This is a genomic window from Pseudomonas frederiksbergensis, from assembly GCF_001874645.1.
GTDB lineage: Bacteria > Pseudomonadota > Gammaproteobacteria > Pseudomonadales > Pseudomonadaceae > Aquipseudomonas > Aquipseudomonas frederiksbergensis_B.
In genome coordinates this window covers 1970523-2027815 of the sequence record NZ_CP017886.1, presented here as the reverse complement: position 1 = coordinate 2027815, position 57293 = coordinate 1970523, and the positions used below count along the sequence as shown (strand labels likewise).

Sequence of the window (57293 nt, the reverse complement as noted above, 5' to 3'; positions counted from 1 at the left end):
GTACCGCCGCATCCGGCAGCAATGCTCGCGGTGCAGGCCTATCAGGCTTCGGTGGGGCAGACGCTGCTCTACGCGATTTTGATCGGCATCCCGACTGCGATTATCGCTGGCCCCCTTTACGCGAAGTTCATCGTGCCGCGCATTCAGTTGCCAGCGGAAAACCCGCTGGAACATCAATTTATCGACCGTGAGCCACGGGACCGCTTACCGGGTTTCGGCATCACCGTGGCGACGATTCTGCTGCCGGTGGTGCTGATGCTGATTGGCGGCTGGGCGAACCTGATCTCCACGCCGGGCAGCGGTTTCAACCAACTCCTGTTGTTCATTGGCAATTCGGTGATCGCCCTGTTGCTGGCGACGTTGTTGAGTTTCTGGACCCTCGGTCTGGCCCAGGGTTTCAACCGTGAATCGATCCTCAAGTTCACCAACGAATGCCTGGCGCCAACCGCCAGCATCACCTTGCTGGTGGGCGCTGGCGGTGGCTTGAACCGGATTCTGGTGGACGCTGGCGTGACTGACCAGATCGTCGGCCTGGCCCATGAATTTCAGTTGTCGCCGCTGGTGATGGGCTGGCTGTTCGCGGCATTGATGCGGATCGCCACGGGGTCCGCGACCGTGGCCATGACCACCGCTTCAGGCGTGGTAGCGCCGGTGGCGATTGGTCTGGGGTATCCCCATCCGGAACTGCTGGTGCTGGCGACAGGCGCGGGCTCGGTTATCTTTTCTCATGTCAACGACGGTGGCTTCTGGTTGATCAAGGAGTACTTCAATATGACCGTGACCCAGACCTTCAAGACCTGGACGGTGCTAGAGACTTTGATTTCGGTGGTCGCGTTCGGCCTGACGCTTGGGCTCTCCTATGTGCTTTGAACAGCAGGTGCGCTAAATGGACATCCTCTACCAGATTCGCGCACGTCAGGATTCCTTCAGCGCCGGCGAAGGGCGGATTGCCCGATTGATGCTCGACGATGTGGGGTTCGCCGCTTCGGCGAGCCTCGACGAACTGGCACTGCGAGCCGAAGTCAGCAGCGCGACGCTCTCGCGGTTTGCCCGCAGTGTCGGCTGCCGTGACCTGCGTGATTTGCGCCTGCAACTGGCCCAGGCCAGCGGGGTCGGCAGCCGCTTCCTTGACCCCGCGGGGAAGCCGGAACAGTCGGCGTTTTATCGGCAGATCGTCGGCGATATCGAGTCGACACTGCGCCAGCATTTGTCGGCGTTCGATGAGTCGCGTTTCTCCGATGCGGTGAAGTTGCTGGGCAAGGCGCGGATGATTCATGCGTTCGGCATGGGCGGATGCTCGACACTCTGTAGCGATGAGCTGCAAGTGCGGCTGGTGCGCCTCGGCTACCCGATTGCCGCCTGTCATGACCCGGTGATGATGCGCGTGACCGCCGCATCCTTGGGCGCGGAGCACGCGCTGATCGTCTGTTCGCTGACTGGCATCACCCCTGAACTGCTGGAGGCTGTCGAGTTGGCGCGCAGTTACGGCACCCGCATCCTGGCGATTACCCTGGCCGACTCAACGCTGGCGCAATTGGCCGATGTAGTGCTGCCGCTGCAAAGCGCCGAAACCTCGTTCATCTACAAACCGACGGCGGCGCGCTACGGCATGCTGTTGGCGATCGACGTGCTGGCTACCGAGCTGGCGCTGGCTCAACCTGAAGACAATCAAGAGCGTCTGCGGCGGATCAAACTTGCCCTCGACGACTACCGTGGCGGCGATGATCATCTGCCGCTGGGAGACTGATATGCACTACCACACGTTGATTCGCAACGCCGTGATCATCGACGGCAGCGACACGCCGGGTTATCCCGCTGACGTGGCGATCATGAATGGGCGTATCGAGCGCATTGGTGACTTGCAGGGTGCCAGCGCCGATGAGGAAATCGACGCGGCCGGACGAGTGCTCGCGCCGGGTTTCATCGACGTGCACACCCACGATGACACCGTGGTGATTCGTCAACCGCAGATGCTGCCCAAACTCAGCCAGGGAGTGACCACGGTGATCGTCGGCAACTGCGGGATCAGCGCCTCGCCGGTGAGCTTGCGCGGTGATCCGCCGGACCCGATGAACCTGCTCGGCACGTCCGCAGCCTTTGTTTATCCACGTTTCAGCGACTACCGCGCAGCAGTCGAAGCGGCCAATCCAACCTTGAATGTGGCGGCGTTGGTGGGTCACACGGCGCTGCGCAGTAATCATCTGGACGACTTGTTTCGCACCGCTACACCCAGCGAAATTGCGGCCATGCGTGAGCAACTGCGCGAGAGCCTGGAGGCCGGTGCGTTGGGTTTGTCCACAGGGCTGGCCTATGCCAGTGCTTTCTCGGCGTCTACTGACGAAGTCATGCAACTGACTGAAGAACTGACGGCGTTCGGTGCGGTTTATACCACCCATTTGCGCAGCGAGTTCGAGCCGGTGCTGGAGGCCATGGACGAGGCATTCCAGATCGCTCGCCACGCGAAAAGTCCGGTGATTATTTCCCATCTCAAATGCGCGGGTGCCGGCAATTGGGGGCGCAGTCCGCAGCTATTGGCCTCTCTTGAACACGCGGCGAAAAGCCACCCGGTGGGCTGCGATTGTTATCCCTATGCGGCGAGTTCCTCGACCCTGGACCTCAAACAGGTGACCGACGACTTTCGCATCACCATCACTTGGTCGACGCCACACCCTGAAGTGGGCGGCCGCGACCTGTTGGACATTGCCGCCGAGTGGGGTGTGCCGCTGCTGGACACGGCCCGTCGACTGCAACCGGCCGGGGCGGTGTATTACGGCATGGACGAGGCGGATGTGCGGCGCATTCTGGCCCATCCGTTATCGATGATCGGCTCCGACGGTTTGCCCGAGGACCCGTTCCCTCACCCGCGTTTGTGGGGCGCGTTTCCACGGGTGCTTGGGCACTTCAGTCGGGATCTCGGGCTATTTCCGCTGCACACGGCGGTGCACAAAATGACCGGGCTGTCGGCGGCGCGTTTCGGCCTGAAAGAACGCGGTGAAATATGCGAAGGGCATTGGGCGGATCTGGTGCTGTTCGACCCGTTGCGCGTACGCGACGTGGCGGATTTCAACGACCCGCAACGTTCGGCCGAAGGCATTGACGGGGTGTGGGTCAATGGGGTCTTGAGTTACCGCGAGGGCAGGGCGAGCAACAGCAGGGCTGGGCGTTTTCTAGCGCGAGAAGGGGATTTGCGTACAGGCTTTCATTGATTGTTGACGATCTTTTGATCCAGGTCTCACAGTGGCACTGTGCAATTAAAGAAAGGCTCCCCCAAGCCGAAGCGCTGTCATGCAACCCACCTATAGTGCGGCCTTTCAGTTTGGGAGAAGTGCAATGAGCTTCGGTAAAACCACCCCGATCCTGCGGATCTTCGATGAAGCCAAGGCGCTGGAATTCTACGTCGACTTCCTCGGTTTCACGCTCGACTGGCAGCACCGTTTCGAGGCGAACTTCCCGCTCTACATGCAGGTGTCGCGAGGTGAATGCGTGCTGCACCTGTCCGAGCATCACGGCGACGCTACGCCGGGTTCGGCGCTGCGCATCGAGACTGATGAGCTGGAAGTATTCCAGGAGCAATTGCTGACCAAGCAATACCGCTTTGCTCATCCACAGATTCAGGCCATGCCCTGGGGGAGCCAGGACATGACCATCAGTGATCCGTTCGGCAATCGGTTGGTGTTTACCAATGCGATCAGTGTTTGAGACCGCTCACCTGTAGATGCATGGCTTGCCAGCGATGGCGATCAGACGCCATTGCTGGTAAACAGAACGCCGCCCGGCCGCTCCTGCAAATGCGTGAGAGCCGGTTTGCGCAATGTGAACGATCACACCCTGAAGTGACTCACCATCATCTGCAACTGATTGCCCAACCGTGCCAGTTCAACGCTGGACGCGGCGGTTTCATCACTGGCGGCGGCGGTCTGCTCGGAGACGTCGCGCACGTTGATAATGCTGCGGCTGATCTCTTCGGCCACCGCACTTTGCTGCTCGGCAGCGGCGGCGATCTGCTGGTTCATCGACTGAATGTTCGACACTGTGCGGGTGATGTTTTCCAGTGACACGCCGGCCTTGCGGGTCAGCTCGACACTGCTGTTGGTCAGACTGCGGCTATTGTTCATCACTGCGGCCACTTGCTGGGTGCCGTTCTGCAGGCCGGCGACCAGACCTTCGATTTCTTCAGTAGATTTCTGCGTGCGTTGGGCCAGGCCACGCACTTCGTCAGCGACCACGGCGAAACCGCGGCCGGCTTCACCGGCGCGCGCCGCTTCGATGGCAGCATTGAGCGCCAGCAGATTGGTCTGTTCGGCGACGGCCTTGATCACGTCCATGACGCTGCCAATTTTGTCGCTTTCCTGTTGCAGCACGGTCATGGCTTCGGTGGAACGCACCACTTCGCTGGCCAGACGTTCGATCTGCGCGATCGCTTCGTTGACCACTTTATCGCCTTCGCGGGCTTCACCGTCAGCCGCTGCTGCCGCTTGCGACGCTTCTTCCGCGTTGCGTGCAACTTCCTGCACCGTGGCCGTCATTTCGTGCATGGCGGTGGCGACCTGATCGGTTTCGATCTTCTGGCTGTTGACCCCGGCACTGGTTTCTTCAGTCACGGCCGACAGCTCTTCAGCGGCGCTGGCGATCTGTGTGACGCCATCACGGATGCCGCTGATCAAGTCGCGCAGGGTGACGCCCATCCGTGCGATGCCTTGCTGCAACACGCCAAGTTCGTCACGACGGGTGACGTGGACGTCATGGGTCAGGTCGCCACCGGCGATACGCTCGACCACAGCCAGGGTTTCGCGCAGTGGGCGGGTGATCTGCCGGGTGATGGTCACGGCCGCGACTACGCCGACCAGCAACGCCAGTAGCGTGCTGATCAGTTGCAGGGTGCGTGCCTGGGTGCTTTCGATATCACGGCGATCAAGCTGGATCTGATACAGCGCGTCACTGCGCGCAACGATGTCATTGCCCTGGACGGTCATTTCCTGGCGAGCCTGGACCGCGTCGCTGTTGGCCGCTTTGTAGGCCTGCAATGCGCTGCGGTAATTGAGCAGTGCGCTTTGCAGCTGACGCAATGCATCTTGCTGGGTGTCGGCGAAATGCGTGTTGAGTGTTTTCAGGCTGGCGATGGCCGCGTCCAGTTGGGCGATGGCTTTTTGCTCGGTGGTCGGATTGCTGTCATCGATGTAACCGCGAACTTCGTAGCGGGCGAGCTGAAACTGTTCCTTGGCCCCGGTAATGGCCAGGAACTGCTCGAAGCGTTGATCGCTCAAGGGCATCTGGCGCACGCGGGTGTCGATGTCACTGATCAGCGTGTTGGCGCTTTCGGCATTCTCACCCATGGTCTGACGCTCGTTGCTCACGGTCCGATAGGCGTTGCGCATTTTGTTCAACGATTGCTGGTAGGCATCGATGACCGTGCCCTGCTCATTGAGCAGTTTGAGGTTTTCCGGGCTCTTGAGGCTCGACAGCAGTTTTTGCTGCTGGGCCTTGAAGCCGTCGAGGGCAGTTTGCACGGTCTGCGCCACGGTTTCGTCGCCGCCGGCCAGCATATACTGCAAACGGGTAACCCGCAGTTTGGTCAGACCCGCGTTGAGCTGAGTGATATCGCTCATCCAGTTGCTGCGGTCGATCAGCCCACTCAGGCTGGTCCAGCTGGTCAGGGCGAGAATGCACGTAAGGGCCAGCACCAGGCCGAAACCCAGGCCCAGTTTCAGGTTGACGCTGATGTTGGCGAACCAGCTATTCATCAAAAATTCCTCCAGGAACGTTGCGCTTCTTGATCGTCAGTTGGCTGGAAGATTGTTTTTTTTAGAGGCCAGCAGAATTGAGTTCGTAGGGGGGTATCGGCGGCAGACGCCATAGCTGAAACGTTTTTTGTAACGAGAAAATACGGGGTATGCTCATCGGTTGAACATTTTTTCACATTCGTTTCACTGGGTACTTATGCGTCGACGTTTAAAGTCCGTCGTACAATCGGGCATTCGAGCGTCAGAGGTGGTTTGAAGGTGGAGTCAAGACGCGGTCTTGTGGGTATCAAGCGTTCACTGAATGTGGGTGGGCTCACTCGCGTTAAAAGGATTGCCATTGTGTTACTGGCGGCACTCTTTGTTATCGCGCTGACGGTCTGGCTGCTCCGTCCCGTCGGCCCGGCAGACCTGGCCCACGGCAACTTTTCCGGGGACAAGGCCTTGGCGGCCAGTTGGGCCAAGGGCGATACGATTGTGCTGATCCGTCATGTTGAGCGATGCGACCACTCCAGTGCCCCTTGCCTGGACAGTGCCGATGGCATTACCGAGCGCGCGCGTGCGGTAGCTGTCGGGATTGGTTCGCAATTCGCCCACCTGGGCCTGACTAACGCCGATATCTACAACAGTCCGTTGACGCGGACCGTGCAAACGTCGCACTACATGTTCAACACACTCGGCAGCGCCCAGGATTGGCTCTTCAACTGCAAAGGCACGATGCTGCGTGACGTGCTTGCGCACAAGGTCGCCGGTCGTAACCTGGTGCTGGTCACCCACAGCGAGTGCATGGCGCAACTGGAAAAAGAACTGAAGCTGCCGACATCGCCGACCCCGGGGTATGGTGCGTCACTGTTTTTTACGGTTGATACCGCGCAAACCAACCCGAAGCGACTTGGGCTCATCGAAGCCTCTGATTGGCAATCGGTCGATATCAAATAGCCTGACGGGTTGATTCTCCCTGGGCACTTTCGCCAGACAATAAAAAACGGCACCTGCATCAGGTGCCGTTTTTTTTGCTGGCCGTTTTAGTGCGCGACGAAATAGTAATCCTGACGTCCCACCAGCATTTGCTTGAGAACCTTCAACGGTGCCTTGGGTTCAGTCTCGCTGGCAATCAGCGCCACATGCGTGGGAGAGGCTGCGAGAAACGCCGTCAGCTCGGCTTCGGTCTGCAAGTCCTTGAGCAGGGTATGGGTGTAGAACACCGTTGCCCCAGCGGTCCGTTCGTTCGCCTGATACAGCGCCACTTCCTGGCCGTTGGCTTGCATGGTCTGGATTTGCTCAGTCAATGGCAGGAACGACAATTTGCGGTCGGCACGCGGGACGACCCATTGGGCAGCGGCCAGATAACTGACGATCAGCACGCTGATGATACCGATCGCGATACCGCGACGATTGCGGGCGATTTTGCCGAGCAACGTTGATGCTTCGGTGTGCTGGCGTAAGCGCTCGTACAGCACGGCCGCATATTCCGCGGCCAGTACGGCGGCGGCCGGTGTCAGCGACATCAGGTACACCGTGCGCTTGCTCGACGCGAGGCTCACCATTAAGAACTGGGCGAGCAGCCACAGCGTAAAGAACAGCAGGTAGCGATTGTTCGCCAGGCTCTTACGGAAATGCCACAACCCCAGGTATACCAGGATGTTCCACGGCAGGAAGGCTTCCGGCAGTTTGGCCAGGTAGTAATAGAACGGCTCGTAGTGACCCGCTTCAACGAACGAACCGTCGAAGCGCCCGATGCTGTTGGTCAGCAATACCTCGGCCAGCGCCTGCGAACCACCGCGCTGATAGAGCATAAATAGCCAGATCACCAAAGGGATCAGCCCGAGGAGGGTCGCCAGTGCAGGCCCCATCCAGCGCGGCAGGCTGAAGCGTTTATCGATCAGGCTTTCGGCCAGCAGATAGGCGAAGATCACCACGCCCGGCATTGCCAGACCGAGCACGCCTTTGCTCAACGTGGCGATGGCGATGCCGACAGCGAACAGCAGCCAGCTACCCATGGCGCCACGCTGTTCGGCCTGTTGGCGATGGGCCTGATAGAACGACAGCAGCGCCAGGGTGACGCCGAGGCTCAGCAATGCGTCTTCGCCAACACCGCGAACGTTGCCCCAGTAACTGGCCATGGTTGCCAGCATGATCCCGGCGACCCAGGCGATGGTCGTTGGACGGCCGAATCGGCGCAGCATGCTGTACAGCAGCATCACGCTGAACAACCCGGCGAAGGCCGAGGCCAGGCGCACCGCCAATGGTGTGCCACCAAACGCACGGATCGCCCCGGCATCGAGCCAAAGGCTCAGCGGCGGTTTCTCGAGAAAGGGCTGACCGAACAGACGCGGCGTCACCCAGTCGTTATCCAGGTGCATTTCCATCGCAATCCCGGCAACCCGGGGTTCGGTGGAACCTTGCAACTGGTGATTGCCGAGGGCGAAGAAGAACAGCAGGCAAGTGAGTAACAACAGGAGTGGGGCAGGGCGTGACATAGGCATCAGGCTACCGAAGGATGAGGGCCGAGATTAAAACAGGACTCGGAAGTATACGAGGCCACTTCTTAACAAAATGTGAATTGGAAACATTATTGACAAGGATGACCGGTTTAAAGCTCGGCAGAACCGGGTTGGTCACCCTTTGCATCATATGACGAGTGTGTCTACGGCAGATGATCCGCGGCAAAGTCGGCTTCCGAGCGGGCCTGTAGCTTGCCTTTGCGGCAGGCCTGTTGAAAGCGTTCGAAGTCGCGCTTGTTCTGGTCGGAGTAGGCCTTGGCGTACTTGAACAGTGCATCGGCCATGACGTCGCTCTTGCCTATGTAACCGCTGATCTGCGCCGCTTGCCCGCTGGCTTTGGCGTGGGCTCGAGCCAGGGCTTTGCCACAGATGTGGCCATACGCGGAAAAAGTTTCGGCATCGAAGGTTTCCAGCTCCGCCGATATTTTCATGTCCCGTAGCTGGCGCACGTAGAAGTGCTGGCCATTGGGGCTGGTGGTCCAACCGAGAAACAGATCGCTGGCCGACTGCATCAGGCGCTGGCCTTCAACCACGCGCTGGCCGTTATGGCGTATCCGCGATTTGGCTTTGACGTAATCGGCGAGCACCGAGCGGCGTGCTTCCTTGAGCTGCAAAAACAGCGGTCGCTCCTGATCGTCGGTCAGCAAAGCGACCAGGAAGCTTGCCACCAGCCGTTTCAGGTCCCACTCCCAGGGGCCAGGGTGAACTTCGTCGAAGTCGTTGACGCTGAACAGCAGGTTGCGTTCCGGCGTGCCAAAACCACCGAAGTTCATCAGGTGACAATCGCCGCAAATGGTTGAATGCAGCCCCATGTCTGGCGTACCGGACAGGTCGTGGGCGTGCAGCAGGGCATTGCCGCGATAGAAGGCGAAAGGCGAAACCAGCATGCGCCCGAAGCGCAATTCGTTCAGCGAGCGGATTCGCCCTGCACTGGAGGCTTTGATCAAGGGCAGCGGGTCGCGATCAGTCTTCCCGTGCATCGCCTGAGCGTTGCGGGAGCACTGCTTGCGAGCATCCTTGCCCTGCTTCAGACGGTCTTTGAGGGTGGTCATGAGGTTCCTTTCGAGGTGGGCTGAAAGGCTGGCGCAGACAGGAAAGGCGCCGCTTGGCGAAGTGTAGAACCCGTTTGAAAAGCTAGCAGGAATCCTTGTGAAAGCCAGCGGTTGGGGCTTTTTCAGACCTTCATATGAGAGGTGATAAGCAGCTGGTTTGATCTACAGAAAGTTACGTTAAGTGAAACCTTCCGTTGAGTCCGAAGCGTGTCTTCCTCAGGACAACAAAACCTGCGCCTGCAATCGTCGCCCAACAACATCCAGCAAATCGCAACCATCGCGCAGTGAAACCACCAGCGCACGCGCCAGTTCACTGTGAATCCCCTCGCCGGTGGCGACGTTTTCCAGCAACTGGGCAGACGAAGAGGTGCTGAACGGAAAGGGGCTGATTTATCTTGATTTGAGTCGAATGCTCGACAATAGATCGGCCCACTTTTCGTGGGTGCTGAATAGGCTCAACCGGCGAGCATTCCCCAAAACATCGCGACGACAGCCAATGCCATCGCCAGCGAACAACTCCAGCCCAGAAGCCGCAAGCTTGGTCGAATGACGAAGTTGCCCATGATGTCCTTGCGCGATGCCATGAACATCATGGTGAACATGATCGGCACGGCCATGACGCAGTTGATCACGGCGCTCCACAGCAACGCCTTGATCGGGTCAATGGGCGCAAAGCACAGCAGAACGCCCAGCAACGTTGCCGCGGCAATGACGCCGTAGAAGCCTTTGGCGGTTTTTGGCTCGTCTGCCAGGCTGTTTTTCCATTGAAATGCCCCGGCCATTGCGTAGGCGGCGGAACCTGCCAGCACGGGAATAGCCAGCAAACCGGTGCCGATGATGCCGGCACTGAACAGCCAGAAGGCAAACTCTCCGGCGATGGGACGCAGGGCGCTCGCCGCTTGTGCAGAGGTCTGGATATCGGTCATGCCGTGCATGTGAAGCGTGACGGCCGTGGTCAGCATGATGAAAAACGCGATGATGTTGGAAAACGCCATTCCAATGATCGTGTCGGTTCGGATCCGCCGGAAATTGACCTTTGCCTGCTCTGGAGCCTCGATCAGCGAGCGTGCGTCTGGACGAGCCTCCATTTCTTCCACTTCCTGGGAGGCCTGCCAGAAGAAAAGATAGGGGCTGATGGTTGTGCCGAAAATGGCCACGACCATGGTGATGTATTCCGGTTTCCAGGACAGGTGCGGCCATACCGTCTGCAGAGCCACCTTGCCCCAAGGGATCTGCACCGCAAATATAATGCCCACGTAAGCCAGCAATACCAGGGTCAGCCACTTGAGTACGCGCACATAGCGGCTGTAGGGAATGAACATCTGTAGCAGTAACGAAACCACCCCGAAGCCAACGGCGTAGAAATGAGACGGCCCACCGATCAGCAACTTCGTGGCACTGCCCATTGCGGCGACGTCGGCGGCAATGTTCACGGTATTGGCGATCAGCAATAGCCCGACAATGGAGAGCAGAAAGGGCTTGGAGTAATGTCGACGAATGTTGGTTGCCAGCCCGTGACCGCTGACCCGACCGATTTTGGCGCTGATGATCTGAATGCCGACCATCAGGGGGAACGTCAGTAACAATGTCCAGAGCGTGTTCAGGCCAAACTGCGCGCCGGCTTGCGAGTAGGTTGCGATACCACTGGGGTCATCGTCGGCGGCGCCTGTAATCAGCCCCGGTCCCAGCTTTTTCAGCCACGAACCATGAGCAGCAACCGCTGGCTTGGAGACGAGCTCTTCGTTGTTCATTGTTGTTGGCTCCACGAGGCGGCTGGATGCCACATACAGCTGTGACTGGCGGCTTTTGCGGGGAGTTCCCTGATCGTACTTCCTCGGCTCTCGACCTCTGCGCGAGTATGGAAACGACTTCTCTTTGTGGCTTGTCTGGAGGGCCTTGTCCGTCAACTCACAACAATAATCTTCGAGACCAGCTCCGCACTGTTCTTGGCCTGCAGCTTTTTCATCAGGCGTGCGCGATGGACTTCCACTGTTCTGTGGGAAATCGCCAGTTTTTTTGCCACTTCCTTGCAGGTCAGGCCGTTGACAATGTGCATCGAGATTTCGCGTTCGCGGGGCGTGAGGTTTACCGTCGCGTGGTGCGGCCGGTCCATGCGTTCGAAGTGCCAAACCATCAGTTTGAACGGATCGTCCGGGGTCAGGCTGTAGCCGTGCGACCTGGCCCAGAACACCTCACCGCTTTTGTGTTGCATGAAGCGCTCATCGGAGTAAGAGCCGCTCTGGCTGTTACGCAACCAGTTCTGGCTGCGATTGCCGATAGTCTTGTAGTCCGCCTGGGAGGGGTAGATCAACAGGGTCAGATGACCCAGAAGCTCTTCGCGTTCGTAGCCAAACAACTCCAGGAATGCTTCGTTGCAGTCGAGCATCACACGGTTGCCGGTGATGAGCTGCGGGGCGGGTGACACCTGGAACGCCAGACGCTCAAGGTCTTTCAGTTGCTTTGCGAAGACGGTCATTGGGCATCCTGCCTCGATTTAAATCCGCTACTGACGACACTGTGGGTCAGTGCGGTTACTTATCCGTGTACGTAGTTGCACGAACTAGCGAGCGGTCCGGGCGGTAGGTCATTGTAAGGAATGCCTGATCCAAGCACAGAAGAAAATCACCATGCCCCATGATTCCGTATCCATCGTCGCTGCCGCTCACTCCCGTTTTGGCCGTTTGGACGGTTCCACGCTGGAAGATCTTATCGTGCAGGTCACCCGCGAAGCCCTGGCGGATGCCGCCATCGACGCCTCAGAAGTCGACGCCCTGTTCCTCGGGCATTTCAATTCGGGGATGGTTGCGGATGGTTTTCCCGCTTCATTGATGCTGCAAGCCGACCCAGGCTTGCGCTTCAAGCCTGCGGTTCGTTGCGAAAACGCCTGCGCCTCGGGTTCGGCGGCGATTCACGCGGGGATCAACGCGATCCTCTCAGGCTCTGCTGAGCTGGTATTGATCGTCGGCGCCGAGAAGATGACCTCCAACTCCACAGCCGAGGTCACCAAAGCCCTGGCCGGTGCCGGTTATCAGAACGACGTCGAAGAGGCCGGGCTCAGTTTTCCGCAGTTGTTCGGCCTGGCGGCGCAACAGTACCGTGACCGCTACCAGTGCCCGATGGCATCGATGGCCGCCATCGCCACCAAGAATCACTCCAACGCCATGGCCAACCCCTTGGCGCAGATGCACCGGGTCATGGATTTCGAACACTGTAACAACGTGTCCAAGAGCAATCCTTATGTGGCTGAGTCACTGCGCCTGACCGATTGTTCGTTGATCAGCGATGGGGCTGCTGCCATTGTGCTGGCCTCCTCCAAGCGTGCCAGGCAGTTTCGTCGTGATGTGCTGATTCGCTCGGTGACTCAGGTCAACGATTTCCTGCCGATTGCCCAGCGCAACATCCTCGCGTTTGAAGGCCCGCAGCGTGCGATCCATTCGGCCCTGCGCGGGGCCAATATCACCCTGGCCGACCTGAGCTTTGCCGAGGTCCATGACTGCTTCACCATCGCCGAACTGCTGATCTACGAAGCCATGGGCCTGGCACCTAAAGGCGAGGGGCATCGGGCGCTGGATGACGGTATCGTGCGGGCCGGCGGACGTCTGCCGGTGAACCTGTCTGGCGGACTCAAGGCCAAAGGGCATCCCGTGGGCGCCACGGGGGTGTCGATGCACGCTATGGCCTTTCGGCAGTTGACGGGCGACCCCATTGGCTTGGCCGTGCCGAATCCCGAGTTCGGTCTGTTGTTCAACATGGGCGGCATGGCGGTCGCCAATTATGCCTCGGTGCTTCAGGCTCGCAGGGCTTGAGCATGAACATTGCCAATTGGCTGAACGACGCCGGTCGACGCTGGCCAGAACGTCCAGCGTTGTTTGAGGGGCAGCGGCAAGTCGCCGACTACGCCACGTTTGCCGCCCGTGTCCGTAGTCGTGCCGCGCAGCTCATGGGCGAGCAGGGCATTGCGCCCGGCGACCGTGTGGCGCTGTTCATGAAGAACAGTTGTGAATACCTCGAATTACTCTATGCCGTCTGGTGGATTGGCGCGGTTGCGGTGCCGATCAACTGCAAGCTGCACCCTGTTGAAGCCGACTGGATTGTCGACGATGCGCAAGCCCGGCTGATTTTCACTGATGGTGGCAAGGTGTTCTCGCCCGAGGTGTTGCCGCAGGGCTGTCGAGAACTGAATGTGGCGGACAGTGTGGCGTGCGCTTCGGTCGATACGACGATGTTGGAAGATCCCTGTTCTCGGGATGCCAATGACCTTGCCTGGCTGTTCTATACCTCCGGTACCACCGGGCGATCCAAGGGGGTGATGCTGTCCCACGGCAACCTGACGGCCATGTCGCTGTGTTATCCGCTCGACGTTGATCCGGTCAGCCCGGATGACGCGGTGGTGTACGCGGCCCCGATGTCCCATGGCGCCGGCCTCTATAACTTTATCCATGTGCGTTGCGGTGCTCGCCATGTTGTCCCCGAGTCCCGTGGCTTCAAGGCCGACGAGCTGTTCGAGCTGGCGAGCGGGTTGCGCAACATCACGTTGTTCGCCGCGCCGACCATGGTCAAGCGCATGGTCGAGCAGGCTCGTCGCCAAGGCTATGGCGGCGACGGGATCAAAACCATCGTCTACGGTGGCGCGCCTATGTACCTGGCGGATCTGCAAGATGCGGTCGAGACCTTTGGCGCGCGGCTGGTGCAGATCTATGGCCAGGGGGAGAGCCCGATGACGATCAGCGCTTTGTCGCGTGAGTTGATCGCGGATCGAAACCGTCCCGACTGGGCATCTCTGGCAGCTTCCGTGGGGCGGGCACATTCGTGCGTGGACATCAGGATTCTTGACCCTGAGCACCGGCCACTGCCGCCCGGCCAGTCGGGGGAAATCGCCGTGCGTGGTCCCACTGTCATGCAGGGCTACTGGCGTAACGACGCCGCGACTCGCGAGACCTTGGTGGATGGCTGGCTGTTGACCGGCGACATCGGCTTTCTTGACCACGCGGGTGTTCTGACGCTCACCGATCGCTCCAAGGATGTGATCATTTCCGGCGGCTGTAACGTGTACCCACGGGAAGTCGAGGAAGTGCTGGCGCAACACCCGCAAGTATTTGAAGTCTGCGTGGTTGGCGAGCCGGATGTGCAGTGGGGGGAAACGGTGGTAGCGTTCGTCGTTCCCCGCAGTGCAGGGGGGCTCGACGCGTCTTTGCTCAATGCCTGGTTCGTCGAACGCATGGCGTCGTTCAAAAAACCGAAGAAGTACGTGTTTCGCACCGAGCTGCCCAAGAACAGTTACGGCAAGATTCTCAAGACCGAGCTGCGCCTCTGGTTGAAGGGGGTCGCGAACGGCACTGCAGTTCCTTGAGTTGTGTTTTCCATGGATAGAAATCAGACAGGAGTCCCTCACGTGGGCATTCAACAGAAAAACCCGGCCCGGCAACGGCGTCGGGCGTTTATCGGTGCAACGTCCGGCCACCTGATCGAGTGGTACGACTACGGCGTCTATGGTTTCCTCGCCGTCTATATTGGCAAGGCGTTCTTCGTCTCCGACGACCCGACCACCAGCCTGCTCGCCAGTTTTGCGGCGTTTGCCTTGAGCTTTTTCATCAGGCCGCTGGGGGGACTGTTCTTCGGTCCGCTGGCGGACAGGATCGGCCGGCGCAAAACCCTGATCACGGTGTTGGTGATGATGGCCGGCTCCACCTTTTTACTGGGGCTGCTGCCGACCTATGCCTCGATAGGGATCGCAGCGCCGATCATTCTGGTGTTGATCCGCTGTGTACAGGGCTTCTCGGCGGGTGGCGAGATCGGCACCATCACCAGCTTCATCTCCGAATACGCCGGGCCCGGGCGACGTGGCTTCGCCACATGCTGGTTGATGGTGACGGCGGTGCTCGGCTTGTTGCTGGGCGGCGCGGTGGCCAACGGCATGACCTGGGTAATGGGCGCGGACCTGATGCAAGCCTGGGGTTGGCGCATTCCGTTTATGATTGCGGCGCCTCTGGGCCTGATTTCGATGTACATCCGCCTGAAGCTCGAAGACAGTCCCGAGTTCTTGGCGTTGCAGCGCGCGGGGGAAACCTCCAAGGCCCCTCTGCGAGAAGTTTGGCAGTGGAAACGGGCGATTGCCCTGGTGTTCTTTATCATTAGCCTGCACAGCTCGATCTTCTATCTGGTGCTGACCTTTGCCTCGACCTACATGTCGAGCATTCTCAAGTTCGACAGCGGCACGACCTTGCTCTACGTCTTCGTTGCCAGCCTCTCGGCCGCAGTCGTCATGCCATTCGGCGGCGCATTCACGGATAAATATGGGCGCAAGCCGTTTTTGTTGGTGGTCGGCACCCTGGCAACCCTGGCGATGTACTGGCTCTTCACATCGGCACCCACGGCGACGCCTGCTTCGTTTATCTACCCGTTGATGGCGGTGGCAATCCTGTTCGGGCTGTATGCCTCGTCGACTTACGCGTTGATGAGCGAGTTGTTGCCCACCCGAATCCGCTCCACCGGTATCGCGGTGGCGTACAACATTCCGGTAGCAGTATTCGGCGGTAGCGCACCGCTGATTTCCACCTGGCTGATCAAGGTGACCGGAGACATTACGTCGCCCTGGTACTTTTACATCGGCACGGGGGTGGTGTCGCTGATCGCGCTGGTGCTACTGCGCAAGGAGGATTTTGTCGCCTGCGCCAGTCCCGCCGAGGTGCCGAGTGTTGGGCGTGCCGATCTGGGGTTGGCAGCCGCGCCTTGAGCTCGTGAGTGATAGACAAAGCCCCCAGATGCAACAAAGCCCGCACAAGACGGGCTTTGTTGGTGCTTGAGGATGCAGAGGGCTCGCATAAGAGGGGCGAACCAGATTTCATTGATTCTCAGGCACAGATTGCCGTGCCCGTAACACCACGATCCCTGGCGTCTTCGCGATGTAGTCCTTGAAGGGAGAGTCGACGACTTCTCTGTTCTTTTTCTTCGAAGAGGCATTACGCAGCACTGGCCCTTCGTCTTTGTTGATAAAGAACCCTGTATGGGTGACGTCCAGGCCGGCGAGTTGGGTGTAAATGCCAACGTAATCGCCAGTCTGCAAGCGGCTGATCACGTGGTCGTTAATAAAAGCGCTAGGGATATAGGTAATACTGCGCTCGATCATGGGCACGCCCGGCAAGTAGGCGCTGCCATCTGCTTTTCGGTTGAGGCGCTTCACCACGGTTACCGCATGAGGGCTGATTTGAGCGGTGACGTCGTCGGCCAGTTTTTGCTCCGCCTGCGACCAGTCTGTGAAGAAGTGCCGGCGATGCAGGAAATTGAGATTGCCGTTCACGTAACGGGTCTGAATGAGGCTCTTCACGAAGTCGGCTTCATTGGTGGACTTTCTCAACGCTTCGACATAATCCAGATAGGTGAAACAGTCCAGGCCCCTGAAGTCGACTACCAACTCTTCCGGCGTGGTAGCAGAGCCCTGCAACCTGTTCGCGGAATAGGGCAGCCCCAAAAACTCTCGTGAAATCAGATTGTTCATCTGCCCTATGTCATCGGGGTTGGTCGCTGAGCGTTCTTTGAGCAGGGCATCCAGTTTGCTAGCGGTATAACCATCCATTTCCAGTGGGGTGTGCCCATTCTCGGACGCTACGCTCTCCACTGCTTTCGTTTTCTCGACGGGCAGCCCAGTCCCACACGCTGTCAGCATGGATGCCAAAAGAATTACAGCCGACCTGCGCATTCGATTCCCCATCGTTTTCGACTATTACGTCGCAAATGGTAATGTTTATTAATGGGCCTGTGGGGATTTTGGCATTCGCCGAGGGAGGTTCGAAGCACTTTAGCGACGGACTGTCTGCCGGCTTTGTGCTGTGTTTGAGCGTTTTTGACAGGCTCTGGGTTGGGGGGCACTGCATAACAGGCTAGAAAGCTCAAACCCCAGATGCAACAAAGCCCGCACTAGGCGGGCTTTGTTGATGCTTCGTTTGGTGGGCCGGGGACGTTTGAACCGGCCTTTAATGTTCCAGTAAACATTGGGGTTGGCGTGGTGGCGTGACTCAAGGCATACACAGTGGCATACACGCTGCTGGTTGCTGTGCCCTGTCAGCCAAGAAAAATGACTAGTGTTCACATTCCTGTATCTGATCGTTATGCGTAACGCTGGCGGTTGGAATCCTCGGTGAGCATCTGAACCCGCGTCCAACATTTCAAAACTGCCTTGCGTAACGTGCAAACCAACTCAGACCAACCTGTCGGTTGTGGTGTCAGCGGGGCAGATTCAGTCTCCGTTACATCGAATCTGGGGTGAAACCCTTATTGGCTGGGGCTTTGGTTGCTTTAACTAAACAACAACCAACCACCGAAATAAGGTCATACATAGCGAACGAGCGGGGCCCGAATTACCCCCTATGGGGGTGGAGTCCGGGAGTACCTTTTGAAAATTGGCGGGACGACCCCGGCCAGCCACTCAAGTCTTCTTCGCAGTCATCCATGGGTGCAACTTTCCCCCAGTCGTGCCCTTTTTATGCAGTGGTGCCCATGTCCAAGGGTGGGCACAACTGAGGGCACAAGGGCACGACTGGGCAAAAGCGTTTGGCTCAATCGGCCGTCCATTGGGTGAACTGTCCCCAAAGCGCTGGGGGCTGACCCGTCCGGGCGCTATCGTTCTGAATCCTCCCTTGGGATGGATGCGGGGAATCGCTACAGGCCCCGTTGTTCGTGGTCTGCGCAGGTGATGGGTCTGCCGCTTGTCCCGGATATGTCCCACCGTGCAAGGCATCGAAGCCGTGGCGATCAAGGTGCTGGTGCCACGTCTCCAAGGCCTTGCGTTTCATGCCCTCGGCGGTGGTGTGGATGTAAGTCGCGTCCAGGTCTTTCATGGCGTGGTTCAGCAGCATTTCGCCCACCATGTAATCCACGCCCAGATCAGCCCAGGCAGTACGAGCCACTTTGCGCAGGTCATGGCTCGACCATGCCCCCTTGGCCAAGCCGGCAAACAGAGTGCTGGCGTTTGTCGCACTGATAGCCGTACCAGAGCGTCCAGGGAACAGGAGTGGCCCTTGATACCCTGCTGCTTGCTGCATAGACCGGTAGCGCTCGATCAGGGCGCAGGTTTGCTCGGTCAGTGGCAGCGTGTGCTCGGCTTTGGTCTTGGTGTCCGGGGCGGGGATAAACCACTGGCGGGTGGTGAGGTTGAGGTTCTTCCAGCGAGCCAGCCGCGTTTCGCCCAGTCGGGTGCCATGACAGAGCATCATCAGCGCGAGCATCGATTCCAACGGCGCATGCTCGATCCGTTCGGTCAGGTCGTGCAGTAGCGTTGGTAGGTCGTCACCGCGTAACCGGGCGGGCTTGGGCTTGATTCGGGTCTGTACGAAGTCGGTGTACTTGAGGTCGGCCATGGGATTGACGGTGATCAGACCAAGGCGCATGGCTTGGCGGAAGGCGACCGCCAGCACGCCATACACCGAACGCACGAATGACAACGCGTAACGCTCTTGCATGGGCCACATCAGCAGACGGTCGAGGCTGGCACGGTCAAGGCTTGCTAACGTTACATCTTGAAGACGTGGAGTCAGGTGGCAACGCAACGCTGATTGCGCACTGGCTTTGCGTTTGTCCGACAACCCCCGGTCCCGGCCCATACGATCGGCGTACCAGTTCAGCACTTCGCCTACGGTGTGCCAAGCGGTGGTGGTGGAGGCTGCCTTGGGGTCGACCGCACGTCGTGCCAGGATCGTCGGCAGAGTGCTAATCATCAGTTTGGCATTGATGCTGGGATAATTACCGGCTTTGCCCCACTTGCCGCGCACTACGACATGCCAGGCGCCCTTGTTGCGGTCGGAGGTGGAGTAGCGGAATCTGAGTTCGGGGTGACGGATGTCGCGCAGTTGACGAGTTTCGCCGCCAGCATGGCGGCGAATCTCGATGTCACTGATCACCACCGTCAGAGTTTTCGGCTCTGAAATGGTCAAGGTGTCTAGCTTCCTTTACTGATGGCCGCAGGTTAGGCGTTGGCCTTGGCGCGTGCTAGACCGCGATAGTCCAGTGGGGCCACACCCGCGTCGATACGCACCTTGAGGCTAATACCGTCCACGGACCACCCTTGCTGTTCTTCGAGATAAGGGGTATCGACGCCGTCCAGGTAGGCGACTTCAATGGTATCGGCGCCTTGTTCGGCAGCCACGTACCAATAAGGTGTAGGTGCGCTATCCAAGCGGCTTTCGACGATGAGCTGGCCCATTTTGCTGACAGGATTGGCAATGCCGCTATTCATGTTTGCGCCAGGAATCGATGTGCTGTTGAGCACCTGCATGGCGGCTGACTCAAGGCCGGCGGGGACAATGACAAACGCGGGCGAGATATTCAGCGCTGTACCGAAGTCATCTTTCTGCAGGCGCATCTTGCAGCGCAGTTCGCCCAGGCTATCAGGGGACATCGCGGCAGCGGTTTCGTCAATGTTGCCGTGCTCGGCGCTGAACAGTGGCTTGCCGTCGACGAAAGCCGCGTTGCTGGTCAACACCGAATAAACCAGGTCGCCAATGGTGCGGCTCGCCGAACGGCCCAGGTGAGCAGGAAGCGCGCTGAATGCGCTCAAATCATCGTTGATGATCGCCTGACGGGTAATGCTGAACAGTCCGCCATAGGTCGCGAGAGCGATCGGTGCGCCCCGGTCGTTGCAGGTAACATATTTGTACTCAGCCCCTTCGAGGACTTTAGGCAGCGTTGGGAAGCCGGACATGCCGACTCTGCGCGCGGGGTTGAAGTTGCTCAGTGAGCCTTTTTTGGTCCAGCGTTGGAACGTCTCGCCGCTGGCTTCCCAGCCGCGCAGCATGGCTTTCTCGGACACGCTCATTAGTACGTTACCGAAGTCGCTGGTGGTGTGGGTAAAGGCCGCGCCTACTAACTGCATTTTCGTGCCGTAACTGGCCACACCTACGCCACGCTCGGTGAGAGACGCGCGAGCCATCTCAGCCAGGGTCATGGTTCGATACGGGTTGTTGGCATCCTGGGCTTGAGCGATACCGAGACGAGTGCTCAGCGCATCGACCATACCGTCACGCACGATGTTGCCGTTACCGGCATGGACGAACGTGTCGGTACGTAGGCCACCGGTTGGAGTGGTTCCTTCGCCCAACGCAACCAGCAGTTTTTCGCGGACTTGCGCGGTGGTGTAGGTCATGAATTCTTTACTCGCTTGTAGACGCTGAATGCTTTCGTGGCCTGCAAAAGACCCGATAAGTGCGTTGAGCTTTTGGCGGTGGGCTTCGCGGCTGTCGGTTAGCCGCTGGAGAGATTGCGTTGCGGCTTCTGGCGCCTGAACAACGGTGGCCAGGAATGACATGGCCGTCGCTGCCAAACGTGGCTTGCTGCGCTCGGCGTTATCTACACGATGGGCAAAACCAGCGTCGACGGCTTCATAGGCGTTGAACCAGGTTTCGGCACTCATGATTGCCACGACCTTTTCTCCGCTCAGGCCCGTTCGCGCGGTATAAAGCGCGGCCATTTCGCGGCTGGCCATGTCAAGGGTGTCGGCAGTTTTGCGCATCTGGGTGGCATCGCCAGATGTAACGGTCCACGGGTTGTGAACCATCATCAAGCTGTGCTCGGCCATCACGATTTCATCGGCGGCCAGAGCCACGATTGTGGCCGCACTGGCACACAAACCATCGACGACGGCAGTGACATGGCCCTGGTGCTTATTCAGGATGCTGTAGATCGCCAGGGCGTCGGTTACGCTGCCGCCAGGGCTATTGATATGGACGGTTAGCGGCAGTTGGCCGACCACCATGGCCTTGACCTTTTGAGCGGTGACTTCGTCGATCACGTCGTAGATTTGAAGGTCCATGCTTAGCCCTCGTTGCTGGCGTCGTCATCGCTGGCGGGCTGTTGTTCCCAGGCACGGGGCATGGGGGCGGCGACATGGTCACACCACTTGCGGATAGCGTGGCGAGCCAGGGCAGGCAGGGAGAACATTGGGGCATGCTCTCCGGCTTCGGCATCAAGGCGGCGTTTGAGTTGTTCGAGGTCGCGGATACAGCCCTCGTCCAGGTGAATGGTCATGCGTTTTTCTGTCATAGGGTTTCTCCGTGAGCTTTCTGAACTGCTGATAAATGTCAGCAATGTGAGAACGCACACATTGGAGAAACGGCCATGGTCACTCAACGCGGTAAATCTTCGTTTTTATGCGGTTTCCGTAACGAATTTGCTGATATCTGCGATTTTATAAAACCTTCGATTACCTCGTCGGACATACGAAAGCGGTGATTGACCGGCCGACGCCATTTGGCGGAAGTATGAAGGTGTGTATCCCAACAGCTTGGCGGTGGCGTTCTCCGGCACTAGGCCGCCGAGCAGGGGAACCACATCCATCTGCTGCAAACGGGTGTAGATTTCTTCCTCAATACTCACGGCGCCACCTCCGCATCAGGCCAGCGCCAACGAACCTCAGCCAACGCTTCGTTACGCGTAACGGGAACACCCACCATCGTGCATATAGGTCTTTCACCGCGAACTACTCTCCAGTGGCAGCGGCGCTCAATCCCATCATTCGCTGCCAGTTCGGCCAGCAACTCAAGACGATGAGCGCGGATATATTTTTGCAGGTCATCCGTGACCCGCGACCTGGGCGATACCACCACCCGATTTCCCTTCTGGCGTGCTGACAGGCCGTGCTGCGCTAAATAGTCGATGGCGGTGCTCATATCGCCACCTCATCCGCACTCAGCTCGGCTTCCACGGGGGCTTCCATTGCTGGCCTTTTTTCCCTGTGAGGAAAGGCCGCGTAATCACCCGTCGCTTGAGGAAGTGACCAGGTGACCACGGTGTCTGCACCAAACCCAGCCCTGGCAGTAGTGACCGATAGATTTTCTCGTGCATTCCTGATCTGCTTTTGTGTATACCCGTTGCCCACCATCAGGTTTTTCGCTTCTTTTCCCGTCAGTGGCCCAGCGCTGAGGATTCTTCGCAAGGCCTCCGCTGGATTGTCGCTGTCATCCAGGCGTTCTTCGTCGCAGGCTTCGGCGTCGCCGAGGATGTCGCGAGCACTCCCTTCGATAACATCCCCCCACACCACACGGGTGGCCTCGATCCCGCCGCCGATGTCGCAAGGCTCGATGGTGTAAGAGACACCACCCTCATCGGTGCCGATGTTGGACTTGGCCCGGGCCAGCACTCGCATGTCGGTGCCTTCCTGTTTGGCTGCCACGAGCACCGTCCTGGCCAGCGCTGAGAATGCCTGTGAACCGATCACTCGATCTGCCGGTGAAGATCCCGCACCGCCCTTGGCAAAGTGGGAGATTCCCACCACCGCACAAAGATTTTGTTCGGCAAAGTCCACCACGCCTTGCAGGGCTCGACGCACGTCATTGGCTTTGTGCATATCACCCTTCACCGCGCTGACGATGGGGTCGAGCATCAGTAGCGACACACCGCCAATTTCGTTTGCAGTGGCCCTCAGCAAAGCAATGTCGTTGGCCGGGTCGAACGGGTCAGCCTCTCCCTGGGCATTAATACGGCCCTGGATGATGTGAACCCGGTTTAGGTCGGCCCCAGCAGCAGCCAATCGAGGTACTAACGTGTCGGCTGGGTCATCTTCGCTCGACCATATCAGGGCGTTACCTGGCTCACTGCAACGGGTGCCGTCCGGCCAACGCCCACCGGTAGTGATGGTTGCGATCAGGCTAATCAGCAGCGTGGTTTTCCCCGTGCCGCCAGCGCCAGCCAAAATGTGCAACTTTCCTTTGGCTAGCCAGCCAGGCCACAGCCAACGAATGGCCACCGGCTTGATGCTCGCGGCACTCACGGCGTTCACCTTCCATACGGCGGGGCTATCGCTTTTCGCCCACTGGTCCGCAAAGCGATCTTGAGCGTTCATTTGACCCCCAGGCGCTGCTTGGCGAGGTTGAAGCGCTGTAGATCGTCGCCAAACAACTTTCCGTCTTCGAGCAGCGACTTTCCAATCAGATATACAGCGCGCTCATGCTTGATCGCAGCAGCACTGGGGCCGCGGCGTTCGCGCTTTACACCTGGGAATAGATCGCGCAACTCCAACCCGACAGCCGAAACAATGTCCTGAGCCGTACAGCCGCTCCAGCACTTAAGCAACACAGTACCGTCTGATGTTTCACTAATTGCCAAACTCGGAGACTTGTCGTCATGTGCCGGGCAGCATGCTTTCCACTTGTTAGTGCCAGCCGATTTAACTTTGTCGAGACAACTAAGCACTTTATCCAGGCAAGCCGATCCCGCCAGCGCAACTTGGCGCTGATTTGAAGTTTTCATGATTACGCCCCTAGATTGAGGTCGTTAATTTTTTCAAACTTCCCTAACACTGAACTAAGCGCAGCTCGGGCGCTTTCAACTGTGTGGGTCACCATAAAAGCGTTATTGCCCTCAAGTGGAATTCCCCCAGAAGCTGCATCAGCGAGGCTGTCCATCACACTGGCAAGAAGATCCGAGGCGATATGCAAAGCGATTTGAACATTAATGTCAGGGTTCACCCTAAACAATTCTTGTTTTTTGTGTGCGTGGGCAGGAGAGATAAAACGAACTTCGGTAGTAGTTAGATGTTTCATTGTGCGCCTCCAGCCAACATGGCTTCAAAGAAGCGGGCGCGGGCCATTTCGGCGTTGTAACGCTGGTGGCGAACTTTGAGGCTGGATTGGCTCTTGAGCTGGGCGACAGCGCGAGCACGGTGACGCTCGACCTTGTTCTGGACTTCGGACGGAGTGAGGCTGAAAAGACGGGTAAGCATGGGTGACGCTCCTTTTGCTGAGGAGCTGCCACATTCGTTACCAAGCGAATGGGTGGCAGCTGTACGCGGGTTGGTAAACCGGGGCAAAAGGAACCCGGCAGACCCGAGGGTCTCCCACGCACAGCCGCCATAAAACGGAAATGCGGACGTAAAAAAAGCGCCTGCAATCGTAATGGGGGCGCTGTTGCGCCTTTTGCTGATCGGGTTACCAAGCCCGGTCGCTGAATTTGCAGCGACGGCGAAACCATAACCGTCAAACCTGTCACTGGCAAGCGAAAATTTCGGCAGTCGTGCCCTTGTGCCCTCAGTAGTGCCCACCCTTGGGCATGGGCACGACTGCACAAAAAGGGCACGACTGGAGCACATAACGTTCGGACTGCTCACTGTTTCGCATCCTCATTCTCACAAGTTTGGGCTTTGTCTCGGGCGGCAATCTTGGATTGCAGCCAGGCTTCCACCTCGGCCACGACGTAATAAGCGGCAGCTTGTCGCGAGTCGCCATCCTTGATGGGCTTTGGGAATGAGGAGTCTTTTGCTCTGAGCTTGGCGAGACCGGAACGGGTCACGTCCAGCCATAGGCAGAGGGCGGGCTGACGGATCAGCCCTTTGCTTGAGTGGGGAGTGTTCGGGTGCATTCACTTGCCTCCATACGATTGAGGCTTGCCACGTTATGCACACGACGAAGCAGAGTCATTGCAATTGCAAAATTCCTAAAATGCATCCTTCATCAGCTTGGCATCGTCGGCTTGCTTCTGCTTTGCCCGTGCGATCACCTCAAGCCGCTTTTTGTTCGCGGCGGAAAAAATATTATTGATTGTGGTATCACTAATGCAGGATGGATAGATATCCTCGATCATTCTGGCAATATCTCCCTGTGTATACTTCTTACTTCCTTTTTGTGCACTCAACGTTTCCACTATTTGCTTTAACGCAGAGATAATTATCAACTCCATCCCCATGCTTTCGCTTGGCTCGTTTGCACTCTTCCTGTTAGGGCGCCTTCTGTCAGGATTCAGATAATCAGGGTCGTCCGTGAAGGGACTCATTCCCCGCCATTCTCCTACTGTCTCAATATCGAAACCTGCAAATGCATTGCAGTAGCCGTGGATAGTAGGCTCAACCATCTTGTTACTAAAGTACCGTTTCACTTTGACGCTGGAAGGTTTGACTTCAAGCGGCGCGTAGACTCGTACAAAATGATCCTCACTTATCGGTTCAAGATGGCCTTCAATATGTTTTGCAAAGACCTTATAGTCCACTGTCTGAAGCGTTGGAAGCCTGCTATTACCATGAAACGCCCATTCAGCAGCTCTGAATATTCCTCCCTCCCGAAGAGGAAACGGCAAGGCTTTTAACTCGGTTTCAAATCCGTTTCCGATGCAAACGTCTTCCTCTAATGCATGGACAAAGTAGAATCGTTTTTCCGGAAAAGCTCGGCTATCAGTTGGACGAAATTCCATATAAGCCGGAATGACACCAGCCTCAGAAAGCTCGATTATTTCTTCCCTCGAAATTTCCCTACCAATATCCTTACTGAGACGCTTACAGGTCTCTTGCTCACTTATGTACTTCACATTCTTGGTGTGCAATCGGGCCTCCAGAACTGAGTTGATGGATGTGAGTTTGAATTAAGCTCGCCTGCTCATTTCTACAACATTGCCGTTTGCCAGCTTGTCTAGGTGGTCGGCATACCACTGCATCATGGTCGTGCGCTGGGCCAGGTATTGGGCCTTGTTGTACACCCCTGCAATCCCGTCTTTAACGTGCGATAGCTGGGCCTCAATGTGGTTTTCATCGAAACCGTGTTCATTGAGGATCGTGCTGGCGATATGACGGAATCCGTGGCCGGTCTGCCGCCCTTCGTAGCCCAGTCGACGCAGGGCCATCAGAAAAACGGTATTTGAGCGCGGCTTGGTGGTGTCGCTACGACCTGGGAACAGCAGGAGGTAAGCGCCGGTGAGGTTGTGCAGATTGTGCAGCAGTTCGACGGATTGGCGCGGCAAGGGAACCACATGCTCACGACGGCGCTTCATTCGTTCGGCGGGAACAGTCCACAGGCCCCCATCTAAATCGAACTCAGACCACCGGGCCTCTCGCAGCTCAGACGGTCGACAGGCGAGCATAGACAGCAGGTGTAAGCCGATACGAACGTCTACCGCGCTTGGGTAGGCTCTGATAGCTCGCAATAGAGGCGGCAATTCGTCGATTGAAACGTGGGCATAGTTCTCGGCTGGCTTGGTCAGCAGGAACTTGTGCAATCCTTCCAGCGGATTGTGAGTGGCGCGGCCGGTGACGCGAGCCAGGTCGTAAATTTCCCTGCACATGCCACGTACTCGGCTGGTCTGCTCGACGATCCCGGATTGTTCCATACCGCGCAGGAACTCCATCCATTCCATTGGCAGAACACCCTGATAGGGCCGCTTGCCGAAGACCGGAAACACATGCAGTTCCAGGGCGCCAATGGTTCGGGTTGCAGTACCCGCACTCCAGCCTTTGCGCTTGTTGGCGTACCACTCGCGTGCCAGATGTTCGAAAGTGTTATTGGCGGCTTCGCGCTCCGCTGCCTTTTGGGCGCGCTGGGTGGCGAGCATGCTGCCATCTTTCATTGTGCTGTCGCGCAGCTCTGCCGCCTTCTGGCGTGCCTGTTCGCCGGTCAACTGGTGGCTGCCCTTGCCGTAGCCTCCCAAGCCTAGCCAGGACCATTTGCCATCGGCTTTTTTGTAACGCAGCTCCCAGGATTTCTGGCCAGTGGGCTTCACTCGCAGATAGAGCCCGGCGCCATCCAGTTCACGGTAGGTGCTGGCTTCAGGCTCAAGGCTGGCCAGGGTGGTGTCTGCCATCGGACGGCGCTTAATCTCCGAACGCTTCATGCGTGTATGCCCCAGTTTCAAATTTAAGGCGAGCATACAAGCAGGCATACACGGGGTGCAATGCTGTGTGGGTTCATTCGGGGATGTCCAGACACAAGAAAGCCCGCGCGGGGCGGGCTTCTTGGGGTGTTTCCGAGTCATGTGGGAACATGTGGAAACTAGTATTTGGTGGAGCCGGGGGGATTTGAACCCCCGTCCGCCAGTACTCCGCTGTCGGTACTACATGCGTAGCCGTGTCTATTAAGTTAACCCTCAGCGACCCGACGGGCAGGGTGCTTTGGGCGAGTTGTGTAAGTTTTAGCCGCTTCGTCCACAACGTACTGCACGGCGATTCTGTTCTATATGACAATCACTTTGGGTTTACAGACATCCCCTGATGATTGCTGGACCCGAAGGTACCAGGAGGGAAGGGCTAAGGCTGCTTACGCAGCGAGAGCGTATTCCCCGTAGGTTTCGTCATTGGCAACTATAGGAAGTTGCAACAGTGGATTTACGAGTTCTGTTACCAACTCGGCATGCACCTAAAGTTTCGCAACCGGCGTCGAATCCTAAACGGCCCCGAACCTGCTGTGTGTAACCAGCAGGTTTGCGTAGTGTACGCCAATGCGCGTAGCGAGTCGACCTTCTGTCCAGCGTGCGTGTCAGGGCCGGGTTACTGGCTGTTTTTGTGGCTTTGAACGGACTGCAGCGCCTGCTGCGTCAGGGCTACGCATTCCCTGTCGTTTTTCGCGTCATAGGCAGATTTGGCTTGCTGGAGTTTGCTCGTGGCGTCGCTTTGTGTGGCGGCATCCAGCTTGGTCGCATTGGCCAGTTCGCTGGTGAGTGTTTGAAGGTTCCTCGCACACAGATCGCCCTCGCTTGAGGCAAAGGCGTGGGAGGTTGTCAGTGTTGCGCAGATAAGCAGTCCGGACAGGGCGGATCGCTTCATGGGGTTTCTCCTTGAACAGCGTCGGGAACCCAGGGTGTTTGGGCTTAACAGATAGACTGTAGCGGCGCACAAGGGTTCTTGTGAAGCGGGAAAAATAGCGTTGTTTTTCGTCGGCAGGAGAGTACAGCAAAGGAGCGAAGTGCCCCTTGCTGGATGGCGTATGTATCAGACCGTCCTGGCCTGGGTCACCCGGTCCACCAGGTAAACCAATCCGTGGTAATCGATCCCGCCATGCTGGCTCAGGCCGATTTCACAGGTGCGGCTGGTGGAGATGCCTTCGCTACAATACTGCACGGCGTCTTTCAATGTGCGCAGTGAGTGAGCGTTCAGTTCAGGCGTAGTGAATCCCTTGTCGCCGGCAAACCCGCAGCAGTGAATACCTTCCGGTATCACCACGGTTTTACTGCAGCGTCGCGCCAGATCGATCAGCGCCTGGCTCTCGCCGAGGTGCTGAGTGCTGCAGGTGACGTGCACTGCAATCGGATCTTCCTGAGGCGTGAAGTCCAGTCGGTCGATCAAGTGCGTGCGAATGAAACGCACCGGGTCGTACAGGTCCAGGCGCACATCGCCAAGGTCTTGCACCAGGCGCAAGGTGCAAGGGCTGGTGTCGCAATAGATCGGGTCGAGCCCGCCGCGACTGGCGTGCAGCAGCGCGCCGATCAGCTCCTGGCGTTTGTGTTCGGCTTGTTCGGTATAGCCTTTGGAGGCGAACGGCTGACCGCAGCAGAGGTTGTCCTGATTGTCCGGTGAAACCACTTGGTAGCCGGCCTTTTCCAGCAGGCCACGGGTCTTGTCGTAGAGCGACATTTGCTCCTTGTCACCGGCCGCAGGGCCCATGACCCGCGACACGCACGCCGCCAGGTAGACCACGCGCGGGCGCTCGTCGGTCACCGACGGGCTGAAGCGAATCGCTCGTTCCGGTTGTGGCATGGCGTTGGTCCACTGCGGAACTTGCCCTTTGGACAGCTTGGTCAGTGCAGCAGAAATCTTCGTCAGCCGTGGCGCGCCCAGCAGCATCCGAGCACCGTTGGCAACGTGCAGCGTGAAGCGCGCACCTTGCAGTGCGGTGGCGAAATTTCCTTCGAGCCAGTTGGCGGTTTTCGTCCGGGTTGCCGTGCGGCTACGGAGTTTTTTCACCAGCTCGCCGGTGTTGATTCCGACCGGGCAGCGTTGCGCGCAGAGTCCGGTGGCGGCGCAGGTGTCGAGGCCTTGATATTGATAAGCCTCTTCCAGCTCCGAGGTATCGATGCCTGCGCGCTTTTTTGCCTGGATATCACGCCAGATCACGATGCGCTGACGCGGGCTCAAGGTCAGGCCTTTTGACGGGCAGACCGGCTCGCAGAAGCCACATTCGATGCACTTATCCACAATCTCGTCGGCGGCCGGCAGCGGTTTCAGGTGCTTGAGGTGGATCTGCGGATCCTCGCTGAGCACCACGTCCGGGTTGAGGATGCCGTTCGGGTCGAGCAGACGCTTGAGCTGCCACATCAACTGATAGGCGTCGCTGCCCCATTCCAGTTCGACGAAGGGCGCCATGTTGCGTCCGGTACCGTGTTCGGCTTTCAGCGAGCCACCAAACTCGACAGCGACCAATTGTGCCACGTCGTCCATGAACGCCTGGTAGCGTGCGACTTCTTCCGCGCTGTTGAAGCCTTGGGTGAAGACGAAGTGCAGATTGCCTTCCAGTGCGTGACCGAAAAGGATTGCTTCGTCGTAGTGGTGTTTGTCGAACAGCTCGATCAAACGGTTCACGCCTGCCGCCAGTTGCTCCACCGGAAAGGTCACGTCTTCGATGATCACCGTGGTGCCGGTTTTGCGCACCGCGCCGACGGCGGGGAAGGTGTCCTTGCGGATCGCCCAGAGTTTGGCGTTTTCTGCCGGGTCTTGCGTGAAGTCGACCTGTTTCTCCACCGGGAACGCGATCAGTGAATTCATGATCTGCGCCAGTTGCTCGTGCAACAGCGCAGTTGATGCGGCGCGGGATTCGATCAATAAGGCGCAGGCGTTGGCTGACAGTTGCTGGACGAAGGCCGGCATCCCGGGTTTGTCCTGCACCGAACGCAGGCTGCGGCGGTCGAGCAGCTCCACGGCCGAGACTGGCTGGCTTTTCAGCACGGTCACGGCGTTGCAGCAGGTGTCGACATCCGGGAAGACGATCAGCGCCGAGGCTTTGTTCGGATGGTCGATCACCGTGTCATAGGTCACCGCGCTGATAAATCCCAGCGTGCCTTCGGAGCCCACCAGCAAGTGGCTCAAGATATCCACAGGCTCGTCGAAATCCACCAAGGCATTGAGCGACAGGCCGGTGGTATTTTTCAGACGGTACTTGTGGCGAATTTTTGCGGCCAGTTCGGCGTTGGCGCGGGTCTCGCGGCCGAGTGTCGCCAGACGTTCCAGCAGTTCAGCGTGACTGTTGCGAAAAGCCGCGACACTGGCGGCGTCCTCGGTGTCGAGGCGGCTGCCATCGGCCAGTACCAGGCGAATGCCGGCCAGCGTGTGGTAGGTGTTTTGCGCGGTGCCGCAGCACATGCCGCTGGCGTTGTTGGCGACGATACCGCCAATTTTACAGGCATTGATTGACGCCGGATCGGGGCCGATCTTGCGGCCAAACGGTGCTAGCCAGGCGTTCGCCTGTGCGCCGATCACACCCGGTTGCAGGCGGATTTGCGTGCCCTGAGCGCGGATCTCGCGACCGTTCCAGTTATCGCCGAGCACGATCAGCACCGAATCGCTGATGGCCTGACCAGAGAGGCTGGTGCCAGCGGCCCGGAAGGTCACCGGCACCTGATCACGTTGAGCCAGTTTGAGCAGGGCAACCACTTCGTTTTCAGACTCGACGCGAATCACCAACTTCGGAATCAGCCGATAGAAACTCGCGTCGGTGCCAAAGGCCAGGGTCGAGAGTGGGTCGTCGAAACGCCGCTCCTGCGGAATCAGCTGCTGCGCATCACGCAGGAAAGCCGCCGGTAGACTCATTGGTCCTCCAGGATCAGCACCACCAGGTCTTTCGGGCCGTGGGCGCCGTAAGCCAGGACTTGCTCGATGTCGGCGGTTTTCGACGGGCCGGACACCAGCAAAGCGTTAGTCGGCATGCCTTGGGCCCACTCGTACTCTTGCTGGACCTGATAGAAGTTGTCGCGAATTTCACTGGCCTTGAGCAGGGCGAAATGCACCGGCGGCACCAGGCTCATCAGTCGTGGTTCTTCGCGGGTGGGCCAGATGATCAGGCTGCCAGTGGCGGCGATGGCGCCGAGGGTGGTGGTCAGGCTGGCCGGGGTGTCGTTGAACAGTTCGGCCTTCCACTCTTCGACCGGACGGTCGTAGGCCTTCAGTGTGGGTAGGTCAGAATTGTTTGCCCAATGCTGCGTGACACGTTGACCGTGCGGCGTAGTCGGTGCAATCAGCAGGCTCGGCAACTGACGGTCGCGCAGCAATTGCGCGAGCAACTCAGGCCAGCCTTGCTCGCTGGTCAGGTGGATTTCGGTGTGCACCGCTTCCATCAGTTTGCGCAGTTGCGGGATGCGTTGCTCTGGGGGGTAGGTATAAGGCTCGGTCACCAGCGTTTCATCGAAGTTGTCAGGCACTGGTGTGGTGCCGGTCAGACTGTTGCGCAGCTTGGCGAGGATGTTTTGCTTGGCGCTCATCGGCGATCTCCCTGTTTGGCCAGATGCTCACGGGCCATGTCGTGCAGTGAGCGAGCGGCGGGTTTCGGTGCGCTGTGGTTTTGCGTCCACGGGCCAATGTTGTTTGGCGTGAGGGCGCGCAGGCGAGTGGCGAAGAAACCGAATAGCCGATACAGCGTCGGCGAGCTGTTGAGCTTCGCCCAGGCGTTCCAGATGAAGCGCTCTTTGCGCGAGTACTTGCTGCCCTGGCCGCGCATCACTTGATGAGGACTGTCAGGGGCTTTGACGTTTTCTTCGCGTAGGCGGCGCAGCAGTGCCGGGATCGGAATTTTTACCGGGCAGACTTCACCGCAGGCACCGCACAGCGACGAGGCGCTCGGGTGGTCCGGGACTTTCGCCAGGCCGACCAGGTGCGGGGTGATGATCTTGCCGATCGGGCCTGGATAAACTTCGCCATAGGCATGACCGCCGATGCGCGTGTAAACCGGGCAATGGTTCATGCAGGCACCGCAGCGGATGCAGTTCAGGGTCTGGCGCAGTTCGCTGTCGGCAAAGGCCTGGCTGCGACCGTTGTCGATCAATACCAGGTGCACTTCTTGCGGGCCGTCGAGTTCATGTTCTTTGCGCGGGCCGGAGATCATGTTGACGTAGGTGGTGATTGGCTGGCCGAGGGCCGAGCGTGTCAGCAGCGATAGCAGCGGTACAACGTCCCGCAGATTTTCGACGACTTTCTCGATCCCGGTGACGGCGATGTGTACCGGCGGCACTGTGGTCGACATGCGCCCGTTGCCTTCGTTTTCCACCAGCAGCAGGGTGCCGGTTTCGGCCACGGCGAAGTTGACGCCAGAGACGCCGATGTCAGCTTCGAAGAATTTCTGCCGCAAGACCTTGCGACCAATCTGAATGAGTTGGTCAACGTCCTTGGTGTACTCCACGCCAAGTTTGTCGTGGAACAAGGACGCGACCTGACCGGCATTCTTGTGGATCGCCGGCATAATGATATGTGAAGGCTTCTCGTGGTCGAGCTGGACGATGAACTCGCCCATGTCCGACTCAAGGCATTCAATGCCTTGTTCAGCGAGGACATGGTTCATCTCCATCTCTTCGCTGACCATCGATTTGCCCTTGATCACTTGCCGCGCCTCGTGAGCACGGATGATCGATAAGACGATGCCATTGGCCTCGTCCACCGTTTCCGCCCAGTGCACTGTCACACCGTTGCGGGTCAGGTTCTGTTCCAGTTGCTCGAGCAGGTCGGGCAACTTGGATAACGCGCGGGCACGAATAGCATTGCCCAGGGCGCGTAAGTGTTCTCGCTCAAAGGCATCGCTGAAAGACGCTGCCCGCTTTGCCATCAGTGAATCCATCGCACTGCGAAAGTTGTTTCGCAGTTGCGTGTCACCCAACGCCTCGTGAGCCCGGGTGCGAAAATCTTCCGACACGGCAACAGTCGGAATCAGCGTAGGCGTGCTCATGAAGCACCTCCAATACGCTGCCAGAGGAAGCTGGCCAGATGTTGACCGCGCAACGCTTCGTTCTGTTTTTCCAACGAACCGTTGATGTTCATCAAACAGCCACAGTCGGCACTTAGCACCGTGTGTGCGCCGGATTCCTTCAGGGCTTTGGTCTTGTCAGCGACCATCGCACCGGAAATGTCTGGCATTCGGACGCTGAATGTCCCACCAAAGCCACAGCATTCGCTTTCGTGGTCGTGATCAACCCGTTCCACGTTGCTCAGCTGCGACAATAACTCGCGGCCATGCAAGTGGGTGTTCATCTCACGCCGTGCCGAGCACGAGGTGTGCAGCGCCACTTTGACCGGCTCGCCGCTGTCCTTGAGCTGCACCTTGCAGACGAACAGCAGAAACTCGGCCAGCTCATAGGTCCGCGCCGCCAGGGACTGGACCTGTTTCAACGTGTCCGGCTCGTCCTTGAATAAGTCAGCGTAATGTTCACGGAGCATTCCCGCGCAGGAGCCCGAAGGCACCACCACCGGATAGTCTCCGGCGAACAGCGCCAATTGCGAGCGCGCCACGGTCCGGGCCTGTTCGGTGTAACCCGAGGTGTAAGCCGGTTGTCCGCAGCAGCTTTGCCCTTGCGGGTACTCCACGCGAATGCCTTCGCGTTCGAGCAAGTGAATCGCGTCCATCCCGGCTTCGGGATAAAACAGGTCGACCACACACGTGCCAAACAGGTAGACCCGCTGCGGTTTCTCGCTGGGGTATTGGCGCGGTTCAGGCAGTGGCGGGGCGACTCGGGTCGCGTTCGGCACAGCGTTGTAAAAAAGCTCGCTCATCAGGCGTGTCTCCGGGTGGTCCCGGTTATCCGTCTGCTGAGGCTGCTGACTATAAAGCGGGAAGCTTTCAGCAGCCTTGCAGACCGGGTGGTGAGTCGCTGACGCCAGGGTCAAAGCCCAGCGTCGGTTTTTCGGTGTTTCGTGTAGCGTTTAATGCACCAGCATGCCGGTAAACCAGTAGGCCTGGGCCAGCGTAATCAGGCCAACAATAGTGGCAAAGAATAGGCTGTGCTTGAGGGTGAAGCGGAACAGATCGGATTCCTTGCCCACCAGGCCGGTCGCGGCGCAGGCCACGGCGATCGATTGTGGCGAGATCATCTTGCCGGTCACGCCACCGCTGGTGTTCGCCGCCACCAACAGCACGTCGTTAACGCCGATCTGGTGTGCAGTGGTCGCTTGCAGCGAGCTGAACAGGGCGTTGGACGAGGTGTCCGAACCGGTCAGAAACACACCCAGCCAACCGAGGAATGGCGAGAAGAACGGGAAGGCCGCGCCGGTGGCTGCCAGCACCAGCGCCATGGTCGACGACATACCTGAATAGTTGGTGACGAAGGCGAAGGCCAGCACCATGCCGATCGACAGAATAGGCCAGCGCAGCTCAAAGAAGGTTTCTTTTAAGGTGGTAATACCAATTTTGAAATTGATCTTCAGGATCAGCATCGAGATCAGTGCGGAGAAGAAAATCGCCGTGCCGGTCGCCGAAATCGGGTCGAGTTTGAATACCGCGGGAATGGCGGTCGGGGCGGCTACGATCGGGGCGGTCTTGATCACCAGTTGATCAAGGTGCGGGATGGCGAAGTTGAACACCCAGCTGTACATCGAACCGCCGGCGGCGAACATTGCCTTGAAAGGCTTGAGGGTCCAAATGGTGACCAGCGCGGTGAGGATCAGGAACGGCGACCAGGCCTTGAAGATCTCGCCGAAGCTGTACGGTGAAGGTTGGGTCGTACGCGGTTGACCGAAGCCTCCGACGCTTCTCACGCTTGCGGCACCGACGCTGGCGGTCGCTTCGGCGAACGAGCGCTTGGGCTGCCAGACCTTGAGGAACAGGGTCAGGCAGATCAGGCTGACCAGTGCCGAGGTGATGTCCGGTAGTTCGGGGCCGATGAAGTTCGAGGTGAAGAACTGGGTGACGGCAAAGCTCAACCCCGCCACCAATGCTGCCGGCCAGGTCTCCTTGACGCCGCGCAGGCCGTCCATCATGAACACCAGCCAGAACGGCACGAACACCGACAACAGCGGCAGTTGGCGGCCCGCCATGGCACCGATCTTGAACGCGTCGATGCCCGTTACCTGGCCGGCGACGATGATCGGAATTCCCAGTGCGCCGAAAGCCACGGGCGCAGTGTTGGCAATCAGGCACAGGCCGGCGGCGTACAGAGGGTTGAAACCCAGTCCTACGAGCAGCGCGGCGGTAATCGCCACGGGTGCGCCGAATCCGGCGGCACCTTCCAGGAACGCGCCGAAGCAGAAACCGATCAGTAGCACTTGCAGGCGCTGGTCGTCGGTAATCGACAGCACCGAGCTGCGGATCACTTCGAACTGGCCGCTCTTGACTGTCAATTTGTAGAGGAACACCGCCGCCACGATGATCCAGGCAATTGGCCACAGTCCGTAGGCAAATCCATAGCCAGCCGCGGCGAAGGCCATGTCGACAGGCATCTGGAAGGCAACGATCGCCACCAGAATCGACAACGCCAGCGTGATGCTCCCGGCGACGTGTCCTTTGAGGCGGAACACGGCCAGAGCCAGGAAGAAAAATACGATGGGGATAACGGCCGCGAGCGCGGACAAGCCGAGACTGCCGAGCGGGCTGTAAAGCTGTTGCCAGGTTTGCATATGGGGTGGCCCCTAATTGTTGTTGGTCAGGCACTGGTCAGCGTTCTTGGATAATTGGTAATACCAATTTACAATCGCTGTCGGCTAGGGTAAAAGCCTTGGGGGCGGTGTGTCAATTTGTCGCCCTGAAACTTTCGTCGAATGAGCGGTGCAGAGGTCATCTGATCTGTTCGATCAAACGCTGTCTGGTAGGTGCTGGCGCGACGTCAATAGGCCAGAATAGAGAGCCCGGCGAGCCGTCGGGATCGTGGAGAATGAGTTATGGGGTTTGATCAGATTCGTCAGCGCCGTTTGTCTGACGATATTGTCGAGCAGCTCGAGGGGATGATTCTTGAGGGCACGCTGAAGTCTGGTGAGCGATTGCCGGCAGAGCGTGCCTTGGCTGAGCAGTTCGGAGTGTCGCGCCCTTCATTGCGAGAAGCGATCCAGAAGCTGGCGGCCAAAGGGCTATTGGTCAGTCGCCAGGGCGGCGGTAACTATGTGGTTGAATCGCTCGGTTCAACCTTCAGCGATCCATTGTTGCACCTGCTGGAAAGCAATCCCGAAGCCCAGCGTGATCTACTGGAGTTTCGCCATACGCTGGAAGCTTCATGTGCCTATTACGCCGCGTTGCGCGCGACGGATGTTGACCGCGAGCGACTGACTGCGGCATTCGAAGAGTTGCAAGACTGCTATTCGCGCCATGATCAAGTGAGCCGGGCGGAAGAGGGCGCGGCAGACGCGAAGTTTCACCTGGCCATTGCCGAGGCGAGCCACAACGCGGTGTTGCTGCACACCATTCGCGGGTTGTTCGATCTGCTCAAACGCAACGTGGTGACCAACATCGGTGGCATGTACAAACAGCGCACCGAAACCCGCGACATGCTGATCAGTCAGCACCGGGATTTGTATCAGGCGATTATCGAAGGGCACGCAGAGCAGGCGCGAGAAATCTCCAGCCGGCACATTTTGTATGTGCAGGAGGTGCTCGAAGAGGTGCGTCAGGAAATGCAGCGCATGGCTCGTGCGGAGCGGCGCAAGGGGATGTGATCGTTTTTAAACGCAAAAGATCGCAGCCTGCGGCAGCGCCTACATAGATCGCGTATCGATGTAGGCGCTGCCGCAGGCTGCGATCTTTTCGCTCGCGCCACAAAACTCAGGCTGGAAGATTAATCTTCCTTACCCTTGTTCCGCACCGCGCGCTGCAGCTCGCGACCGGCATCGCGTTCGCGCTCGGTATCACGCTTGTCGTATTCCTTCTTGCCCTTGCCCAGAGCGATCTCGCACTTGATCAAGTGCTTGCTCCAGTACAACGACAGGCAGACGCAGGCGTAACCCTTCTGTTGCACAGCGGCAAACAGCTTCTCCAGCTCACGCTGGTTGAGCAGCAACTTGCGCGTACGCGTCGGGTCGGCGATGACGTGGGTGCTGGCGGTGGTCAGCGGGGTGATATGACTGCCGAGCAGCCAGGCCTCGCCATCCTTGAGCAGCACATAACTGTCGACCAGTTGCGCCTTGCCTGCACGCAAACTCTTTACTTCCCAGCCGGCCAGGACCATGCCAGCCTCGAACCGGTGTTCGATGAAGTAATCGTGTCGCGCCTTTTTATTCTGCGCGATGGTCCCTTCGGGGTGTTTCTTCTGTTTAGCCATAGGGGCGGCATTATAGGGAGTTGCGCGCGAGTCGGCTACGGTGAACCTGCGTGCTTGAGCGCATTGAGTGAATCCCGGACAATGCGCCCTCTTTTTTGATCGGTTGGGCGTGTTAAGGATGTCGTCAGACAAGGTTTCAGTCCACGGCAGTTGGGCTAGCCGTTGGGTTTTCATACTCGCTGCGACCGGTTCAGCCGTGGGGCTGGGTAGTATCTGGAAATTCCCCTATATGGTCGGCGTCTATGGCGGCGGCGCGTTTGTGTTGGTATTTCTGGCGTGTATCGCGCTGATTGGCGTGCCGGTGATGCTGGCCGAAACCCTGATTGGTCGTCGTGCCCGGCACAGTCCGGCAAATGCCTTGAAGGTGCTGGCACTTGAAGCCGGTCATTCGGCGAAATGGTCCTGGGGCGCGTTTGCCGGGATGATCACGGCACTGCTGATTCTGTCTTTCTATAGTGTGGTGGGTGGCTGGTCGCTGGATTACATCATCGACATGGGGCGCGGTGACTTCCAGGGCGTGACGGCCGATCAGGTCGGCGCCTATTTTGGTGGGGTGATCGCCGACCCTTGGCGCCTGACGTTGTGGCACACCCTCTTTATGTTGTTGTCGGCATTCGTTATCGCCAAAGGCGTAGTCGCGGGGCTAGAGCGCAGCTTGCGGATCATGATGCCGTTGCTGTTCGTGATGCTGGTGATTCTGTTGGGCTACAGCCTGACTACCGGGCATTTCATGGAGGGCGTGCACTTCATGTTCGACTTCAACCCGGACAAGTTGCTGGACGGCTTGCTGCCGGCCATGGGACATGCGTTTTTTTCCCTGAGCGTCGGTGTTGGTTCGATCATGATCTACGGTGCTTATATGCCTAAGCATTCGTCGATTTCCGGGACCATTGTTGGCGTTGCATTACTGGATACCTTTGTTTCGTTGCTGGCTGGTCTGGCGTTGTTTCCGATTGTGTTTGCGGCAGGTTTGAACCCAAGCGAAGGGCCTGGATTGATGTTCGTCAGCCTGCCATTTGCCTTTGGTAACGTCGCATTCGGCCAGTTGATGGGCGTGGTGTTCTTCGTGCTGGTGGCGATAGCGGCCTGGAGTTCGGCGATTTCCTTGCTGGAGCCGATGGTGGCCTACCTGGTTGAGCGGACCAACATCCGTCGTGGCTGGGTGACGTTCTGGCTGGCGTTCAGTTGCTGGTTTGTTGGCTTGGGAACGGTGTTTTCCTTCAATATCTGGAAACAGGCCAAGTTTTTCGTGAATGATGGCGGTGCGTTTCACCTGTACCAATGGGGCGCGCAAGGCGGTCTGGATTTCTTTGGCGTGATCGACTTTTTCACCTCGCGGATCATGTTGCCACTCGGTGGTTTGTGTTTTGTGGTGTTCGCCGGTTGGGTGATGGGCCGTGAGGCGGTACGCGACGAATTGTCGATGCGCAGCCCGGCATTGTTTGCTCTGACTTTGTTCTTGATGCGCTATGTGGCGCCTATTGGCATTCTTGTAGTGTTTGCCGCCCAGCTGTGGAAGTGACGCTGACATGACGACACATATTCAACGTTCGGCCCTGTTGCCGTATCCCGCGCAAGCGCTGTATGACCTGGTCAATGACGTGGCGCGCTATCCAGAGTTTTTGCCCTGGTGTTCCGAGGCAGAAGTGCTGGAAAGCTCTGCCGAGCACATGCGCGCGAGCGTGGGTGTGGCCAAGGGCGGGTTAAGCCAGCATTTCGTGACGCGCAATACGCTGGTGCCTGGGCATTCGATCGAGATGAATCTCGAAGAGGGGCCGTTCAATCAACTGCATGGTGTTTGGGTATTCAAGCCGTTGGGCGAGAAGGCCTGCAAGATCAGTCTGGACCTGTCGTTCGATTATGCTGGGCCGATTGTTCGGGCGACGCTAGGGCCGTTGTTCAATCAGGCGGCGAACACGCTGGTGGACGCGTTCTGTCAGCGCGCCAAGCAGTTGCATGGTTGAGTCGGTGATTGACGTCGAGGTGGTGTATGCCGCCATCGACCGCCAGGTGTTGCTCAAGGTGGCGGTGCCCGTGGGCACTACTTTACGAGCGGCACTGGCTGAATCAGGCATTGCCGAGCTGTTTCCCGAGCTGGACCTGGTAGCGTGCCCGGTAGGGGTTTTCGGCAAGGTGATTGCCGATCCCGAGAGCCGTCAGGTTCAGGCGGGTGACCGCATCGAGATTTATCGAGCGTTGCTGGCGGATCCAAAAGAGGTTCGTCGGTTGCGGGCGGCCAAGGCTGCGGCGCAGGCCAAGGCTAGGGATCAGTAGATTTCCTTGGTGACAGACGACAAAAAGCCCGGACATGCCGGGCTTTTTGTTGCGTCGCATTTTATTGCGGCGTTGTGTCCAGCGGTGCTGGCGTCGGGACCGGAACGGTTTCGACTTTGTCGACGTCCTTCTGGATCTGATCCAGCAGCGAGCCCGGTTTTACTGGTTTCTCTGGCTTCGGCTTCTCGGCGTTTTCAGCAGGGGCGCTTACGGTGGTGCCGGTGCCCTTGCCGAGAATCGCTTCGTCTCGGCTCACGCCAGGCATGAAATCGCCCGACAGGCTGACAAGCTGGTCGTTAGGGTTGAAGATAACGCTGATGCGTTCCTGTTGGCGTTCACCGCCGCCTGGCTGCAGGCTATACAAGTAATCCCAGCGATCGGCATGGAACGTGTCGGTCAGCAGAGGGTTACCCATGATAAACCGTACTTGCCGACGGGTCATTCCCGGGCGTAACTGGTCTATCATGTCCTGCGTGACGACATTGCCCTGCTGGATGTCGATTTTGTAAACCCCGGGGAATGAACAACCGGCGAGTGCGAGCAGTCCCACGAAGGTGAAACTGGTTAGCAAGAGCTTGGTGTTTTGCATCGGTGGGCGACTTCCACTATCTTGGCTGGGACAACGTAAACGCCGATCATACCCGCATTAAGAGAAGCTGCGAAGCAGCATCGCGAGAAAGCTGACCATGGTTGAAAATAGCGAACTACGCAAAGCCGGCCTCAAAGTGACCCTGCCACGGGTCAAAATTCTGCAAATGCTCGATTCCGCCGAGCAACGTCACATGAGTGCCGAAGATGTTTACAAGGCGCTGATGGAAGCTGGCGAGGATGTCGGTCTGGCCACGGTTTACCGTGTACTGACCCAATTCGAAGCGGCTGGTCTTGTGGTCCGTCACAACTTCGATGGTGGCCACGCGGTATTTGAACTCGACGATGGCAAGCACCACGACCATATGGTCAACGTCGAGACCAGTGAAGTGATCGAGTTCTTCGACGAAGAAATCGAAAGGCTGCAAAAGGCTATCGTCGATAAGTATGGTTTCGAGATGGTTGATCACAATCTGGTGCTGTACGTACGCAAGAAAAAGTAAGCATGTCGCGCGGATTTTTGATCCGCGAAACGAGCGAAGGCGACCCGAGGGTCGCCTTCGTGCTTTCTGGTGATCTTAAATTTTTGCAGTCACGACCATTTTCTTTGCATGGGCCAGGGATTCCTTGGTCAGGTCGATCCCTCCGAGCATTCGCGCTACTTCTTCAATCCGCTCATGTTTACTCAGCTTGGACACGGCGGTGTGCGTGGCATCGTCACCGCGTACCTTGTGGACAAATAGATGCTGATGGCCCTGGGAGGCCACTTGCGGCAAGTGAGTGACAGTTAGTACCTGTCCGCGTTCCCCAAGGCGGCGCAAGAGCTGGCCGACAATTTCCGCTGTCGGGCCGCCAATGCCAACGTCCACTTCGTCGAACACCAGTGTTGGCACTCGCGAGGTTTGTGCGGTGATCACCTGGATGGCCAGGCTGATTCGTGACAGCTCGCCGCCCGATGCCACTTTGGCCAATGCCTTGAGTGGTTGCCCGGGGTTGGCGCTGACCAGCAGTTCCACCTGTTCGAGTCCGTTGGGCAGCAGTTCGGTGCTGGTGTTGGGGCGTAGCTCAATGGTGAAGCGCCCACCAGGCATACCCAAACGTTGAATCTCCTGTTCGACGGCATTGGCCAGGCTGGTCGAGGCTTGATGACGCAGATCGCTCAGTTCTCGGGCTTTTTCCTGATAGTGCCGGGCAAACGCGCCCAGCTCTTCGCTCAGTCGTTCGATGGACTCGTCGTTGGCATTCAGTGTTTCGATCTCGTCCAGCAGCCTTTGTTGAAGCTCTGCGACTTCGGTGGGCTGGATCCGGTGTTTGCGCGCCAGGGTATAGATCGTGTCGAGGCGCTCTTCCAGTTGCTGAAGGCGCGCCGGATCGGCGTCGAAGTGGTCGAGAAAGCGGTTCAGTTCGCCAACGGCCTCCTCCACCTGAATCTGTGCGCTGGTCAGCAGGTTGGTCGCTTCGCCCAGGGCGCCGACTGAATTGTTCACGCTCGACAGGCGATTGAGGCTGGCTGTCAGGGCGTTCAGTACATTGCCGGAATCGCTTTCGCTGCATTGCTCGACCACCTGTCGGCAAATGCCGAGCAAGGTTTCGGCGTTGGTCAGGTTTTTGTGTTCCTGCTCCAGTTGCTCCAGCTCACTCTCGCCCAGGCCGAGGTTTTCCAGCTCTTCGAGCTGATAGCTGAGCAGTTGATGGCGAGCACGCTGTTCATCGCCGGAGTTGGAGAGTCGTTCCAGTTCCTGGCGGGTTTGTCGCCAGCGCTGGGCGGCAAGCTGCACCTGGCGGGCGAGGTCCGTGGCGCCGGCGTATTCGTCGAGCAGTCGGCGGTGCGTGTCGGTTTTCAGTAACGATTGGTGTTCATGCTGGCTGTGGATATCGATCAGCAGTTCGCCAAGGGCTTTGAGGTCGCCCAGTGGGCAGGGGCTGCCGTTGATGTAGCCGCGTGAGCGACCTTCGGCGGTGATCACCCGGCGCAGGATGCACGGGCCATCCGTATCGAGGTCACGCTCGGCCAGCCAGGTACTGGCTTCCGGGATATCGGCGAGGTCGAACGTGGCCAGGATGTCGGCCTTCTCGGCGCCTGGGCGAATCACGCCGCTGTCGGCGCGATCGCCAAGGGTCAGGCCCAGGGCGTCGAGCATGATCGACTTGCCGGCGCCGGTTTCCCCTGTGATCACGCTCATCCCTCGATCGAGTTCCAGATCAAGATGTTCAACGATGGCGTAGTTATGTACGGACAGGTGCACCAGCATAGAGGCCGCTCCCAGGCTTTAGGTCTGGTTATTTATACAGTGTTTTGTTTCTGGCTGACAATGCCCGTGTTTAGCTCGATTTGCTTGGTAAGGCTGTTTTCTTAAAACCCGCTGGAATGTCAAATCAGCTGTTTTTGTAAGGGTAATGGCATTCAGCGGTCCGGCAGCCCTTGAAGCTGAAAATTGCGACCCCATATACCGGGGCAGAAGCGCGAGTCGAGTTCGCGCACGATTTTGAAAGGAGAAATCTATGGCTGACGAACAGACGCTGGATACGCAAAATCTAGACGCCAATCAGGCTCCCGAAGCATCGGGTGAAGACCTGGTGGCACGTGTACAAGTGCTCGAAGAGCAACTGGCTGGGGCGCAGGATCAGTCTTTGCGTGTTGCTGCCGATCTGCAGAACGTCCGCCGTCGCGCCGAGCAGGATGTAGAAAAAGCTCACAAATTCGCGTTGGAGAAATTCGCCAACGATTTGCTGCCGATCATCGACAGCCTGGAGCGTGGCCTTGAGCTGTCCAACCCGGACGACGAAAGCATTCGCCCTATGCGTGAAGGCATCGAACTGACCCTGAAAATGTTCCAGGACACCCTGAAGCGTTATCAGCTGGAAGCGATCGATCCTGAAGGTGAACCGTTCAACGCCGCACACCACCAGGCGATGGCCATGCAGGAAAGCGCCGACATGGAACCCAACAGCGTGCTGAAGGTGTTCCAGAAGGGCTACATGCTCAATGGTCGTCTGCTGCGCCCGGCCATGGTCGTGGTCAGCAAGGCTCCGGCGCCGGTTTCGCCGTCGATTGACGAGCAGGCTTGAAATTCGCCGTAAGGCCCCCATTTAGAAGTCAAGCGTTTAAGTGCTACCGCAGTTAGCCACCACTGCTGCGGCAACCAAATCCAAAGTTTCGGGAGAGTGAACATGGGCAAAATCATCGGTATCGACCTGGGGACTACCAACTCCTGCGTCTCCATTCTTGAAAACGGCAACGTAAAAGTTATCGAAAACGCTGAAGGCGCGCGTACCACGCCGTCGATCATCGCGTACGCCAACGATGGCGAAATTCTGGTTGGCCAGTCGGCCAAGCGTCAGGCAGTGACCAATCCGCACAACACCCTGTACGCGGTCAAGCGTTTGATCGGTCGTCGCTTTGAAGAAGAAGTGGTCCAGAAAGACATCCAGATGGTCCCTTACAAGATCGTCAAGGCTGACAACAATGACGCCTGGGTTGAAGTGAACGGCCAGAAAATGTCGCCGCCACAGATCTCGGCTGAAATCCTCAAGAAAATGAAGAAAACCGCCGAAGACTACCTCGGCGAGACTGTAACTGAAGCGGTCATCACCGTTCCGGCCTACTTCAACGACAGTCAGCGTCAGGCGACCAAAGACGCCGGCCGTATTGCAGGTCTGGACGTAAAACGCATCATCAACGAACCAACCGCAGCCGCTCTGGCTTACGGTATGGACAAGGCCAAGGGCGATCACACCGTGATCGTTTATGACCTGGGTGGCGGTACTTTCGACGTCTCCGTAATCGAAATCGCCGAAGTCGATGGCGAGCACCAGTTCGAAGTGTTGGCCACCAACGGTGACACCTTCCTGGGTGGTGAAGACTTCGACATTCGTCTGATCGACTACCTCGTTGACGAATTCAAGAAAGAAAGCGGCATGAACCTCAAAGGCGACCCGCTGGCCATGCAGCGCCTGAAAGAAGCCGCTGAGAAAGCCAAAATCGAGCTGTCTTCGAGCCTGCAGACCGACGTCAACCTGCCGTACATCACAGCAGATGCGACCGGTCCTAAGCACTTGAACGTGAAAATCTCCCGCGCCAAGCTGGAAGCGCTGGTTGAAGACCTGGTTCAACGCACCATCGAGCCTTGCCGCATTGCCCTGAAAGACTCGGGTATCGACGTTGGCAAGATTGATGACGTGATCCTGGTCGGCGGTCAGACCCGTATGCCGCTGGTTCAGAAGCTGGTAACCGAGTTCTTCGGCAAAGAAGCCCGTAAAGACGTTAACCCGGACGAAGCGGTTGCCATGGGTGCTGCTATCCAGGGCGCAGTGTTGGCCGGTGACGTGAAAGACGTTCTGCTGCTCGACGTCAGCCCGCTGACGCTGGGTATCGAAACCATGGGCGGCGTGATGACGGCGCTGATCGAGAAGAACACCACGATTCCTACCAAGAAATCGCAAGTGTTCTCGACTGCCGATGACAACCAGGGCGCAGTGACCATTCACGTGCTGCAAGGCGAGCGTAAGCAAGCTGCCCAGAACAAGTCCCTGGGCAAGTTCGACCTGGCCGAGATTCCACCAGCACCACGTGGCGTGCCACAAATTGAAGTGACCTTCGACATTGACGCCAACGGCATCCTGCACGTAGGTGCGAAAGACAAGGCTACCGGCAAGACTCAGTCGATCGTGATCAAGGCCAACTCCGGTCTGTCCGAGGAAGAAATTCAGCAGATGATTCGTGATGCTGAAACCAACGCCGACGAAGATCGCAAGTTCGAAGAGCTGGCCACTGCCCGTAACCAGGGCGACGCGCTGGTTCACTCGACGCGCAAAATGGTCGCTGACGCTGGCGATAAAGTGACTGCTGAAGAGAAGACTGCAATCGAAGCGGCCGTGGTTGCCCTGGAAGCCGCCGTCAAAGGCGACGACAAGGCTGCCATCGAAGCCAAGGTTGAAGAGCTGTCGAAAGTCTCTGCTCCAGTGGCGCAGAAAATGTACGCCGAGCAGGCTCAGCCAGCTGAGGGTGCAGCACCGCACGCTGAGAAGGCTGAAAAGGCTGACGACGTTGTCGACGCTGAGTTCGAAGAAGTTAAAGACCACAAGTAAGTTGTTGGTCGGCCGGTTGACTGCCTTTGTGCGGTGACTGGTAGGATGTCGCCGCGCGGGAGCTTGCTCCCGCGTTGGCGTGTCTGGAGTAGGCGAATTTTTACAGCATGCGACAGTGTTCGTGTGCTGGCGGTGCGGACGGGGATGCTCCTGCTTTCCGATCCACAGGTACCGCATCGAATCAAAGACCAGGATCGTTGAATTGACGTGAGTTGGGTCCGGGCCTGTATTGGGGCTCAACGAGTTTGGCGAAGCTCAGGAGGGGTTTGCCGAACGTCCTTAAGAGTGCAAAGACTTATGGCAAAGCGTGACTATTACGAAGTGTTGGGTGTTGAGCGTGGCACGAGCGAAGCGGACCTGAAAAAGGCCTACCGTCGCTTGGCGATGAAGCACCACCCGGACCGTAATCCTGACGACAAAGCGTCGGAAGAGAAATTCAAAGAGGCCAACGAGGCCTACGAAGTGCTGTCCGATTCGAGCAAGCGCGCGGCGTACGACCAGTACGGTCATGCCGGTGTCGACCCAAGCATGGGCGGCGGCGGTGCTGGTTTGGTGGTCAGAACTTCTCCGATATCTTCGGTGATGTGTTCAGTGACTTCTTCGGCGGCGGTCGCGGCGGTTCCCGTGGCGGGGCTCAGCGGGGCAGCGATCTGCGTTACACGCTGGAGCTGAACCTGGAAGAGGCGGTGCGCGGCACAACCGTGAATATCCGTGTTCCGACACTGGTCAACTGCAAGCCGTGCGACGGTTCGGGTGCCAAGAAAGGCTCCGCGCCGATCACCTGCCCGACGTGCGGCGGTATCGGTCAGGTGCGCATGCAGCAAGGCTTCTTCTCGGTGCAGCAAACCTGCCCGCGTTGCCATGGCCAGGGCAAGATCATTTCCGACCCGTGCAACTCCTGCAATGGCGAAGGTCGTGTCGAAGAGTACAAGACGCTGTCGGTGAAAGTGCCGGCTGGCGTTGATACCGGTGACCGCATTCGTCTGTCGGGCGAAGGCGAGGCGGGTACTCAAGGTGGGCCGACTGGCGACCTTTACGTGGTGATCAACGTGCGCGAGCACGCGATCTTCCAGCGTGACGGCAAGCATCTGTTCTGCGAGGTGCCAATCAGCTTCGTTGATGCGGCGCTGGGCGGCGAGCTGGAGATTCCGACTCTCGATGGTCGGGTCAAACTGAAGATTCCAGAAGGTACTCAGACCGGTAAGCAGTTCCGTGTGCGTGGCAAAGGCGTTGCGCCGGTTCGTGGCGGTGGTGCGGGCGATCTGATGTGCCGTGTGGCGGTCGAGACTCCGGTCAATCTGGGGCGTCGTCAGCGCGAGTTGCTGGAAGAGTTCCGCAGTTCCCTGGCGGACGACAACAGTCAGTCACCGAAAACCACCGGTTGGTTCGAAGGCGTGAAGCGCTTCTTCGGCGATCTGTAAGGAGTCAGGCATGCGACGTATAGCTGTGATGGGCGCTGCCGGGCGCATGGGCAAGATCCTGGTCGAAGCGGTGCAGCAGCGCGCGCCGCTCACCGGCCTGACGGCGGCAATCGTGCGCCCCGGCAGCACTCTGATTGGCGTGGATGCCGGTGAACTGGCCTCGTTGGGGCGTATCGGTGTGCCGTTGTCCGGTAGCCTGGACGCGGTGGCCGATGAGTTCGATGTGTTGATCGACTTCACGCTCCCGGAGGTCATGCTGAAAAACCTGGCGTTCTGCCGCAAGGCGGGCAAGGCCATGGTGATCGGCACCACGGGATTGGGCGCTGCGGAAAAACAGCTGCTGGTCGAGGCGGGCAAGGACATTCCGATAGTGTTCGCGGCCAATTTCAGTGTTGGCGTGAACCTGTCGCTTAAGCTGCTCGATATGGCGGCTCGTGTGCTGGGCGATGATGCTGATATCGAAATCATCGAAGCGCATCATCGGCACAAGATCGATGCGCCTTCAGGTACGGCTTTGCGCATGGGTGAGGTGATTGCCAGCGCATTGGGTCGTGATCTGCAGAAAGTGGCGGTCTATGGGCGGGAAGGTCACACCGGTGCGCGTGAGCGCGAAACCATCGGCTTCGCCACCGTTCGTGGTGGTGATGTGGTGGGTGATCATACGGTGCTGTTCGCCTGTGAGGGTGAGCGACTGGAGATCACTCATAAGGCGTCGAGTCGCATGACTTTCGCCAAGGGCGCGGTGCGTGCTGCGTTGTGGCTGGATGGTCGTGAGCCGGGTCTTTACGACATGCAAGACGTGCTCGACCTGCGTTAAGATGCACCCGAAATCGGGTTCAAACGCAGCGTTTGAGCCCGATTTGCCTCGCCAAGCGGCGTCCTGTCGCATTCCCCGGCCTTTAAGGCTCATTGGCGGTAGACCAAAACAGCCTTTTTCTGTAAGCTACAGCTTTAGTGTGTCCACTAAAAGCGCGCAGAATAATTCAGTGAAGAAGCGGGGTGACGTGTCCATACGTCACTCCGCTTTTTTGCAACCTGCGATCGCCCTTTCAGGCTTTATTTACGGGAGGTCTTCTTGACTAAGCCAGCCATACTCGCCCTTGCTGATGGCAGCATTTTTCGCGGCGAAGCCATTGGAGCCGACGGTCAAACCGTTGGTGAGGTGGTGTTTAACACCGCCATGACCGGCTATCAGGAAATCCTTACCGATCCTTCCTACGCCCAACAGATCGTTACCCTGACTTACCCGCACATCGGCAACACCGGCACCACGCCGGAAGACGCCGAGTCTGACCGCGTCTGGTCTGCAGGTCTGGTGATTCGTGACCTGCCACTGGTTGCGAGCAACTGGCGTAACACGATGTCCTTGTCCGATTACCTGAAGGCCAACAACGTTGTGGCAATCGCTGGTATCGACACCCGCCGCCTGACACGCATTCTGCGTGAAAAAGGCGCGCAGAACGGCTGCATCATGGCTGGCGACAACATCTCCGACGAAGCTGCGATTGCAGCGGCGCGCGGCTTCCCGGGCCTGAAGGGCATGGATCTGGCGAAAGTCGTCAGCACCAAAGAGCAGTACGAATGGCGCTCGACGGTCTGGGACCTGAAAACCGACAGTCATGCGACGATCGACGCTTCCGAGCTGCCGCATCACGTGGTGGCCTACGACTACGGCGTCAAGCTGAACATCCTGCGCATGCTGGTCGAGCGCGGCTGCCGCGTGACCGTGGTGCCGGCACAAACTCCAGCTGCTGAAGTGCTGGCCCTCAAGCCGGACGGTGTGTTCCTGTCCAACGGCCCGGGTGACCCGGAGCCTTGCGACTACGCGATCCAGGCGATCAAGGACATCCTTGAAACCGAGATCCCGGTGTTCGGCATCTGTCTCGGTCACCAGCTGCTGGCTCTGGCCTCTGGCGCCAAGACCCTGAAAATGGGTCATGGCCACCACGGTGCCAACCACCCGGTTCAGGACCTGGACACGGGCGTCGTGATGATCACCAGCCAGAACCACGGTTTTGCGGTAGACGAAACGACCCTGCCTGCCAACGTGCGCGCGATCCACAAATCGCTGTTCGATGGCACCCTGCAAGGCATCGAGCGTACCGACAAGAGCGCGTTCAGCTTCCAGGGTCACCCTGAAGCCAGCCCTGGTCCGAACGATGTGGCGCCGCTGTTCGATCGCTTCATCAACGAGATGGCCAAGCGACGTTAATCGCCGGGCTTGAGCATGTAGCGAGAAGTCCTTGAGGGTGGCCCCGGTAACCCGGCGGCCCCTGAAGGACTTCAGAGATTGATCAAGACGGCTTCTCCTCGGGGATTGCCGTCGGACCTGCGGATTTGAGTGACTACCCATGCCAAAACGTACAGACATTAAAAGCATCCTGATTCTCGGCGCTGGCCCGATCGTGATCGGCCAGGCTTGCGAATTCGACTACTCCGGCGCCCAGGCTTGCAAAGCCCTGCGCGAAGAGGGTTACCGCGTCATTCTGGTGAACTCCAACCCGGCCACCATCATGACCGACCCGGCCATGGCGGACGCCACCTACATCGAGCCGATCAAGTGGCAGACCGTTGCCAAGATCATCGAGAAAGAGCGTCCAGACGCGCTGCTGCCGACCATGGGCGGCCAGACTGCTCTGAACTGCGCTCTGGACCTGGAGCGCGAAGGTGTTCTGGAGAAGTTCGGCGTAGAGATGATCGGTGCCAACGCTGACACCATCGACAAGGCTGAAGACCGTTCGCGTTTCGACAAGGCGATGAAGTCCATCGGCCTGGATTGTCCGCGCTCCGGTATCGCCCACAGCATGGAGGAGGCCAACGCAGTCCTCGAAAAACTGGGCTTCCCGTGCATCATTCGTCCATCCTTCACCATGGGCGGCACCGGTGGCGGTATTGCTTACAACCGTGAAGAGTTCGAAGAGATCTGTGCCCGTGGTCTGGACCTGTCGCCGACCAAAGAGCTGCTGATCGACGAATCGCTGATCGGCTGGAAAGAGTACGAGATGGAGGTTGTCCGCGATAAGAAGGACAACTGCATCATCGTTTGCTCGATCGAAAACTTTGACCCAATGGGTGTGCACACCGGTGACTCGATCACCGTTGCTCCGGCACAAACCCTGACGGACAAGGAATACCAGATCATGCGTAACGCCTCGTTGGCGGTACTGCGTGAGATCGGCGTTGAAACCGGCGGCTCCAACGTTCAGTTTGGCATCTGCCCGGACACTGGCCGTATGGTCGTGATCGAGATGAACCCGCGTGTATCCCGCTCTTCAGCACTGGCCTCGAAAGCCACTGGTTTCCCGATTGCGCGTATCGCTGCCAAGCTGGCGATCGGCTACACCCTGGACGAGTTGCAGAACGAAATCACCGGTGGCGCTACTCCTGCGTCCTTCGAGCCGTCCATCGACTACGTCGTGACCAAGCTGCCACGCTTCGCCTTCGAAAAATTCCCGAAAGCCGACGCCCGCCTGACCACTCAAATGAAGTCGGTCGGTGAAGTCATGGCCATCGGTCGGACCTTCCAGGAATCCCTGCAGAAAGCCCTGCGCGGTCTGGAGGTAGGTGTTTGCGGTCTGGACGAAAAGCTCGACCTGAGCAATCCGGAAAGCATGAGCGTGCTCAAGCGTGAGCTGACCGTGCCGGGCGCCGAGCGTATCTGGTACGTGGCTGACGCCTTCCGCGCCGGCATGACTGTCGAAGAGATCTTCGGCATGAACATGATCGATCCTTGGTTCCTGGTGCAGATCGAAGACCTGATCAAGGACGAAGAGAAGGTCAAGACCCTGGGCATGTCCAGCATTGACCGCGACATGATGTACCGTCTCAAGCGCAAGGGCTTCTCCGATCAGCGTCTGGCCAAGTTGCTGGGTGTGACTGAGAAGAGCCTGCGGACCCACCGTCACAAGCTGGAAGTGTTCCCGGTCTACAAGCGCGTCGACACCTGCGCGGCCGAGTTTGCCACCGACACCGCTTACCTCTACTCGACCTACGAGGAAGAGTGCGAAGCCGCGCCGTCGGGTCGCGACAAGATCATGATTCTGGGTGGCGGTCCTAACCGTATCGGCCAGGGCATCGAGTTCGATTACTGCTGCGTACACGCGGCACTGGCGCTGCGCGAAGACGGGTACGAGACCATCATGGTCAACTGCAACCCGGAAACCGTTTCCACCGACTATGACACCTCCGATCGTCTGTACTTCGAGCCAGTGACCCTGGAAGACGTGCTGGAAATCGTCCGCGTCGAGAAGCCAAAAGGCGTGATCGTTCAGTACGGCGGCCAGACCCCGCTGAAACTGGCGCGTGCTCTGGAAGCTGCTGGCGTTCCGATCATCGGCACCAGCCCTGATGCCATCGACCGCGCTGAAGACCGTGAACGCTTCCAGCAAATGGTTGAGCGTCTGAATCTGCGTCAGCCGCCGAACGCCACCGTGCGCAGCGAAGACGAAGCGATTCGCGCTGCCAGCAAGATCGGCTACCCGCTGGTAGTGCGTCCGTCCTACGTATTGGGCGGCCGGGCGATGGAAATCGTCTACGAAGAAGAAGAACTCAAGCGCTACCTGCGTGAAGCGGTTCAAGTGTCCAACGACAGCCCGGTGCTGCTGGACCACTTCCTCAATTGCGCCATCGAAATGGACGTGGATGCGGTTTGCGACGGCACCGACGTGGTGATCGGCGCGATCATGCAGCACATCGAACAGGCAGGCGTTCACTCTGGTGACTCCGCGTGCTCGCTGCCACCGTACTCGCTGCCTGCGCATATCCAGGACGAGATGCGCGAGCAGGTCAAGAAAATGGCCCTGGAACTGGGCGTGGTCGGCCTGATGAACGTTCAGTTGGCGCTGCAAGGCGAAGACATTTACGTCATCGAAGTCAACCCGCGCGCTTCCCGTACCGTACCGTTTGTGTCCAAGTGCATCGGTGTTTCCCTGGCGATGATCGCGGCTCGCGTGATGGCCGGTAAAACCCTGAAGGAAATCGGTTTCACCAAAGAAATCATTCCTAACTTCTACAGTGTGAAAGAGGCGGTGTTCCCATTCGCCAAATTCCCTGGCGTTGACCCGATCCTCGGCCCAGAGATGAAGTCCACCGGTGAAGTGATGGGTGTGGGCGACACCTTCGGCGAAGCCTTTGCCAAAGCCCAGATGGGCGCCAGCGAAGTGCTGCCGACCGGAGGTACTGCGTTCATCAGCGTGCGTGACGATGACAAGCCACTGGTTGCAGGCGTAGCCCGTGATCTGATCAACTTGGGCTTCGAAGTGGTTGCCACTGCCGGTACTGCCAAGCTGATCGAGGCTGCCGGCCTGAAAGTACGCCGTGTGAACAAGGTGACCGAAGGTCGTCCGCATGTGGTCGACATGATCAAGAATGACGAAGTCACGCTGATCATCAACACCACTGAAGGTCGTCAGTCGATCGCTGATTCATACTCCATTCGTCGTAATGCCTTGCAGCACAAGATCTACTGCACCACTACCATTGCTGCTGGCGAAGCTATCTGTGAAGCGCTGAAGTTCGGTCCCGAGAAGACTGTGCGCCGCTTGCAGGATCTACACGCAGGATTGAAGGCATGAGCATAACCAAGTACCCAATGACCGTTCAGGGCGCGAAAGCTCTGGAAGAAGAACATGCTCACCTGACCAAGGTCGTCCGTCCGAAGCTCAGCCAGGACATCGGTACGGCCCGCGAGTTGGGTGACTTGAAGGAAAACGCCGAATACCACGCTGCTCGCGAGCAGCAGGGTATGGTCGAGGCGCGGATCCGCGACATCGAAGGCCGCATGCAGAATGCGGTGATCATCGATGTCACGAGCATTCCTCATACCGGCAAAGTGATTTTCGGTACCACCGTTGAAATCGCCAACGTTGAAACGGATGAAAGCGTCACTTATCACATCGTGGGCGAGGATGAGGCTGACTTCAAACTCGGCAAGATCTCCGTCAGTTCGCCACTTGCTCGCGCCTTGATTGCCAAGGAAGAGGGTGATGTGGTGGCGGTCAAAACGCCTAGCGGCGTTATCGAGTACGAGATTGTCGAAGTCCGCCATATCTGAAGGCAAGCGCCTGCTTCGTGTGGGCGCCATGCTTTGGCAACTGACTCAGATGTTATGGGTTGGCGGTCTGTGGTTGTTGCACATCGGTCTGCTGCCGGTGCTGGGCCGTATTGGCCTGGCGCCGCTGCTGATCGAAGAAATTTCAGGCATGCTGAGTGCGCTGCTGGTCGGGTTTTCAGCGGCGTGCGTTACTTTTCAGGTTTTGGTGCTGGTTCAGGCCAAGGGCCTTGTCAGTCTATGGCGCGATATTCGCGGGCAACTGCTATTGATGGCGCTATGCGCGAGTGCGATGTACTTCGTCGTACGAATCGGCTGGCCGCAGGCGCAGCACTGGTTGCTGTTCAGCTATCTTGTGCTGGGTTTTTCCGGGCTGCTGCTGGTATCGCAACCGGTGCCGGGATGGGGTGGCAGGGTGCGCGAAGCACACCCTTGACCCGTATGATCACTTGAAGCGATGGACGTTCGACAGTTGCTTGTTGGCGCTGAAGTTCTTGCGGTAAATCAGCGCCATCTTGCCGATGACTTGTACCAGATCCGCTTTGCCGGCCTTGCACAGTTCTGCAATGGCTGCCAGGCGCGATTCGCGATCGAGGATGCTGAGCTTGATCTTGATCAGCTCATGATCGCCCAATGCGCGTTCCAGTTCGGCTAAAACACCTTCAGTCAAACCGTTGTCAGCCACAGTCAAAACTGGTTTCAGATGGTGGCCAATGGATTTGTACTGTTTCTTCTGCTCTTGAGTGAGCGGCATAATCTGACCCCTGCGTCTGATCTTGTAAAAAGCGGCGGCCAGTTTACCCGAGCGAGTCCGGGACCGCCCAGTTAATCGCGACTCGTTTATTTTTTTGAGGTGGCCCGTGGCCCGTTCCAAGACAAGTCTTAAATGGCTGCAAGAGCATTTCAACGACCCATTCGTCAAAATGGCGCAAAAAGACGGGTATCGCTCCCGTGCCAGCTACAAGCTGCTGGAGATCCAGGAAAGAGACCGTTTGATCCGTCCGGGCATGAGCGTAATCGACCTGGGCGCCGCCCCGGGTGGGTGGTCCCAAGTGACCAGTCGTCTGATTGGTGGGCAAGGTACGCTGATCGCTTCCGACATTCTGGAAATGGACAGCATCCCTGATGTGACCTTTATTCAGGGCGACTTCACCGAGGATGCCGTGCTGGCGCAGATTCTCGAAGCTGTCGGAAAAAACGAGGTGGACCTTGTGATTTCCGATATGGCCCCCAATATGAGTGGATTGGCGTCTGTAGATATGCCGCGATCGATGTTCCTGTGCGAGTTGGCGCTGGATCTTGCGACTCGGGTGTTGAAGCCAGGTGGTGATTTTTTGATCAAGGTCTTCCAGGGTGAAGGCTTCGACGAATACCACAAGAGTGTTCGCCAGCAGTTCGAAAAGGTCATGACGCGCAAGCCTAAATCGTCGCGCGATCGGTCTCGTGAGCAGTACCTGCTGGGCCGTGGTTTCCGTGGTCGTAGCGAGGAATAAGAGGTTTTTCGACCGGGGTGATAGGTTTTTCGTATTTCGCCCCGTGAGCATTAGCGAATATTGTGTAGAAAGTGTTTCACAAAGGGTTACAGACGGCGCCTGCCAGAGCCGTAGGTAATGTAGTAAGTTAGGCCGGTGAATATCATGCGAAGCGCGCGCCAGTAGCGGAGCTTGCTTCAGAGGGTAGTTAATTGAACGATATGGCAAAGAATCTGATCCTGTGGTTGATCATCGCGGCTGTCCTCGTGACGGTGATGAACAACTTCTCCAGCCCTAACGAGCCGCAGACCCTCAACTATTCCGACTTCATCCAGCAGGTCAAGGATGGCAAGGTCGAGCGTGTAGCCGTGGACGGCTATGTCATTACTGGCAAGCGCAATGATGGCGACAGCTTCAAGACCATTCGTCCGGCCATTCAGGATAACGGTCTGATTGGCGACCTGGTGGATAACCACGTAGTCGTTGAAGGCAAGCAGCCTGAACAGCAAAGCATCTGGACTCAACTCCTGGTCGCAAGCTTCCCGATCCTGGTGATCATCGCCGTCTTCATGTTCTTCATGCGGCAGATGCAGGGCGGTGCCGGTGGCAAGGGCGGACCGATGAGCTTCGGCAAGAGCAAGGCACGCCTGCTCTCCGAAGATCAGGTGAAAACCACCCTGGCTGACGTTGCCGGTTGCGACGAAGCCAAGGAAGAAGTGGGCGAGCTGGTCGAGTTCCTGCGTGATCCGGGCAAGTTCCAGCGCTTGGGTGGTCGCATTCCTCGCGGCGTACTGATGGTGGGTCCACCGGGTACCGGTAAAACCCTGTTGGCCAAAGCCATTGCTGGTGAAGCCAAAGTACCGTTTTTCACCATCTCCGGTTCCGACTTCGTCGAAATGTTCGTTGGTGTGGGTGCCAGCCGTGTTCGCGATATGTTCGAGCAGGCGAAAAAACACGCACCTTGCATCATCTTCATCGATGAAATCGACGCTGTCGGTCGTCATCGTGGTGCTGGCATGGGCGGTGGTCACGACGAGCGCGAACAGACTCTCAACCAGTTGCTGGTAGAGATGGATGGCTTCGAAATGAATGACGGCATCATCGTCATCGCCGCTACCAACCGTCCTGACGTACTTGACCCTGCGCTGCTGCGTCCAGGCCGTTTTGACCGTCAGGTTGTCGTGGGGCTGCCGGACATTCGTGGTCGTGAGCAAATCCTGAAAGTTCACATGCGCAAAGTGCCAATGGGTGACGATGTTGCTCCAGCGGTTATTGCGCGTGGTACGCCTGGCTTCTCTGGTGCCGACCTGGCCAACCTGGTGAACGAGGCTTCGCTGTTCGCTGCCCGTACCGGCAAGCGCGTTGTCGAGATGAAAGAGTTCGAACTGGCCAAAGACAAGATCATGATGGGCGCCGAGCGCAAATCGATGGTCATGTCCGAGAAAGAAAAGCAGAACACCGCTTATCACGAAGCCGGTCACGCTATCGTTGGTCGCGTCGTGCCTGAGCATGATCCGGTCTACAAGGTCTCGATCATTCCGCGTGGCCGTGCGCTGGGTGTGACCATGTTCCTGCCCGAAGAAGACCGTTACAGCCTGTCCAAGCGAGCGTTGATCAGCCAGATCTGTTCGCTGTACGGCGGCCGTATTGCTGAAGAGATGACTCTGGGCTTCGACGGTGTCACCACCGGTGCCTCCAACGACATCATGCGTGCCAGCCAGATTGCACGGAACATGGTCACCAAGTGGGGCTTGTCGGAAAAACTGGGTCCATTGATGTATGCCGAAGAAGAAGGTGAAGTGTTCCTCGGTCGTGGCGGCGGAGGTCAACACGCCAGCTTCTCGGGCGAGACTGCCAAGCTGATCGACTCTGAAGTGCGCAGCATCATTGATCAGTGCTACGGCACGGCCAAGCAGATCCTGACGGATAATCGCGACAAGCTCGACGCCATGGCTGATGCACTGATGAAGTACGAAACCATTGATGCCGAACAGATTGATGACATCATGGCTGGTCGCACACCGCGTGAGCCTCGTGACTGGTCGGGCGGCACCGGTACTCCTCCTGTTGTACAGGAAGAGCGTCCGGAAACCCCGATCGGTGGTCCGGCCGCCGACGTCTAAGGTTTGAAATGACTCTTGTACAGTCCTCAACCCGGTTGCCTTGCGGCAACCGGGTTCTTGATTTGGCCCATACGCATGTCATGGGCATTCTCAATGTCACTCCCGATTCCTTCTCTGATGGTGGTCGCTTCAGCCAGCTCGATGCAGCTCTGCGACACGCTGAGGCGATGGTGGTTGCCGGTGCGACTCTCATTGATGTAGGCGGTGAATCGACCCGGCCTGGCGCGCGGGCGGTCTCGCCGCTCGAGGAGCTCGAGCGTGTGGCGCCGATCATCGAGCGGATTCATCGTGAACTGGATGTGATTATCTCGGTCGATACCTCGACACCTGCGGTCATGCGTGAAACTGCGCGTCTGGGAGCCGGTCTGATCAATGACGTGCGTTCGTTGCGTCGAGAGGGTGCGCTGGATGCGGCGGCGGCTACCGGATTGCCGGTGTGCCTGATGCATATGCTAGGTGAGCCGGGAGATATGCAGGATAATCCGCATTATGATGACGTGACGAGCGAGGTCGGTGAGTTTCTTGCCGAGCGTATGGCGTCGTGTGCTGCGGCCGGTATTCCCGCTGAACGGATCATTCTTGATCCGGGTTTCGGGTTTGCGAAAAATCTGCAGCACAATTTGAGTCTGTTCAAGCATATGGAAGCCCTGCATGTCTTGGGGCGGCCCCTGTTGGTTGGGGTTTCGCGAAAGAGCATGATCGGGCAGGCATTGAATCGCCCGGTGGGAGAGCGGCTGCATGGCGGTCTGGCTCTCGCGGCGTTGGCTGTCGTCAAGGGTGCGCAAATCTTGCGCGTGCATGACGTGGCCGAAACAGTGGATGTGGTACGGATGATCACTGCAGTTGAATCAGCCGAATAAGAATGATGGAGCGCTTATGACTAAGAAGTATTTTGGCACCGACGGCATTCGTGGTCGGGTCGGCGAGTATCCGATTACCCCTGAGTTCATGCTCAAGCTCGGTTGGGCCGCGGGCATGGCCTTTCGCAGTAAGGGCGCTTGCAAGGTTCTGGTCGGCAAGGACACTCGAATCTCTGGTTATATGTTCGAATCGGCGCTTGAGGCCGGGCTTACCTCCGCCGGGGCTGACG

52 protein-coding genes, 1 other RNA gene and 2 pseudogenes (2 of these 55 cut by a window edge) are annotated in these 57293 nt (G+C 58.2%); 25 read left to right on the top strand and 30 right to left on the bottom strand.

The window, feature by feature from the left end:
• The 4 genes from BLL42_RS10015 to BLL42_RS10000 form a co-directional block, all read left to right on the top strand.
• On the top strand, positions 1 to 870 hold the 3' portion of the coding sequence (locus BLL42_RS10015) for a GntT/GntP/DsdX family permease (RefSeq protein WP_071551913.1). 480 nt of this gene lie to the left of the window's left edge; the window shows 870 of its 1350 coding nt (coding positions 481-1350); the start codon falls outside the window, past its left edge; the stop codon is at positions 868 to 870.
• Between the two features lie 16 nt (positions 871 to 886).
• A complete protein-coding gene (locus BLL42_RS10010) occupies positions 887 to 1747 on the top strand; it encodes a MurR/RpiR family transcriptional regulator (protein ID WP_071551912.1) in 861 nt (286 codons plus the stop codon).
• Between the two features lies 1 nt (position 1748).
• Positions 1749 to 3206: an N-acyl-D-amino-acid deacylase family protein gene (locus BLL42_RS10005; protein WP_071551911.1), complete on the top strand. Its 1458-nt coding sequence runs from the start codon at positions 1749 to 1751 to the stop codon at positions 3204 to 3206.
• A 124-nt stretch (positions 3207 to 3330) separates the two neighbouring features.
• A complete protein-coding gene (locus BLL42_RS10000; protein WP_071551910.1) occupies positions 3331 to 3699 on the top strand; it encodes a glyoxalase superfamily protein in 369 nt (122 codons plus the stop codon).
• Between the two features lie 122 nt (positions 3700 to 3821).
• Here the strand turns inward: BLL42_RS10000 and BLL42_RS31005 are convergent, their stop codons facing one another.
• Entirely contained in the window at positions 3822 to 4535 is a 714-nt protein-coding gene (locus BLL42_RS31005; RefSeq protein ID WP_408004022.1) for a methyl-accepting chemotaxis protein, read from the bottom strand.
• 144 nt (positions 4536 to 4679) lie between these two features.
• Positions 4680 to 5606 (bottom strand): annotated as a pseudogene (locus BLL42_RS31000) (methyl-accepting chemotaxis protein); the annotation flags it as partial.
• A gap of 393 nt (positions 5607 to 5999) precedes the next feature.
• On the opposite strand from BLL42_RS31000, the gene pmrG reads away from it, so the two are divergent.
• Positions 6000 to 6677, top strand: coding sequence for a lipopolysaccharide core heptose(II)-phosphate phosphatase PmrG (gene pmrG, locus BLL42_RS09990; protein ID WP_071555729.1), 678 nt, complete (start codon positions 6000 to 6002; stop codon positions 6675 to 6677).
• Positions 6678 to 6763: 86 nt separating this feature from the next.
• Here pmrG and BLL42_RS09985 read toward each other — a convergent pair whose 3' ends face one another.
• From BLL42_RS09985 to BLL42_RS09970, 4 genes are all read right to left on the bottom strand, one after another.
• On the bottom strand, positions 6764 to 8218 hold the full coding sequence (locus BLL42_RS09985; protein ID WP_071551908.1) for an ArnT family glycosyltransferase: 1455 nt from the start codon (positions 8216 to 8218) through the stop codon (positions 6764 to 6766).
• 167 nt (positions 8219 to 8385) lie between these two features.
• Positions 8386 to 9294, bottom strand: a complete 909-nt coding sequence (locus tag BLL42_RS09980; RefSeq protein ID WP_071551907.1) for a DUF2252 family protein — start codon at positions 9292 to 9294, stop codon at positions 8386 to 8388.
• Between the two features lie 455 nt (positions 9295 to 9749).
• Complete coding sequence (locus tag BLL42_RS09975; protein ID WP_071551906.1) at positions 9750 to 11045, bottom strand: NRAMP family divalent metal transporter; 1296 nt, start codon at positions 11043 to 11045, stop codon at positions 9750 to 9752.
• Positions 11046 to 11197: 152 nt separating this feature from the next.
• The gene (locus BLL42_RS09970) at positions 11198 to 11770 is read right to left on the bottom strand and encodes a LuxR C-terminal-related transcriptional regulator (RefSeq protein ID WP_071551905.1); all 573 of its coding nucleotides are present in this window, start codon (positions 11768 to 11770) and stop codon (positions 11198 to 11200) included.
• 151 nt (positions 11771 to 11921) lie between these two features.
• Here BLL42_RS09970 and BLL42_RS09965 point away from each other — a divergent pair, with 151 nt between their 5' ends.
• Genes BLL42_RS09965 through BLL42_RS09955 form a run of 3 tightly spaced genes read left to right on the top strand, consistent with a single transcriptional unit; the run spans position 11922 to position 16027 of the window.
• A complete protein-coding gene (locus tag BLL42_RS09965) occupies positions 11922 to 13100 on the top strand; it encodes an acetyl-CoA acetyltransferase (RefSeq protein ID WP_071551904.1) in 1179 nt (392 codons plus the stop codon).
• 2 nt (positions 13101 to 13102) lie between these two features.
• The gene (locus BLL42_RS09960; RefSeq protein ID WP_071551903.1) at positions 13103 to 14644 is read left to right on the top strand and encodes a class I adenylate-forming enzyme family protein; all 1542 of its coding nucleotides are present in this window, start codon (positions 13103 to 13105) and stop codon (positions 14642 to 14644) included.
• Between the two features lie 42 nt (positions 14645 to 14686).
• A complete protein-coding gene (locus BLL42_RS09955; protein ID WP_071551902.1) occupies positions 14687 to 16027 on the top strand; it encodes an MFS transporter in 1341 nt (446 codons plus the stop codon).
• 108 nt (positions 16028 to 16135) lie between these two features.
• Here BLL42_RS09955 and BLL42_RS09950 read toward each other — a convergent pair whose 3' ends face one another.
• The 20 genes from BLL42_RS09950 to BLL42_RS09855 all read right to left on the bottom strand — a co-directional run bounded on the left by BLL42_RS09950 (position 16136) and on the right by BLL42_RS09855 (position 35557).
• Positions 16136 to 16990 carry a DUF1460 domain-containing protein gene (locus BLL42_RS09950; RefSeq protein WP_071551901.1) on the bottom strand — a complete coding sequence of 285 codons (855 nt, stop codon included), beginning with the start codon at positions 16988 to 16990 and terminating at the stop codon, positions 16136 to 16138.
• A gap of 856 nt (positions 16991 to 17846) precedes the next feature.
• Positions 17847 to 19214 (bottom strand): tyrosine-type recombinase/integrase, encoded by a 1368-nt coding sequence (locus BLL42_RS09945; RefSeq protein WP_081427351.1) that lies wholly within the window; start codon positions 19212 to 19214, stop codon positions 17847 to 17849.
• A gap of 38 nt (positions 19215 to 19252) precedes the next feature.
• The gene (locus tag BLL42_RS09940; protein WP_071551899.1) at positions 19253 to 21094 is read right to left on the bottom strand and encodes a ClpP-like prohead protease/major capsid protein fusion protein; all 1842 of its coding nucleotides are present in this window, start codon (positions 21092 to 21094) and stop codon (positions 19253 to 19255) included.
• A 2-nt stretch (positions 21095 to 21096) separates the two neighbouring features.
• A complete protein-coding gene (locus BLL42_RS09935; RefSeq protein WP_071551898.1) occupies positions 21097 to 21324 on the bottom strand; it encodes a hypothetical protein in 228 nt (75 codons plus the stop codon).
• A gap of 105 nt (positions 21325 to 21429) precedes the next feature.
• A complete protein-coding gene (locus BLL42_RS09930) occupies positions 21430 to 21657 on the bottom strand; it encodes a DNA-binding protein (RefSeq protein WP_236721977.1) in 228 nt (75 codons plus the stop codon).
• The gene (locus BLL42_RS09925) at positions 21654 to 21950 is read right to left on the bottom strand and encodes a hypothetical protein (RefSeq protein WP_071551897.1); all 297 of its coding nucleotides are present in this window, start codon (positions 21948 to 21950) and stop codon (positions 21654 to 21656) included. The genes BLL42_RS09930 and BLL42_RS09925 overlap by 4 nt, the downstream gene beginning before the upstream one ends.
• Positions 21947 to 23122: an AAA family ATPase gene (locus tag BLL42_RS09920; protein WP_081427297.1), complete on the bottom strand. Its 1176-nt coding sequence runs from the start codon at positions 23120 to 23122 to the stop codon at positions 21947 to 21949. Before BLL42_RS09920 ends, BLL42_RS09925 begins: the two co-directional genes overlap by 4 nt.
• Positions 23119 to 23529 (bottom strand): virulence-associated protein E, encoded by a 411-nt coding sequence (locus tag BLL42_RS09915; protein WP_071551896.1) that lies wholly within the window; start codon positions 23527 to 23529, stop codon positions 23119 to 23121. The genes BLL42_RS09920 and BLL42_RS09915 overlap by 4 nt, the downstream gene beginning before the upstream one ends.
• 2 nt (positions 23530 to 23531) lie before the next feature.
• Entirely contained in the window at positions 23532 to 23822 is a 291-nt protein-coding gene (locus BLL42_RS09910; protein WP_071551895.1) for a DUF3077 domain-containing protein, read from the bottom strand.
• Positions 23819 to 24001 carry a hypothetical protein gene (locus BLL42_RS30035; RefSeq protein WP_071551894.1) on the bottom strand — a complete coding sequence of 61 codons (183 nt, stop codon included), beginning with the start codon at positions 23999 to 24001 and terminating at the stop codon, positions 23819 to 23821. The genes BLL42_RS09910 and BLL42_RS30035 overlap by 4 nt, the downstream gene beginning before the upstream one ends.
• A 380-nt stretch (positions 24002 to 24381) precedes the next feature.
• Positions 24382 to 24636: a helix-turn-helix transcriptional regulator gene (locus tag BLL42_RS09900; RefSeq protein ID WP_071551893.1), complete on the bottom strand. Its 255-nt coding sequence runs from the start codon at positions 24634 to 24636 to the stop codon at positions 24382 to 24384.
• 75 nt (positions 24637 to 24711) lie between these two features.
• Positions 24712 to 25590 carry a hypothetical protein gene (locus BLL42_RS09895; RefSeq protein ID WP_071551892.1) on the bottom strand — a complete coding sequence of 293 codons (879 nt, stop codon included), beginning with the start codon at positions 25588 to 25590 and terminating at the stop codon, positions 24712 to 24714.
• A gap of 39 nt (positions 25591 to 25629) precedes the next feature.
• Positions 25630 to 26871, bottom strand: coding sequence for a tyrosine-type recombinase/integrase (locus BLL42_RS09890; RefSeq protein WP_071551891.1), 1242 nt, complete (start codon positions 26869 to 26871; stop codon positions 25630 to 25632).
• A 166-nt stretch (positions 26872 to 27037) separates the two neighbouring features.
• Positions 27038 to 27431: a transfer-messenger RNA gene (ssrA, locus tag BLL42_RS09885) on the bottom strand.
• 92 nt (positions 27432 to 27523) lie between these two features.
• Positions 27524 to 27799, bottom strand: a complete 276-nt coding sequence (locus tag BLL42_RS09880) for a PA2433 domain-containing protein (RefSeq protein ID WP_071551890.1) — start codon at positions 27797 to 27799, stop codon at positions 27524 to 27526.
• Positions 27800 to 27964: 165 nt separating this feature from the next.
• A complete protein-coding gene (locus BLL42_RS09875; protein ID WP_071551889.1) occupies positions 27965 to 30775 on the bottom strand; it encodes an FAD-binding and (Fe-S)-binding domain-containing protein in 2811 nt (936 codons plus the stop codon).
• Entirely contained in the window at positions 30772 to 31443 is a 672-nt protein-coding gene (locus BLL42_RS09870) for a LutC/YkgG family protein (protein WP_071551888.1), read from the bottom strand. Before BLL42_RS09870 ends, BLL42_RS09875 begins: the two co-directional genes overlap by 4 nt.
• A complete protein-coding gene (locus BLL42_RS09865) occupies positions 31440 to 32897 on the bottom strand; it encodes a LutB/LldF family L-lactate oxidation iron-sulfur protein (RefSeq protein WP_071551887.1) in 1458 nt (485 codons plus the stop codon). Before BLL42_RS09865 ends, BLL42_RS09870 begins: the two co-directional genes overlap by 4 nt.
• Positions 32894 to 33718, bottom strand: a complete 825-nt coding sequence (locus BLL42_RS09860) for a (Fe-S)-binding protein (protein WP_071551886.1) — start codon at positions 33716 to 33718, stop codon at positions 32894 to 32896. Before BLL42_RS09860 ends, BLL42_RS09865 begins: the two co-directional genes overlap by 4 nt.
• 150 nt (positions 33719 to 33868) lie before the next feature.
• Complete coding sequence (locus BLL42_RS09855; protein WP_071551885.1) at positions 33869 to 35557, bottom strand: lactate permease LctP family transporter; 1689 nt, start codon at positions 35555 to 35557, stop codon at positions 33869 to 33871.
• 261 nt (positions 35558 to 35818) lie between these two features.
• Between BLL42_RS09855 and BLL42_RS09850 the strand changes: the two genes are divergently transcribed.
• Positions 35819 to 36586, top strand: coding sequence for an FCD domain-containing protein (locus BLL42_RS09850; RefSeq protein WP_071551884.1), 768 nt, complete (start codon positions 35819 to 35821; stop codon positions 36584 to 36586).
• A gap of 119 nt (positions 36587 to 36705) precedes the next feature.
• On the opposite strand, the gene smpB is transcribed toward BLL42_RS09850, so the two are convergent.
• Complete coding sequence (smpB, locus tag BLL42_RS09845) at positions 36706 to 37188, bottom strand: SsrA-binding protein SmpB (RefSeq protein WP_019691770.1); 483 nt, start codon at positions 37186 to 37188, stop codon at positions 36706 to 36708.
• A 118-nt stretch (positions 37189 to 37306) separates the two neighbouring features.
• On the opposite strand from smpB, the gene BLL42_RS09840 reads away from it, so the two are divergent.
• From BLL42_RS09840 to BLL42_RS09830, 3 genes are read left to right on the top strand one after another with little or no spacing between them, the layout of a single operon-like run.
• Positions 37307 to 38710: a sodium-dependent transporter gene (locus BLL42_RS09840; protein ID WP_071551883.1), complete on the top strand. Its 1404-nt coding sequence runs from the start codon at positions 37307 to 37309 to the stop codon at positions 38708 to 38710.
• Positions 38711 to 38717: 7 nt separating this feature from the next.
• On the top strand, positions 38718 to 39152 hold the full coding sequence (locus BLL42_RS09835; protein WP_071551882.1) for a type II toxin-antitoxin system RatA family toxin: 435 nt from the start codon (positions 38718 to 38720) through the stop codon (positions 39150 to 39152).
• The gene (locus BLL42_RS09830) at positions 39145 to 39462 is read left to right on the top strand and encodes an RnfH family protein (protein ID WP_071551881.1); all 318 of its coding nucleotides are present in this window, start codon (positions 39145 to 39147) and stop codon (positions 39460 to 39462) included. Before BLL42_RS09835 ends, BLL42_RS09830 begins: the two co-directional genes overlap by 8 nt.
• 61 nt (positions 39463 to 39523) lie before the next feature.
• On the opposite strand, the gene BLL42_RS09825 is transcribed toward BLL42_RS09830, so the two are convergent.
• The gene (locus BLL42_RS09825) at positions 39524 to 40051 is read right to left on the bottom strand and encodes an outer membrane protein assembly factor BamE (protein ID WP_071551880.1); all 528 of its coding nucleotides are present in this window, start codon (positions 40049 to 40051) and stop codon (positions 39524 to 39526) included.
• A 97-nt stretch (positions 40052 to 40148) separates the two neighbouring features.
• On the opposite strand from BLL42_RS09825, the gene fur reads away from it, so the two are divergent.
• Positions 40149 to 40553, top strand: a complete 405-nt coding sequence (fur, locus tag BLL42_RS09820; protein WP_003197684.1) for a ferric iron uptake transcriptional regulator — start codon at positions 40149 to 40151, stop codon at positions 40551 to 40553.
• A gap of 75 nt (positions 40554 to 40628) precedes the next feature.
• On the opposite strand, the gene recN is transcribed toward fur, so the two are convergent.
• Entirely contained in the window at positions 40629 to 42302 is a 1674-nt protein-coding gene (gene recN / locus BLL42_RS09815) for a DNA repair protein RecN (protein WP_071551879.1), read from the bottom strand.
• Positions 42303 to 42552: 250 nt separating this feature from the next.
• On the opposite strand from recN, the gene grpE reads away from it, so the two are divergent.
• From grpE to BLL42_RS09775, 8 genes and pseudogenes are all read left to right on the top strand, one after another.
• Entirely contained in the window at positions 42553 to 43119 is a 567-nt protein-coding gene (gene grpE / locus BLL42_RS09810) for a nucleotide exchange factor GrpE (protein ID WP_071551878.1), read from the top strand.
• 102 nt (positions 43120 to 43221) lie between these two features.
• On the top strand, positions 43222 to 45138 hold the full coding sequence (gene dnaK / locus BLL42_RS09805; protein ID WP_071551877.1) for a molecular chaperone DnaK: 1917 nt from the start codon (positions 43222 to 43224) through the stop codon (positions 45136 to 45138).
• A 297-nt stretch (positions 45139 to 45435) separates the two neighbouring features.
• Positions 45436 to 46559: pseudogene (dnaJ, locus tag BLL42_RS09800) on the top strand (molecular chaperone DnaJ).
• Between the two features lie 10 nt (positions 46560 to 46569).
• Positions 46570 to 47376: a 4-hydroxy-tetrahydrodipicolinate reductase gene (gene dapB / locus BLL42_RS09795; protein ID WP_071551876.1), complete on the top strand. Its 807-nt coding sequence runs from the start codon at positions 46570 to 46572 to the stop codon at positions 47374 to 47376.
• Positions 47377 to 47634: 258 nt separating this feature from the next.
• Entirely contained in the window at positions 47635 to 48771 is a 1137-nt protein-coding gene (gene carA, locus BLL42_RS09790) for a glutamine-hydrolyzing carbamoyl-phosphate synthase small subunit (RefSeq protein ID WP_071551875.1), read from the top strand.
• Positions 48772 to 48910: 139 nt separating this feature from the next.
• Positions 48911 to 52132: a carbamoyl-phosphate synthase large subunit gene (carB, locus tag BLL42_RS09785; protein WP_071551874.1), complete on the top strand. Its 3222-nt coding sequence runs from the start codon at positions 48911 to 48913 to the stop codon at positions 52130 to 52132.
• A gap of 2 nt (positions 52133 to 52134) precedes the next feature.
• Entirely contained in the window at positions 52135 to 52611 is a 477-nt protein-coding gene (gene greA / locus BLL42_RS09780; RefSeq protein ID WP_071555727.1) for a transcription elongation factor GreA, read from the top strand.
• 28 nt (positions 52612 to 52639) lie between these two features.
• Positions 52640 to 53044: an MFS transporter gene (locus BLL42_RS09775; RefSeq protein WP_071551873.1), complete on the top strand. Its 405-nt coding sequence runs from the start codon at positions 52640 to 52642 to the stop codon at positions 53042 to 53044.
• Between the two features lie 9 nt (positions 53045 to 53053).
• Here the strand turns inward: BLL42_RS09775 and BLL42_RS09770 are convergent, their stop codons facing one another.
• A complete protein-coding gene (locus BLL42_RS09770) occupies positions 53054 to 53362 on the bottom strand; it encodes a YhbY family RNA-binding protein (RefSeq protein ID WP_071551872.1) in 309 nt (102 codons plus the stop codon).
• Between the two features lie 106 nt (positions 53363 to 53468).
• Here BLL42_RS09770 and rlmE point away from each other — a divergent pair, with 106 nt between their 5' ends.
• From rlmE to glmM, 4 genes are all read left to right on the top strand, one after another.
• A complete protein-coding gene (rlmE, locus tag BLL42_RS09765) occupies positions 53469 to 54101 on the top strand; it encodes a 23S rRNA (uridine(2552)-2'-O)-methyltransferase RlmE (RefSeq protein ID WP_071551871.1) in 633 nt (210 codons plus the stop codon).
• A gap of 200 nt (positions 54102 to 54301) precedes the next feature.
• The gene (gene ftsH / locus BLL42_RS09760; RefSeq protein WP_054594064.1) at positions 54302 to 56203 is read left to right on the top strand and encodes an ATP-dependent zinc metalloprotease FtsH; all 1902 of its coding nucleotides are present in this window, start codon (positions 54302 to 54304) and stop codon (positions 56201 to 56203) included.
• A gap of 8 nt (positions 56204 to 56211) precedes the next feature.
• Complete coding sequence (folP, locus tag BLL42_RS09755) at positions 56212 to 57063, top strand: dihydropteroate synthase (RefSeq protein ID WP_071551870.1); 852 nt, start codon at positions 56212 to 56214, stop codon at positions 57061 to 57063.
• A gap of 16 nt (positions 57064 to 57079) precedes the next feature.
• Positions 57080 to 57293 carry the beginning of a phosphoglucosamine mutase gene (gene glmM, locus BLL42_RS09750; RefSeq protein WP_071551869.1) on the top strand. 1124 nt of this gene lie beyond the right edge of the window, so the window shows 214 of its 1338 coding nt (coding positions 1-214); its start codon is at positions 57080 to 57082; its stop codon lies beyond the right edge, outside the window.

Coding starts and splice junctions, on each gene's coding strand:
- BLL42_RS10010 (WP_071551912.1), top strand. CDS start 887: ATGGACATCCTCTACCAGATTCGCGCACGTCAGGATTCCTTCAGCGCC.
- BLL42_RS10005 (WP_071551911.1), top strand. CDS start 1,749: ATGCACTACCACACGTTGATTCGCAACGCCGTGATCATCGACGGCAGC.
- BLL42_RS10000 (WP_071551910.1), top strand. CDS start 3,331: ATGAGCTTCGGTAAAACCACCCCGATCCTGCGGATCTTCGATGAAGCC.
- BLL42_RS31005 (WP_408004022.1), bottom strand. CDS start 4,535: ATGCACGAAATGACGGCCACGGTGCAGGAAGTTGCACGCAACGCGGAA.
- BLL42_RS09985 (WP_071551908.1), bottom strand. CDS start 8,218: ATGTCACGCCCTGCCCCACTCCTGTTGTTACTCACTTGCCTGCTGTTC.
- BLL42_RS09980 (WP_071551907.1), bottom strand. CDS start 9,294: ATGACCACCCTCAAAGACCGTCTGAAGCAGGGCAAGGATGCTCGCAAG.
- BLL42_RS09975 (WP_071551906.1), bottom strand. CDS start 11,045: ATGAACAACGAAGAGCTCGTCTCCAAGCCAGCGGTTGCTGCTCATGGT.
- BLL42_RS09970 (WP_071551905.1), bottom strand. CDS start 11,770: ATGACCGTCTTCGCAAAGCAACTGAAAGACCTTGAGCGTCTGGCGTTC.
- BLL42_RS09965 (WP_071551904.1), top strand. CDS start 11,922: ATGCCCCATGATTCCGTATCCATCGTCGCTGCCGCTCACTCCCGTTTT.
- BLL42_RS09960 (WP_071551903.1), top strand. CDS start 13,103: ATGAACATTGCCAATTGGCTGAACGACGCCGGTCGACGCTGGCCAGAA.
- BLL42_RS09950 (WP_071551901.1), bottom strand. CDS start 16,990: ATGCGCAGGTCGGCTGTAATTCTTTTGGCATCCATGCTGACAGCGTGT.
- BLL42_RS09940 (WP_071551899.1), bottom strand. CDS start 21,094: ATGGACCTTCAAATCTACGACGTGATCGACGAAGTCACCGCTCAAAAG.
- BLL42_RS09935 (WP_071551898.1), bottom strand. CDS start 21,324: ATGACAGAAAAACGCATGACCATTCACCTGGACGAGGGCTGTATCCGC.
- BLL42_RS09925 (WP_071551897.1), bottom strand. CDS start 21,950: ATGAGCACCGCCATCGACTATTTAGCGCAGCACGGCCTGTCAGCACGC.
- BLL42_RS09920 (WP_081427297.1), bottom strand. CDS start 23,122: ATGAACGCTCAAGATCGCTTTGCGGACCAGTGGGCGAAAAGCGATAGC.
- BLL42_RS09915 (WP_071551896.1), bottom strand. CDS start 23,529: ATGAAAACTTCAAATCAGCGCCAAGTTGCGCTGGCGGGATCGGCTTGC.
- BLL42_RS09910 (WP_071551895.1), bottom strand. CDS start 23,822: ATGAAACATCTAACTACTACCGAAGTTCGTTTTATCTCTCCTGCCCAC.
- BLL42_RS30035 (WP_071551894.1), bottom strand. CDS start 24,001: ATGCTTACCCGTCTTTTCAGCCTCACTCCGTCCGAAGTCCAGAACAAG.
- BLL42_RS09900 (WP_071551893.1), bottom strand. CDS start 24,636: ATGCACCCGAACACTCCCCACTCAAGCAAAGGGCTGATCCGTCAGCCC.
- BLL42_RS09890 (WP_071551891.1), bottom strand. CDS start 26,871: ATGAAGCGTTCGGAGATTAAGCGCCGTCCGATGGCAGACACCACCCTG.
- BLL42_RS09880 (WP_071551890.1), bottom strand. CDS start 27,799: ATGAAGCGATCCGCCCTGTCCGGACTGCTTATCTGCGCAACACTGACA.
- BLL42_RS09875 (WP_071551889.1), bottom strand. CDS start 30,775: ATGAGTCTACCGGCGGCTTTCCTGCGTGATGCGCAGCAGCTGATTCCG.
- BLL42_RS09870 (WP_071551888.1), bottom strand. CDS start 31,443: ATGAGCGCCAAGCAAAACATCCTCGCCAAGCTGCGCAACAGTCTGACC.
- BLL42_RS09865 (WP_071551887.1), bottom strand. CDS start 32,897: ATGAGCACGCCTACGCTGATTCCGACTGTTGCCGTGTCGGAAGATTTT.
- BLL42_RS09860 (WP_071551886.1), bottom strand. CDS start 33,718: ATGAGCGAGCTTTTTTACAACGCTGTGCCGAACGCGACCCGAGTCGCC.
- BLL42_RS09855 (WP_071551885.1), bottom strand. CDS start 35,557: ATGCAAACCTGGCAACAGCTTTACAGCCCGCTCGGCAGTCTCGGCTTG.
- BLL42_RS09850 (WP_071551884.1), top strand. CDS start 35,819: ATGGGGTTTGATCAGATTCGTCAGCGCCGTTTGTCTGACGATATTGTC.
- smpB (WP_019691770.1), bottom strand. CDS start 37,188: ATGGCTAAACAGAAGAAACACCCCGAAGGGACCATCGCGCAGAATAAA.
- BLL42_RS09840 (WP_071551883.1), top strand. CDS start 37,307: ATGTCGTCAGACAAGGTTTCAGTCCACGGCAGTTGGGCTAGCCGTTGG.
- BLL42_RS09835 (WP_071551882.1), top strand. CDS start 38,718: ATGACGACACATATTCAACGTTCGGCCCTGTTGCCGTATCCCGCGCAA.
- BLL42_RS09830 (WP_071551881.1), top strand. CDS start 39,145: ATGGTTGAGTCGGTGATTGACGTCGAGGTGGTGTATGCCGCCATCGAC.
- BLL42_RS09825 (WP_071551880.1), bottom strand. CDS start 40,051: ATGCAAAACACCAAGCTCTTGCTAACCAGTTTCACCTTCGTGGGACTG.
- fur (WP_003197684.1), top strand. CDS start 40,149: ATGGTTGAAAATAGCGAACTACGCAAAGCCGGCCTCAAAGTGACCCTG.
- recN (WP_071551879.1), bottom strand. CDS start 42,302: ATGCTGGTGCACCTGTCCGTACATAACTACGCCATCGTTGAACATCTT.
- grpE (WP_071551878.1), top strand. CDS start 42,553: ATGGCTGACGAACAGACGCTGGATACGCAAAATCTAGACGCCAATCAG.
- dnaK (WP_071551877.1), top strand. CDS start 43,222: ATGGGCAAAATCATCGGTATCGACCTGGGGACTACCAACTCCTGCGTC.
- dapB (WP_071551876.1), top strand. CDS start 46,570: ATGCGACGTATAGCTGTGATGGGCGCTGCCGGGCGCATGGGCAAGATC.
- carB (WP_071551874.1), top strand. CDS start 48,911: ATGCCAAAACGTACAGACATTAAAAGCATCCTGATTCTCGGCGCTGGC.
- BLL42_RS09775 (WP_071551873.1), top strand. CDS start 52,640: ATGCTTTGGCAACTGACTCAGATGTTATGGGTTGGCGGTCTGTGGTTG.
- BLL42_RS09770 (WP_071551872.1), bottom strand. CDS start 53,362: ATGCCGCTCACTCAAGAGCAGAAGAAACAGTACAAATCCATTGGCCAC.
- ftsH (WP_054594064.1), top strand. CDS start 54,302: ATGGCAAAGAATCTGATCCTGTGGTTGATCATCGCGGCTGTCCTCGTG.
- folP (WP_071551870.1), top strand. CDS start 56,212: ATGACTCTTGTACAGTCCTCAACCCGGTTGCCTTGCGGCAACCGGGTT.